General features: G+C 59.0%; 55 protein-coding genes (2 of these 55 cut by a window edge). 17 read left to right on the top strand and 38 right to left on the bottom strand.

Annotated features, from left to right (window positions below; genetic code table 11):
• The 7 genes from Q1A91_RS12290 to cysQ form a co-directional block, all read right to left on the bottom strand.
• Positions 1-791, bottom strand: the 5' portion of a protein-coding gene (locus Q1A91_RS12290) for a beta-1,6-N-acetylglucosaminyltransferase (protein WP_299877432.1). 907 nt of this gene lie to the left of the window's left edge; 791 of the gene's 1698 nt are visible here — the first part of the coding sequence; its start codon is at positions 789-791; its stop codon lies beyond the left edge, outside the window.
• The gene (locus Q1A91_RS12285; protein ID WP_299877429.1) at positions 788-1774 is read right to left on the bottom strand and encodes a glycosyltransferase family 2 protein; all 987 of its coding nucleotides are present in this window, start codon (positions 1772-1774) and stop codon (positions 788-790) included. Before Q1A91_RS12285 ends, Q1A91_RS12290 begins: the two co-directional genes overlap by 4 nt.
• 199 nt (positions 1775-1973) lie before the next feature.
• The gene (locus tag Q1A91_RS12280) at positions 1974-2990 is read right to left on the bottom strand and encodes a glycosyltransferase family 2 protein (RefSeq protein ID WP_299877426.1); all 1017 of its coding nucleotides are present in this window, start codon (positions 2988-2990) and stop codon (positions 1974-1976) included.
• A gap of 25 nt (positions 2991-3015) precedes the next feature.
• Positions 3016-3999 (bottom strand): UDP-glucose 4-epimerase GalE, encoded by a 984-nt coding sequence (gene galE / locus Q1A91_RS12275; RefSeq protein WP_299877424.1) that lies wholly within the window; start codon positions 3997-3999, stop codon positions 3016-3018.
• A gap of 20 nt (positions 4000-4019) precedes the next feature.
• Complete coding sequence (galU, locus tag Q1A91_RS12270; RefSeq protein ID WP_299877421.1) at positions 4020-4913, bottom strand: UTP--glucose-1-phosphate uridylyltransferase GalU; 894 nt, start codon at positions 4911-4913, stop codon at positions 4020-4022.
• A 410-nt stretch (positions 4914-5323) separates the two neighbouring features.
• Positions 5324-6124: a 3-deoxy-manno-octulosonate cytidylyltransferase gene (locus tag Q1A91_RS12265; protein ID WP_299877419.1), complete on the bottom strand. Its 801-nt coding sequence runs from the start codon at positions 6122-6124 to the stop codon at positions 5324-5326.
• Positions 6124-6921, bottom strand: coding sequence for a 3'(2'),5'-bisphosphate nucleotidase CysQ (gene cysQ / locus Q1A91_RS12260; RefSeq protein ID WP_299877417.1), 798 nt, complete (start codon positions 6919-6921; stop codon positions 6124-6126). Before cysQ ends, Q1A91_RS12265 begins: the two co-directional genes overlap by 1 nt.
• Before the next feature lie 118 nt (positions 6922-7039).
• On the opposite strand from cysQ, the gene Q1A91_RS12255 reads away from it, so the two are divergent.
• From Q1A91_RS12255 to Q1A91_RS12245, 3 genes are all read left to right on the top strand, one after another.
• A complete protein-coding gene (locus Q1A91_RS12255; RefSeq protein WP_299877415.1) occupies positions 7040-7864 on the top strand; it encodes an ABC transporter permease in 825 nt (274 codons plus the stop codon).
• A 269-nt stretch (positions 7865-8133) separates the two neighbouring features.
• A complete protein-coding gene (locus tag Q1A91_RS12250; RefSeq protein WP_299877412.1) occupies positions 8134-8445 on the top strand; it encodes a helix-turn-helix domain-containing protein in 312 nt (103 codons plus the stop codon).
• A gap of 165 nt (positions 8446-8610) precedes the next feature.
• Entirely contained in the window at positions 8611-9153 is a 543-nt protein-coding gene (locus Q1A91_RS12245; RefSeq protein WP_299877409.1) for a hypothetical protein, read from the top strand.
• A 691-nt stretch (positions 9154-9844) separates the two neighbouring features.
• Here the strand turns inward: Q1A91_RS12245 and Q1A91_RS12240 are convergent.
• A complete protein-coding gene (locus Q1A91_RS12240) occupies positions 9845-10447 on the bottom strand; it encodes an alpha-ketoglutarate-dependent dioxygenase AlkB (protein ID WP_299877406.1) in 603 nt (200 codons plus the stop codon).
• Positions 10448-10657: 210 nt separating this feature from the next.
• On the opposite strand from Q1A91_RS12240, the gene dnaK reads away from it, so the two are divergent.
• From dnaK to radC, 3 genes are all read left to right on the top strand, one after another.
• Positions 10658-12577, top strand: coding sequence for a molecular chaperone DnaK (dnaK, locus tag Q1A91_RS12235; protein WP_299877405.1), 1920 nt, complete (start codon positions 10658-10660; stop codon positions 12575-12577).
• A gap of 76 nt (positions 12578-12653) precedes the next feature.
• Positions 12654-13808: a molecular chaperone DnaJ gene (dnaJ, locus tag Q1A91_RS12230; RefSeq protein WP_299877402.1), complete on the top strand. Its 1155-nt coding sequence runs from the start codon at positions 12654-12656 to the stop codon at positions 13806-13808.
• 390 nt (positions 13809-14198) lie between these two features.
• Complete coding sequence (gene radC / locus Q1A91_RS12225; protein WP_299877400.1) at positions 14199-14948, top strand: DNA repair protein RadC; 750 nt, start codon at positions 14199-14201, stop codon at positions 14946-14948.
• Here the strand turns inward: radC and Q1A91_RS12220 are convergent.
• The 3 genes from Q1A91_RS12220 to secA all read right to left on the bottom strand — a co-directional run bounded on the left by Q1A91_RS12220 (position 14941) and on the right by secA (position 20373).
• Positions 14941-16500, bottom strand: coding sequence for a phosphate ABC transporter substrate-binding/OmpA family protein (locus tag Q1A91_RS12220; protein ID WP_299877397.1), 1560 nt, complete (start codon positions 16498-16500; stop codon positions 14941-14943). The genes radC and Q1A91_RS12220 overlap by 8 nt on opposite strands.
• 18 nt (positions 16501-16518) lie before the next feature.
• A complete protein-coding gene (locus tag Q1A91_RS12215) occupies positions 16519-17448 on the bottom strand; it encodes a hypothetical protein (protein ID WP_299877394.1) in 930 nt (309 codons plus the stop codon).
• Between the two features lie 222 nt (positions 17449-17670).
• Positions 17671-20373, bottom strand: coding sequence for a preprotein translocase subunit SecA (gene secA / locus Q1A91_RS12210; RefSeq protein ID WP_299877392.1), 2703 nt, complete (start codon positions 20371-20373; stop codon positions 17671-17673).
• A 174-nt stretch (positions 20374-20547) separates the two neighbouring features.
• Between secA and Q1A91_RS12205 the strand changes: the two genes are divergently transcribed.
• Genes Q1A91_RS12205 through mutT form a run of 3 tightly spaced genes read left to right on the top strand, consistent with a single transcriptional unit; the run spans position 20548 to position 23024 of the window.
• A complete protein-coding gene (locus Q1A91_RS12205; protein ID WP_299877389.1) occupies positions 20548-21396 on the top strand; it encodes a peptidylprolyl isomerase in 849 nt (282 codons plus the stop codon).
• 6 nt (positions 21397-21402) lie between these two features.
• Entirely contained in the window at positions 21403-22629 is a 1227-nt protein-coding gene (argJ, locus tag Q1A91_RS12200) for a bifunctional glutamate N-acetyltransferase/amino-acid acetyltransferase ArgJ (protein WP_299877387.1), read from the top strand.
• Positions 22626-23024: an 8-oxo-dGTP diphosphatase MutT gene (mutT, locus tag Q1A91_RS12195; RefSeq protein WP_299877384.1), complete on the top strand. Its 399-nt coding sequence runs from the start codon at positions 22626-22628 to the stop codon at positions 23022-23024. Before argJ ends, mutT begins: the two co-directional genes overlap by 4 nt.
• A gap of 405 nt (positions 23025-23429) precedes the next feature.
• Here the strand turns inward: mutT and infB are convergent, their stop codons facing one another.
• The 7 genes from infB to pip all read right to left on the bottom strand — a co-directional run bounded on the left by infB (position 23430) and on the right by pip (position 31568).
• Positions 23430-25907, bottom strand: coding sequence for a translation initiation factor IF-2 (infB, locus tag Q1A91_RS12190; protein WP_299877381.1), 2478 nt, complete (start codon positions 25905-25907; stop codon positions 23430-23432).
• 9 nt (positions 25908-25916) lie between these two features.
• Positions 25917-26537 (bottom strand): RNA-binding protein, encoded by a 621-nt coding sequence (locus tag Q1A91_RS12185; RefSeq protein WP_299877379.1) that lies wholly within the window; start codon positions 26535-26537, stop codon positions 25917-25919.
• A 22-nt stretch (positions 26538-26559) separates the two neighbouring features.
• Positions 26560-28185, bottom strand: a complete 1626-nt coding sequence (nusA, locus tag Q1A91_RS12180) for a transcription termination factor NusA (protein ID WP_299877376.1) — start codon at positions 28183-28185, stop codon at positions 26560-26562.
• Positions 28186-28776: a ribosome maturation factor RimP gene (gene rimP / locus Q1A91_RS12175; RefSeq protein ID WP_299877374.1), complete on the bottom strand. Its 591-nt coding sequence runs from the start codon at positions 28774-28776 to the stop codon at positions 28186-28188.
• Between the two features lie 141 nt (positions 28777-28917).
• Entirely contained in the window at positions 28918-29553 is a 636-nt protein-coding gene (locus Q1A91_RS12170) for an NYN domain-containing protein (RefSeq protein ID WP_299877371.1), read from the bottom strand.
• Positions 29554-29739: 186 nt separating this feature from the next.
• A complete protein-coding gene (locus tag Q1A91_RS12165) occupies positions 29740-30600 on the bottom strand; it encodes an ABC transporter substrate-binding protein (RefSeq protein WP_299877368.1) in 861 nt (286 codons plus the stop codon).
• Positions 30597-31568, bottom strand: a complete 972-nt coding sequence (pip, locus tag Q1A91_RS12160) for a prolyl aminopeptidase (protein WP_299877365.1) — start codon at positions 31566-31568, stop codon at positions 30597-30599. Before pip ends, Q1A91_RS12165 begins: the two co-directional genes overlap by 4 nt.
• A 48-nt stretch (positions 31569-31616) precedes the next feature.
• On the opposite strand from pip, the gene ubiG reads away from it, so the two are divergent.
• Positions 31617-32363 carry a bifunctional 2-polyprenyl-6-hydroxyphenol methylase/3-demethylubiquinol 3-O-methyltransferase UbiG gene (gene ubiG, locus Q1A91_RS12155; protein WP_299877362.1) on the top strand — a complete coding sequence of 249 codons (747 nt, stop codon included), beginning with the start codon at positions 31617-31619 and terminating at the stop codon, positions 32361-32363.
• Between the two features lie 50 nt (positions 32364-32413).
• Here the strand turns inward: ubiG and Q1A91_RS12150 are convergent, their stop codons facing one another.
• The 4 genes from Q1A91_RS12150 to Q1A91_RS12135 are packed head-to-tail and all read right to left on the bottom strand — an operon-like array spanning position 32414 to position 34751.
• Positions 32414-32848: a MarR family winged helix-turn-helix transcriptional regulator gene (locus tag Q1A91_RS12150; protein ID WP_299877359.1), complete on the bottom strand. Its 435-nt coding sequence runs from the start codon at positions 32846-32848 to the stop codon at positions 32414-32416.
• A 13-nt stretch (positions 32849-32861) separates the two neighbouring features.
• The gene (locus Q1A91_RS12145) at positions 32862-33692 is read right to left on the bottom strand and encodes a carbon-nitrogen hydrolase family protein (RefSeq protein ID WP_299877356.1); all 831 of its coding nucleotides are present in this window, start codon (positions 33690-33692) and stop codon (positions 32862-32864) included.
• The gene (gene grxC / locus Q1A91_RS12140; RefSeq protein WP_299877353.1) at positions 33692-33949 is read right to left on the bottom strand and encodes a glutaredoxin 3; all 258 of its coding nucleotides are present in this window, start codon (positions 33947-33949) and stop codon (positions 33692-33694) included. The genes Q1A91_RS12145 and grxC overlap by 1 nt, the downstream gene beginning before the upstream one ends.
• Before the next feature lie 37 nt (positions 33950-33986).
• A complete protein-coding gene (locus Q1A91_RS12135) occupies positions 33987-34751 on the bottom strand; it encodes a ComF family protein (RefSeq protein ID WP_299877350.1) in 765 nt (254 codons plus the stop codon).
• Between the two features lie 11 nt (positions 34752-34762).
• Between Q1A91_RS12135 and Q1A91_RS12130 the strand changes: the two genes are divergently transcribed.
• Positions 34763-35581 (top strand): methyltransferase domain-containing protein, encoded by an 819-nt coding sequence (locus Q1A91_RS12130; RefSeq protein ID WP_299877348.1) that lies wholly within the window; start codon positions 34763-34765, stop codon positions 35579-35581.
• Positions 35582-35636: 55 nt separating this feature from the next.
• Positions 35637-36683: a ferrochelatase gene (gene hemH / locus Q1A91_RS12125; RefSeq protein ID WP_299877759.1), complete on the top strand. Its 1047-nt coding sequence runs from the start codon at positions 35637-35639 to the stop codon at positions 36681-36683.
• 97 nt (positions 36684-36780) lie between these two features.
• Here hemH and Q1A91_RS12120 read toward each other — a convergent pair whose 3' ends face one another.
• The gene (locus Q1A91_RS12120; protein ID WP_299877345.1) at positions 36781-36963 is read right to left on the bottom strand and encodes a hypothetical protein; all 183 of its coding nucleotides are present in this window, start codon (positions 36961-36963) and stop codon (positions 36781-36783) included.
• A 140-nt stretch (positions 36964-37103) separates the two neighbouring features.
• Positions 37104-37715, bottom strand: a complete 612-nt coding sequence (locus Q1A91_RS12115) for a L,D-transpeptidase (RefSeq protein ID WP_299877342.1) — start codon at positions 37713-37715, stop codon at positions 37104-37106.
• A 162-nt stretch (positions 37716-37877) separates the two neighbouring features.
• Between Q1A91_RS12115 and Q1A91_RS12110 the strand changes: the two genes are divergently transcribed.
• The gene (locus Q1A91_RS12110; protein ID WP_299877339.1) at positions 37878-38381 is read left to right on the top strand and encodes a CAP domain-containing protein; all 504 of its coding nucleotides are present in this window, start codon (positions 37878-37880) and stop codon (positions 38379-38381) included.
• Positions 38382-38405: 24 nt separating this feature from the next.
• On the opposite strand, the gene Q1A91_RS12105 is transcribed toward Q1A91_RS12110, so the two are convergent.
• The 7 genes from Q1A91_RS12105 to Q1A91_RS12075 all read right to left on the bottom strand — a co-directional run bounded on the left by Q1A91_RS12105 (position 38406) and on the right by Q1A91_RS12075 (position 46861).
• On the bottom strand, positions 38406-38903 hold the full coding sequence (locus Q1A91_RS12105; protein ID WP_299877336.1) for a L,D-transpeptidase family protein: 498 nt from the start codon (positions 38901-38903) through the stop codon (positions 38406-38408).
• A 113-nt stretch (positions 38904-39016) separates the two neighbouring features.
• Positions 39017-40237: a class I SAM-dependent RNA methyltransferase gene (locus Q1A91_RS12100; protein WP_299877333.1), complete on the bottom strand. Its 1221-nt coding sequence runs from the start codon at positions 40235-40237 to the stop codon at positions 39017-39019.
• A gap of 39 nt (positions 40238-40276) precedes the next feature.
• Positions 40277-42109 carry an ABC transporter ATP-binding protein gene (locus Q1A91_RS12095; protein ID WP_299877330.1) on the bottom strand — a complete coding sequence of 611 codons (1833 nt, stop codon included), beginning with the start codon at positions 42107-42109 and terminating at the stop codon, positions 40277-40279.
• Complete coding sequence (locus Q1A91_RS12090) at positions 42106-43947, bottom strand: ABC transporter ATP-binding protein (RefSeq protein WP_299877327.1); 1842 nt, start codon at positions 43945-43947, stop codon at positions 42106-42108. Before Q1A91_RS12090 ends, Q1A91_RS12095 begins: the two co-directional genes overlap by 4 nt.
• Before the next feature lie 172 nt (positions 43948-44119).
• Positions 44120-45298: a CCA tRNA nucleotidyltransferase gene (locus Q1A91_RS12085; protein ID WP_299877324.1), complete on the bottom strand. Its 1179-nt coding sequence runs from the start codon at positions 45296-45298 to the stop codon at positions 44120-44122.
• A complete protein-coding gene (locus Q1A91_RS12080) occupies positions 45274-45870 on the bottom strand; it encodes a CoA pyrophosphatase (RefSeq protein ID WP_299877321.1) in 597 nt (198 codons plus the stop codon). Before Q1A91_RS12080 ends, Q1A91_RS12085 begins: the two co-directional genes overlap by 25 nt.
• 4 nt (positions 45871-45874) lie before the next feature.
• A complete protein-coding gene (locus Q1A91_RS12075; RefSeq protein ID WP_299877319.1) occupies positions 45875-46861 on the bottom strand; it encodes an Hsp33 family molecular chaperone HslO in 987 nt (328 codons plus the stop codon).
• 77 nt (positions 46862-46938) lie between these two features.
• Between Q1A91_RS12075 and Q1A91_RS12070 the strand changes: the two genes are divergently transcribed.
• Positions 46939-47430 (top strand): NUDIX hydrolase, encoded by a 492-nt coding sequence (locus Q1A91_RS12070; RefSeq protein WP_299877316.1) that lies wholly within the window; start codon positions 46939-46941, stop codon positions 47428-47430.
• Here Q1A91_RS12070 and Q1A91_RS12065 read toward each other — a convergent pair.
• Positions 47364-48647 (bottom strand): PP2C family protein-serine/threonine phosphatase, encoded by a 1284-nt coding sequence (locus Q1A91_RS12065; protein ID WP_299877314.1) that lies wholly within the window; start codon positions 48645-48647, stop codon positions 47364-47366. The genes Q1A91_RS12070 and Q1A91_RS12065 overlap by 67 nt on opposite strands.
• Before the next feature lie 127 nt (positions 48648-48774).
• Between Q1A91_RS12065 and Q1A91_RS12060 the strand changes: the two genes are divergently transcribed.
• On the top strand, positions 48775-49107 hold the full coding sequence (locus Q1A91_RS12060) for an Hpt domain-containing protein (RefSeq protein ID WP_299877313.1): 333 nt from the start codon (positions 48775-48777) through the stop codon (positions 49105-49107).
• Between the two features lie 29 nt (positions 49108-49136).
• Here Q1A91_RS12060 and Q1A91_RS12055 read toward each other — a convergent pair whose 3' ends face one another.
• Positions 49137-49949 carry an SDR family oxidoreductase gene (locus Q1A91_RS12055; RefSeq protein ID WP_299877311.1) on the bottom strand — a complete coding sequence of 271 codons (813 nt, stop codon included), beginning with the start codon at positions 49947-49949 and terminating at the stop codon, positions 49137-49139.
• 9 nt (positions 49950-49958) lie between these two features.
• A complete protein-coding gene (gene ilvA / locus Q1A91_RS12050; RefSeq protein ID WP_299877757.1) occupies positions 49959-51170 on the bottom strand; it encodes a threonine ammonia-lyase IlvA in 1212 nt (403 codons plus the stop codon).
• A gap of 148 nt (positions 51171-51318) precedes the next feature.
• On the opposite strand from ilvA, the gene Q1A91_RS12045 reads away from it, so the two are divergent.
• Positions 51319-52539 carry an argininosuccinate synthase gene (locus Q1A91_RS12045; RefSeq protein ID WP_299877309.1) on the top strand — a complete coding sequence of 407 codons (1221 nt, stop codon included), beginning with the start codon at positions 51319-51321 and terminating at the stop codon, positions 52537-52539.
• A gap of 175 nt (positions 52540-52714) precedes the next feature.
• Here Q1A91_RS12045 and Q1A91_RS12040 read toward each other — a convergent pair whose 3' ends face one another.
• Positions 52715-53404, bottom strand: a complete 690-nt coding sequence (locus Q1A91_RS12040; protein ID WP_299877307.1) for an HAD family hydrolase — start codon at positions 53402-53404, stop codon at positions 52715-52717.
• 141 nt (positions 53405-53545) lie between these two features.
• Between Q1A91_RS12040 and msrA the strand changes: the two genes are divergently transcribed.
• On the top strand, positions 53546-54211 hold the full coding sequence (gene msrA, locus Q1A91_RS12035) for a peptide-methionine (S)-S-oxide reductase MsrA (RefSeq protein ID WP_299877304.1): 666 nt from the start codon (positions 53546-53548) through the stop codon (positions 54209-54211).
• Between the two features lie 2 nt (positions 54212-54213).
• Here the strand turns inward: msrA and Q1A91_RS12030 are convergent, their stop codons facing one another.
• From Q1A91_RS12030 to Q1A91_RS12020, 3 genes are all read right to left on the bottom strand, one after another.
• Positions 54214-55086, bottom strand: coding sequence for a ribokinase (locus Q1A91_RS12030; protein WP_299877301.1), 873 nt, complete (start codon positions 55084-55086; stop codon positions 54214-54216).
• Positions 55083-57341, bottom strand: coding sequence for an NADP-dependent malic enzyme (locus Q1A91_RS12025; protein ID WP_299877298.1), 2259 nt, complete (start codon positions 57339-57341; stop codon positions 55083-55085). Before Q1A91_RS12025 ends, Q1A91_RS12030 begins: the two co-directional genes overlap by 4 nt.
• A 69-nt stretch (positions 57342-57410) precedes the next feature.
• Positions 57411-57671, bottom strand: partial view of a DUF563 domain-containing protein gene (locus Q1A91_RS12020; protein WP_299877296.1) — the 3' end only. 1458 nt of this gene lie beyond the right edge of the window; the window shows 261 of its 1719 coding nt (coding positions 1459-1719); its start codon lies beyond the right edge, outside the window; its stop codon occupies positions 57411-57413.

The raw sequence follows: 57671 nt of genomic DNA, 5'->3' as shown, positions 1-57671 counted from the left end.
ACGAAACAATCCGACCGGCGCAGAAGCTGCAAATGATCATCATAGAAAATATGCGGCTTGCCCTGAAAATCGAACTTCGACAGGGTCAGCGACCGGCTCTCGATCTTGACGGCATATTGCCGCGACAACGTCTGGAAATAGGATTCGTCCGGGATCCACACCCGCTTGAAATACCGCTCATAGACCATCCGGTCCGGGTCTTTCAGGATCGACGACAGGGTGCGCCGGGACAGGCACCACCATTGCGACCCCATATGCGGTTCCAGATCGTTGGGCACCTTGCGTTTGACCTTAAGCCTGCGCTGCAAGGCCACGTATCTGTCAAACAGATACCTGTTGCGCCGCCACGAAAACGGGAAGCGCAGCGTGAACCGCTCCATATCCAGACCACCCACGGTCCAGGGCACTTCGGAGGTGGTCGCACTTTCGATGAAATCGACATTCGGGCGGTCCGCAAGATACTCAATCAGTTCCTCAACCGGCCGCAACGGCAGACAGGACCCGGAGGCCAGATAGACATGCTGAACATCCGCGAAACTGTTCAACATCAACTCTGACGCGGCTTGTGACGCCGCCACAATCCCCCAGGTTCCCCATTCGCAGCGATACCGTTTGCTGAACTTGAGGTCCGGCACATCCGCCAAAGCGGCAACGAAAGCGTCATACCTGACACGCGGCACGGCCTTGTCGACGTGGATCACGACAGGGCATCCCGCCGCTGCCCAATGCCGTGCTGATTGTTCGGCACGGCCAAAGGCCGTGTGCACCAGCATGACAATGCCAACGCTCACGCCCAGTTCCCTTTGGACATCAGCCCCAGAATCTCCAGCTGCCGCCAGTTGATGTAGCGTTCAGACCACTTGCACCAGATCTCAGGATTTTCCTTCAGCTGGGTCGCATAGGCCTTGTACTCAGCCGACGCCGCATAATGCTGGCTCCGCGCCAGCTCCTCCTGCGCCTTCGCCCCGAAGGTATCGAGAAACTTCGCGTGCATCAGAATGCCCGATGCTTTCTCTCCGCCCCATTCGTCGTAAACCAGGTTCAACCCGCGCGGCAGCAACATATGGGTCGAATTCACATAAGTGTAGCGCCGGTCCCATTTCACCAAGGGCACCTTGTTCAACGCAGGTGCGCGCTCCGGCTGATCGGGAAAGAAGACGCGGCTGCGGCATCCCCCCTGTATCCACAGGTTCCAGTGATGGTAGTTCCGCGAGATGGTGTAATTGCCACTGTCAAACCAACTGGCGATCTCAAACGGGTTCTGCCCCGCGACATAGGGCTGATCGTTCAATCCGCCCTTGGGGTACATGTCCAGCAACATCGCGGAGAACGCCCGGATCGAACAACTGTCCAGCCAGTCGGTCAGCGCACGCAGGGGCCGGGTGTCACAGAACGGGTACAGCAGGAATTCATCAGGATCGACCACCACGCACCAATGCCCATGGGCATATTTGCTTTGCAGATGGTTCAGCCAATCCACCCCGAACCGTGACCGCTTGTAGCTGCCCTTGGTGTGCCACAGCGACACATCGGGCTGGTCCATCAGGTAATCCTGGGTGTCATCATCGCTGTCGTTGTCCACGATGAAAAAATGAGTCACGCCCATATCGCGGTAGTATTGCAGGAAATAGGGCAACCGGATCTGCTCATTCCGCTGTGTTGAGAACAGCAGCAGATCGCCTTCCTTGACCTGCGATGTGCGGTCAACAACACAACGCAGTTGCAGACTTTTGCGATACGCACGCACACGCAGACGCTTGCGCGCCAATCGCATACGGTAAGATCCCAAAACGCCCAATCGTCTGCCTTTCCTGTCCGCCTTCCGGAAAGCTGCATCGGGTCATCCCCGGACATCTCCCCCACAAAACGGCCCGTTGTTCTGCTTATATGCAGATTATTGATATTTTATTGCTCAAATAGGGCGATGCCGCAAATAATTAAAGAAATATTAAAGGGGACGGTGCGTAACGGACTCACCATCCACCGCGCGACATCAAACGCAACGCCTCCAATTGTTTCCACCCTGTGTACAATGTGGAGTTTGTGCACCAAAGATCAGGGTTCTCCGCCAGCGCGGTATAGTAACCATCATAGAGATCCGCATTGTAAAAATGCTCCCGCCTGCCGTGCTCCATTCTGGCCCGATCAGCGGTGCCGGGCAGGAACTTCGTGTGCAGTAAAACACCGTTCACCTTCTCCACCCCGCCTTCGTCAAACGTGGCGTTCAACCAGGCAGGCAAGGCGTTATGCGTTGAATTGACGTAAGCATAACTGCGGTGCCATTTGACCAGCGGGATCTTGTTCAACGTCGGTGCCCGGTCTGGTTCATCCGCAAAGAAACACCGCGCGCGCGGCCCGCCCTGAAGCCACAGGTTCCCCATCTTCGGCTGCCGCTGCACCCAATATCCATAGGCATCAAACCATTGCAGCACCTCGCAGGGGTCTTGGCCCGCGTGATACTCCTGATCATCCGGCGGGCCCTTGGGATACATGTCCAACATGAACGCCCCCATCATCACCTGCCCGCGCTGGTCCATCCAGGCGGTCAGCTCCCGCAGATCTCGGGTATCATGATCGGGGTACACCAACAGCTCATCCGCATCCGCCGTCACCGTCCAGTGCCCATGCCCGTATCTGCGCAACAACCACGTCAGCCAATCCATCCCGAACCGCGATGCCTTGTAGCTGGCAGGCGTGGTCCACAGCGATACGTCCGTCGCATCCGCCAGCATCTCGCGGGTGCCATCGTCACTGTCATTTTCAACAATCAAAAACTGCGACACACCCAGCGCCCGATAATACTCCAGAAAATACGGCAGGCGCAGCGCCTCGTTCCGCAGGCAGGCAAACAGCAGAATTTCACCGGGTTTGATCGCCGCTGTCCGGTTCGCCACCTCCGTCAGTGCACGCCTGCTGCGAAACCCCCGCCACAGCATCCGCTTGCGCCGCAGGCGCAGCTTGTAGCGGGCCAGTGGGCTGGCGTTGGTCATGCGAAACCCCCCGTGTCAGGCTCTGTTATCTGTCGTAATGGCCGTTCTGGTGCCACCGCCACGCATCCGTGATCATCTGCCGCAGGGTCGACCGATGCGGTTGCCAACCCAACTCATCCACGGCGCGCTGGGATCCCGACACCAGCTTGGTGCAATCCCCCGCACGCCTCGACCCTTCCACATGCGGCACGGGCTTGTTCGTCACCTCACGGCTGTGATCCAGCACTTCGCGCACGGAGAACCCACTGCCCGTGCCCAGGTTGAACACCCGGCTGGCCTTGCCATCTGCCAGCCACTTCAGCCCCAGCACATGCGCATCCACCAGATCGCAGACATGCACATAATCGCGGATGCAGGTGCCATCCGGCGTGTCGTAATCTGTGCCGTAAATCGTCAGCGCATCGCGCTTGCCCTCAATCGCATCCAGCATCAGCGGCACCAGATGCGTCTCCGGCTGGTGGAACTCCCCCACCTCGCCTTCGGGGTCCGCACCCGCGACGTTGAAATACCGGAAAATCACATGCCGCAGGCCGTGGGCCGCTTCAAAGTCGCGCAGAATGTCTTCGATGGCGCGTTTGGAGGCGCCATAGGCATTGATCGGATGCTGCTCTGACGTCTCATCCAGCACCACATTGTCCTGATCGCCATAGGTCGCGCAGGTGGAGGAAAAGACGAACTGCATGCACCCCGCCGCCACTGCCGCTTCAATCAGCGTCAGCGACCCCTGCACGTTGTTGCGCCAGTAGAGCCCCGGCTCCGCCATGCTCTCCCCAACCTGGGAAAGTGCTGCAAAGTGCATCACCGCAACCGGCTGATATTGCGCAAACACGTCATCCAGCCGCGCGCGGTCCAACAGGTCGCCCTGCTCAAACGGGCCGAACTTCACCGCGTCCTGCCAGCCGGTCACCAGATTGTCGAATGTGACGGGCACAAACCCCGCCGCTGCCAACGCCTTGCAGGCATGCGAACCGATATAGCCCGCGCCACCTGTCACCAAAACATGTTGCATAGGCGTTGATTCCAAAAACGTTACTGCGCCGCTTTACTCGCCGGAGAGATGCTCTCCAGATAGGCGCTCAGATCATCCCGCAGGTCCGGACGCGCCAGACCAAAGGCCACAGTCGCCTGCAAAAACCCTGATTTAGAGCCGCAATCGAACCGCTGCCCTTCAAACCGGTAGCCATAGACATTGCGATCCTGCTCAATCTCATTGGCAATCGCATCGGTCAGCTGGATCTCCCCGCCGGACCCGGATTTGATCTGGTTGAGGTTCTGCAAAACCGTCGGCGCCAGAATGTACCGCCCGATCACCGCCAGATTGGAAGGCGCGTCTTCGGACTTCGGCTTTTCCACCATGCCCTTCACCTTGACCATCTGGCCCATATTCTCTGCCACATCCAGCATCCCGTAAGAGGACGCTTTCTCCGCTGGCACTTCCATCGCGGCGACCATGTTGCCGCCGGTTTCGCTGTAGGCTTCGACCATCTGCTGCAAACAGGGCTTCTCCGCTGCGATCACGTCATCGGGCAGGATCACCGCAAACGGCTCATTCGCGATCAGCCGCCGGGCACACCAGACCGCATGGCCCAGCCCCAGCGCGCGATGCTGCCGGATATAGGCAATCGCGCCACTTTCCATGTTGGTGTTCCGCAGGGTCTCCAGCAGCTCGGTCTTGCCCTTCTTGCGCAATTCCTGCTCCAGCGTGGGCGCGTGATCAAAGTAATCCTCCAACGCCCCCTTCCCGCGTGAGGTGACAAAGATGAACTCCTTGATACCTGCCGCGCGGGCTTCATCAATGGCATATTGGATCAAAGGACGATCAACCAACGTCATGATTTCCTTTGGCACCGATTTGGTCGCAGGCAAGAACCGCGTCCCCATTCCGGCCACCGGAAAAATCGCTTTTGTCACTTTCTTAGGCATGGTCTTCCTTCGCTCACTCAAATCGCCCCGGTCACGCGTTACAAACACACTGCATACTAGCACAGCTTCATGAATAATTGGCTCTGCTGAACCTTATACCGGCGGCTTTCGCACAAAACTACGTTTCACTCAATCCGCACTGTTGGACAGCGCGGTCACATTCGGCCCCGATCCGCCCTCCGGACACGGTGGAGCGCGGATGCCGCCGATCAGCCTTGCAAGACCTTCGACCCTCCCCCCCACAGCACCCAATTCCCAATCGAATCAAACACCTCACAAACAGGGATAGCAGGGGTCGGACCCCACAACAGGGTGACAATTGCGCGATTTTTCACCCTTTTTGTGGCAGCTTCATGATCACCGGCACATTGCACAGAAATGCGAGCGGTAACCTGCCTGTGGACAAGGGGTTACGCCAATCCCATCTGCTGCATCATCGCCTCGATCTTCGGCACGTCTTCGGGGTTGTTGAGCTCCCAGAACGCCCGGCCACGTGCTTCGACCTCGACACACAGCACGTTCCGCCCGTTCTCCATGAACCGCAACTGCTCCAACCCTTCCAGCGTTTCCAACGGTCCCGTGGGCCAGCTTGTGTAAGCCGCAAGGGCATCTGGACGGTAGGCATAGACCCCGACATGGTGAAACACCGGCGTTGCATCGCCATCGCCATAAACCTCGGAGGTAAAGGGCACGACCTCCTTGGAGAAATACATCGCATGATGATCCACATCGAACACCGCCGTGGTGCCGCCCACACGGCCCGCCTTTCGATCCGCCAGCAAGCCGTTCAACGCCGCACCATCACAGCGCAGCACCGGTGTCGCGATCTCCGCCTTCGGGGCCGCGCGCAACCCCTCCACCAAACCCTCCACAAACCAATGCGGGGTCAGCGGCGCATCCCCTTGCAGGTTCACAACAATCTCATACCCGCCGCCCAACACCTCATGCGCCTCTGCACAACGCTCGGTCCCATTCCGGCAGGTGGTTGAGGTCATCACAACCTCCGCCCCAAACGCCTCCGACGCCTCCTTGATGCGATTGTCGTCAGTCGCCACCACAACCCGGTCCACACCCTGCACGTCGCTGGCCGCAAGCCAGGACCGTTCGATCAAACTGCGCGCCACACCGCTGGACCCGGTCAGTGCCGCCAAAGGCTTGCCGGGATAGCGCGACGACGCATAGCGGGCGGGGATGACAATCAGAACCGACATCAGGCGGACTTCAACGCAACGCTGGGCGCATGGGCGATAAAGAACGGATTGGCAAAATCCGCCTTCCCGTAGGTGAGGGGGCTGTGATCATCAAACCGGACCACGGCCCCTCCCGCACCGTTCAACACCGCATGCCCGGCTGCCGTGTCCCACTCCATCGTGCGGCCCAGACGGGGGTACAAATCCGCCTCCCCCGTCGCCACCAGACAGAACTTCAGCGACGACCCCGCGCTGGTCATATCCTTGACACCATACTTGCCAATGTAGTCATCCGTCGCCTGATCCCGATGCGATTTGGAGGCCACAACCATCAGCGCATCATTCTCCGCCTCCGCAACCCGGATCTGAGAACACGCACCCAATTGGTCCTTGTCAAACGGGCCCGCTTCCTCAACCGATGCACCATCCGCGCGGGTGAAGAACATCCGGTCCTTGGCCGGCGCATAAACAATCCCCCGTGTCGGCACGCCCCCTTCGACCAGCGCAATGTTCACCGTGAAATCACCCCGCCGGTGAATGAACTCCTTGGTGCCGTCGAGCGGATCGACAATCAGAAAGGTATCGCCGCGGGCCTCATGGGTGGCCGATTGCTCCTCCGTCACCAGCATCACCTCGGGAAACGCCGCCCGCAACCCGGCTGAAATGATCTCATCTGCCGCCTTGTCCGCAGCCGTCACCGGACTGTCATCCGACTTGGATGTGACCTCAAAATCATCGCGGCCATAGATCTCCATGATCTTGTCGCCTGCTTCCAGCGACAACCGCCGCATCACACTCACCAGTTTTTCATAGTCCATCGTGCCCGTGATCCTTGCCTTTTGTTGATTGCGCAACTTCTTCCCCTTATGCTTGCGTGAAAACGGATCAGCAAGAATTCCGTTATAGGCAGAGATTTCGCAGCATAAGGCAGCCGCCATGTTCCAAGCGACCCCAAGACGGCGAGGCCCACTTTCCTCCGCCATGACCATGTTTGAGCTGATCTACCACAACGTGGTCCGCTCAATCCGCAGCCAGCACCGGAACGCCCTTGTGGCGATCCTGCTGAATATGTTGCAGGCCGTCATGTTCGTGGCGGCCTTCTATGCAATGTTCAGCCTTCTGGGCGCCCGCAGCGCAGGCCTGCGCGGGGATTTCCTGATCTACCTGATGTCCGGCGTGTTCCTCTACATGACCCACATCAAGGCGCTGGGCGCTGTTGCCGGGTCCGAAGGCCCCTCCAGCCCGATGATGCAGCACGCGCCGATGAACACCATCATCTCCATCTGCTCGGCCGCGCTTGGCTGCCTCTACGTACAGACGCTGTCGCTGTTCGTGATCCTGTTCATCTACCACGTCGCCTGGAACCCGGTAGAGATCGAACAACCCATTCAAGCCTATTCCATGCTGCTGCTGGCCTGGGGCACGGGCTGCGCGCTGGGACTGGTGATGCTGGCGCTGAAACCCTGGTTCCCTGCGGTGGTCGGTATCTTCCAGACGGTCTACCAGCGGGCGAACATGATCGCCTCGGGCAAGATGTTCGTGGCCAACACCCTGCCCAGCTTCATGCTGAACATGTTCGACTGGAACCCGCTGTTCCACTGCATCGACCAGGCCCGCGGGTTTGCGTTCATCAACTACGTGCCGAAGTATTCGTCTTGGGAATATGCGTTCTGGCTGGGCGCGGTGTTTATTATGCTGGGGCTGATGGGGGAGTTCTATACGCGCAAGCATGCGTCGCTCAGCTGGAATGCGCGGCGGTAGGTTGAAGCGCCAGTTGGTGGATTGACGCCGTGCAAACGAAGGCGCGCTGGATCTCCTTTGCGTCTGATGACAGCTGTCAGCCTGAAGGAGATATTCGTTGTGTATCTCGATTGAACGTACAAGGGCTTATGCGTGATCTGGTCAAGGCAAGGCCATAGTAGTGGTATAAGCGACCCGCCGCACCCCAATTTGTTGTAGGTTATTCAATATCAGGTATTGACAGTTTACGTAAACTGTCAATAAATGTCCCCCAAAGCGGGAGAACACTCATGTCGATAGAAAAATCTGCCTTTGCCCGAAAATTTGAGGATTTGGCTCGTGATCGCCGTATGACCTTCAAGGTGATTGCAGAACAGATGCAGGTATCAGCAGCTCTAATAGCAAGGGTGCTTAATGGAAGCCGTCCGCCAACCTCGGAGTTTGTGGACAAATCAATCCAAACATTCGGTTTGTCCGAACGTGATGCCGAGCAACTGCGGTTCTTTAGCGATATTAGCCAAAGTAAGATCACAATTCGCCCACGGAACGAAGAAGAAGCACGCAAAGTTGTGGCCTTTAAAAGAAGCTTGCAGAAGGGATAAGAAATCTTGCTGCAACCATTTCCAACACTGCCTTATCAAGGGCTTAGGGATGATCGTCCTAAGCGAATCTCAGACCACAACACGTTGGTTGAGATAGTCGATTCCGCTAGTGAACTTCGATCACGGGTTTCTTGTTCGGACGCCCCAGTATGCTTGTCGAGCATATTGCAGTTTGAGCTTCCGAAATACGGAAACTGGACTGCAGACGACCGGCACTTCCTCGACTTGCAGGGAAAACCGATTGACGGCAGTCTTGAAGCCTTTTGCGACTTTAGAGAAGGCCGCGAAATATTCCTGCGTGAATGGGTTTTTGAGGCGATCGTTGAAGGCCACGCGGCTCACGGGGAAGATTTCTTCAGAGCGTCAGAAAGCCTCGGCCACGAATTTGGCCACGTCTTCAGACAAAACCATAAATTGAGAATTGCCGCGCGAAACCGAGGCTGTGAAGGCAGTACAAACAAGCGTGTTGCGCACAATCGTGGGGTTGATCGTGCCAAGGACTGGTCAAAGGTCAACACCGAGAACGCTGACTTGGAGGAAGAAGCGGACATGTTTTGCTATGCTCTACATGTTCCAGTTTCAAAGCTCCGGAAGTCTCCTGAAATTCTAGAAGTATCTGAGAAATATAATATAAATTCAGAGATGGCACATCAATGTGCGCTTTTGGCTAAAGACTACTATCGAGCAAAGGCAGTTTTATCAGTATGACAAACGAGAGAAGGCTCAGGTTGCACCCTGAGCCTCCAAACGAATTCTGTATCGTGCTAACCGGGGCTTGACGATGCAGAGCCTCCCGAAAGCCAAATCAGTCTCCTAACAAGGCTGCGTTTAGCGGATTTTGGGTCATAAAGCAACATACGCCCCGACGGAGGACGGTGAAATGACAAGACGTTCGTTCACCCCACCGCCCGGATATCGGTACGTTTTTCGCCCTTGGCGGACGTGCCCGAAATCTGGCAACCGGCTCTACGCGAAAGCGTTTGGGCTGCGTGCGTGGCCCATTCTGGTACCAGAGTAGGCTAACACAAAATTGAGAAACAGACGGGCGACATGTCGCCCCTCGACCTGAACTTCATGCCTACGAGGAAATCACCATGGCTAAGAAATCTTTCAAAGTTGGCCGCAGTGCCAGAACCGGTCGTTTCACCACTGTTAAGAAAGCACAGACGAAAAAGTCTACGCATGTGGTCGAGACAATCAAACGGAAGTAAGCTGCGCGTCGGACAATTGCTTTGGCAGTTTGTCCGACGTTTCCCAAAAATGGTGCACAAATCCGGTGCGATTTCTGGATTGGATGGGAGCTGGCCGCGCGACTCTGCAAAATCCACTCCCTGCGCTTTGCCGCCACTCACGCAAGGCCCGGCATCCAGAATACTTAACCTCCAACCACCCCCCCCACCTACCCCACCACCCGCAGCGTCAAATTAATCCGCCCCCCCTTTTCCAGCACCCGCGACGACCCCGCGCGCACCCGGTCCACCCCATGATACGTCAACCGAGCCGCCCCGCCCATCACCACCACGTCCCCTGACTGCAACCACACACTCTCCGTCTTGCCGCCGCGCGTGGTGTTCCCGATCCGAAACAGCGCATCATCCCCCAGCGAGATTGACACAACCGGCCACTGGAAATCCGCCTCGTCGCGGTCCTGATGCAGCCCCATCTTCGCGCCCTCCCCGTAGTAGTTGATCAAACAACACTCCGGCCTTCGCGCCAGCCCCGTGACCCGGTCCCACACCGCCAACACCTCCGGCGGGATCGCGGGCCAGGGCCGCCCGCTGGGATGCGCCGCCACATAGCGATAGCCCTTCCGATCCGAATACCACCCATACTGCCCCGCCGCCGTCAGCCGCACCGACATCGGCTTCCCATAGGGCGTATCCGGCTGAAACAGCGGTGCCACGCGCACCACCTCACGGACCGCCGCAACCATCTGCGCCTGCGCCGCCCCGTCCAGCAAACCCTTGTAAACGTCGAATCCCCTGACCTTCAAAACCGCCATAGCGTGATATTCTTCCCCCGGATCGGCAAAATCCTCACAGATTCCCTGTTTTGCCCCCCTCCGACAGGTTGCAGGGGCCATATCCGCTCCTTATATACCCGACGAACCGCCGAACAGCAGCCGCTTTCGGCCTCACCCAATCGGAGCCTTGGTGCCAAAACGGGCCACAGCTTCGTGACATCGCCTTAAGATAAAAGAGGGATCGAAATTATGTCCAAAGTAATCGGCATTGACCTTGGTACGACAAACTCCTGTATCGCCATCATGGACGGCAGCCAGCCGCGCGTGATTGAGAACGCCGAAGGCGCGCGTACCACACCATCCATCGTGGCCTTCACCGATGACGAGCGCCTTGTAGGCCAGCCGGCAAAACGCCAGGCCGTCACCAACCCCGACAACACCATCTTCGGCGTCAAGCGCCTGATCGGCCGTCGCAATGACGATGCGGATCTGGCCAAGGACAAGAAGAACCTGCCCTTCAACGTGATTGACGGCGGCAACGGCGACGCATGGGTCGAAGCCAAGGGTGAGAAATACTCGCCCAGCCAAATCTCCGCCTTCATCCTCGGCAAGATGAAAGAAACCGCTGAAAGCTACCTTGGCGAAGAAGTGACCCAAGCGGTCATCACCGTCCCCGCCTACTTCAACGACGCCCAGCGTCAGGCGACCAAGGACGCGGGCAAGATCGCGGGCCTCGAAGTGCTCCGCATCATCAACGAACCAACCGCGGCGGCCCTCGCCTATGGCCTCGACAAGGAAAACACGCAAACCATCGCGGTCTATGACCTTGGCGGCGGTACATTCGACGTGACCATTCTTGAGATCGACGATGGCCTCTTCGAAGTGAAATCCACCAACGGTGACACGTTCCTGGGTGGTGAAGACTTCGACATGCGCATCGTCAACTACCTCGGGGATGAGTTCAAGAAAGAGCATGGCGTCGATCTGACCAAAGACAAGATGGCCCTCCAGCGCCTCAAGGAAGCCGCTGAAAAAGCCAAGATCGAACTGTCCTCCTCCACCCAGACAGAGATCAACCAGCCGTTTATCTCCATGGGCAAGGACGGCTCGCCGCTGCACATGGTGATGAAGCTGACCCGCGCCAAGCTGGAAAGCCTCGTCGGTGACCTGATCAAAGCCTCCATGAAGCCCTGCGCGGCTGCCCTGAAGGATGCAGGCCTCTCCGCTTCCGACATCGACGAAGTCGTGTTGGTCGGCGGTATGACCCGTATGCCCAAAGTGATCGAGGAAGTGACCAAATTCTTCGGCAAGGAACCCCACAAGGGTGTGAACCCTGACGAAGTTGTGGCCCTCGGTGCCGCGATCCAGGCCGGTGTTCTGCAAGGCGACGTCAAGGACGTGGTCCTCTTGGACGTGACACCGCTTTCCTTGGGCATCGAAACCCTTGGCGGCGTGTTCACACGCCTGATCGACCGCAACACCACGATCCCCACAAAGAAGTCTCAGGTCTTCTCAACTGCCGAAGACAACCAGAACGCGGTAACCATCCGGGTCTTCCAGGGGGAGCGTGAGATGGCGACCGACAACAAGATCCTCGGTGCCTTCAACCTCGAAAACATCCCGCCTGCCCCCCGTGGCATGCCCCAGATCGAAGTGACCTTCGACATCGACGCCAACGGCATCGTGTCTGTCGGCGCCTTGGACAAAGGCACCGGCAAGGAGCAGAAGATCACCATCCAGGCGTCCGGCGGTCTGTCGGACGAGGACATCGAAAAGATGGTCAAGGACGCCGAGGAGAACGCCGAGGCGGACAAGGAGCGTCGCGAATTGGTCGATGCCCGCAACCAGGCCGAAAGCCTTATCCACTCCACGGAGAAATCCATGGAAGAGCATAAGGACAAGGTCGATCCGACCACGATCGAAGCCATCGAACTGGCCATCGCGGCCCTCAACGATGATCTGGAAACAGACAACGCCGAGAAGATCAAATCCGGCATCCAGAACGTGACCGAAGCGGCCATGAAACTGGGTGAGGCGATCTACAAGGCCTCCGCCGAGGAAAGCGAAGACATGGCCGAAGCCACAGACGCCCCTCAGGACGCCGGTGGCCCGGACGACGACATCGTCGATGCCGAGTTCGAAGATCTGGACGACGACAAGCGCGCCTAAGCGCGCATGCGGAACCCTGATTGGGCCGGCCTGAAAAACGGGCCGGCCCTTCACGTTCCCGCAAGAGGGTAAGTGTATGGCAAAACGTGACTATTATGAGATCCTTGGCGTCGCCAAAGGGGCCTCAGCGGATGAGATCAAGAAAGCCTATCGCGGCAAGGCGAAAGAGCTTCACCCCGACCGCAACGCCGACAATCCCAAAGCCGAAGCTCAGTTCAAGGAAGCCAACGAGGCCTACGAGGTGCTCAAGGACGGCGACAAGAAAGCCGCCTACGACCGCTATGGTCATGCCGCCTTTGAAGGTGGCATGGGCGGCGGACGTCCCGGCGGTGGTTTTGGCGGCGGACAGGGGGACTTCTCCTCTGCCTTCTCCGACGTCTTCGACGACCTGTTTGGTGACTTCATGGGCCAGCGCGGTGGTGGGCAGGGCGGTGGACGCCGTGCCGCACGTGGCTCTGACCTGCGCTACAACCTGCGCATTTCGCTTGAGGAAGCCTACGCTGGACTGCAAAAATCCATCAACGTCCCCACCTCCATCGCCTGCGGCAGCTGCTCTGGCACCGGGGCCGAAGGCGGTGCGGAACCCACCACATGCCCGACCTGTTCCGGCATGGGCAAAGTGCGTGCACAACAGGGTTTCTTCACGGTTGAACGCACCTGCCCCACCTGTTCGGGTCTGGGTCAGACGGTCAAGAACCCCTGCAACACCTGCCGGGGTGCGGGCCGCGTGGATAAAGACCGCGCGCTCAGCGTGAACATTCCCCAAGGGGTCGAAACCGGCACCCGCATCCGTCTCGCGGGCGAAGGCGAAGCGGGCATGCGCGGCGGTCCCTCCGGTGATCTCTACATCTTCATCGAAGTGGCCGATCACGAACTCTTCGACCGCGACGGTCCGAACCTTTTCTGCCGCGTGCCCGTCTCCATGAGCACCGCAGCGCTGGGCGGCACCATCGAAGTGCCCACCATCGACGGTGGCCGTGGCCGCGTGCAAATCCCCGGCGGCAGCCAATCCGGCCGCCAGATGCGCCTGCGCGGCAAAGGCATGCCACCCCTGCGTGGCGGTGGCATTGGTGACATGATCATCGAACTGGCCGTTGAGACGCCCGTGAACCTGACGTCAAAGCAAAAAGAACTGCTGCGCGAATTTGAAGAGCTGTCCTCGGAGAACAATCCAGAGAGCAAGGATTTCTTCTCCAGCGTGAAGAGTTTCTGGGATTCGATGAAGGGGTGAATTGCTGTCCCGGCTTTGCCGGGCAAATGCTCCAGTGGCGCATTTGTGCAATTCACGGGCGGAGCCCCGGCAAGACGACTGACCGGGCTTTGCCCGGCAAAACCTCCAGTGGAGGTTTTGTGTCGTTCACGGGCGGAGCCCCGGTAAGACGACTCACCGGGAGGCGCCCCGGAAATCACACAACCCAACACCCAAAAGGCGACGCACCCCCGCGTCGCCTTTTTCATGCTTTGTTAACCGTTAACCCCCGTTGCCACCCCAACGCGCGCTGCCGGTGTACAGGTTGTGTACAGCCTGTGCACAGGTAACAACCCACCTGGCATCCCCCTTTTCACGTCCCACCCGAAATCTGTTAACCCTTCCGTAACCACGATCCACCACCCTCATCCCATGAGCACCTTCAGCGATTCCGCCCTCCCCTTCTTGCTGGATGAAGCCCCGCACGCAGCACCGATCCCGGACAAACAGCCGTCCTACATCAAGGACCACCGCCAACGTCTGCGCGCCCGTTTCATGGCCGGCGGGGCGGCGGCCATGCCTGACTATGAACTCCTCGAACTCGTCCTTTTCCGCGCCATCCCCCGCCGCGATGTGAAGCCTCTGGCGCGCGCCCTGATGGACCGCTTCGGCGATTTCAACCGCGTGATTTCCGCATCAGAAGCCCGCCTGCGTGACCTCTCCGGCGTGGGCGATGCTGTTGTTATTGAACTCAAAATTGTTGAGGCCGCCGCCCAGCGCATGGCCCGCGCCCGCGTCATGCAGCAGCACGTCGTCTCCAGCTGGGACGCGCTGATCGACTATTGCCACACCGCCATGGCCCATCGGGAGACGGAGTGCTTTCGCGTGCTCTACCTCGACCGTAAGAACGTCCTCATCGCGGACGAAGAACAGGCCAAAGGCACCGTCGACCACGTCCCCGTCTACCCGCGCGAGGTCGCCAAACGCGCGCTTGAATTGAACGCCAGTGCGTTGATTTTAGTACACAATCACCCTTCCGGTGATCCCACCCCGTCGCAGGCCGACATCGACATGACCCACCAGATCGCCGCCGCCTGCGACGCGCTTGGCCTCACCCTGCATGACCATCTGATCATCGGAAAATCGACCGAACTCAGCTTCCGCGCGGATGGGTTTATCTGACCCAAACCTCAACCCGCCGGTTCACCTGACGGCCCCATGCGGTGTCATCACAGGCCATCGGCATCGCCTCTCCAAAGGCGTCCACCCGCACATCGACCCGCTCCATATTCGCGGTCACCGCCGCCGCACTCACCGCGCGCTGCACGGCTTGTGCCCGCCGCAACGCGATGTCCCGGTTGGCCTTCGCCGCCCCCTCGCCATCGCTGAACCCCACGAACATCAACTGCCGCGCGTCGTACTGCCCCTGTTCCAACGCACGGGCCAATTGCTGCACGTTCGACCGGGACTGCGCATCCAGCCGGATCGACCCGGTCTCAAACCGGTAACTGGTTGTCAGCCGCGCCATCGGGGTCAGCGTCGCCGTCATCCGTTGCAATTCCTCAAGGGAGGTTTCGCCCCCCGCCACCGTGATTGCATTGGCAAACCGATTGCCCTGTTCGTCCACCGGAATCTCCTCCGGCGTCTGGTCCACGAACCCCGCCCGCCGGATCACATTCTGCGCCGCAGGCTCTCGCGTGAAGGCCAAAAATTCCCTTGCAATCAAGGGCAAACGCCGTGCCGGCACATAAAGAAACATCGGTGCGGTCAGTGGATAATCTTCCGTCTTGATGGTCCGCCGTGCGGCATCCAGAAAGAACCCGCAGGTCCCGCCCAGCGTCAAAACCTGCGTCCCGCGCCGCTCCGCATAGGACGTGATGCCCAGCGCAAATGTGTCCCGTGCCACGGCTTCCGCGATCTGCGCGGGCAAGGCGTGGCGGGTGATCCCTTCGGCAAAGTCCAGCTTCGCCGGGGTCATCACCTGATCCACAATCGCCTGGGACAGCCCGCTGGAAGGGGTCGGCAAATGCAGATCAATCGGCGCATCCGGCCCGCCCAGATCCTGCCAATTGGTGACCAGCCCCGCAAACACACGCGCCAGATCAAGCGGAGAGATCGCCTTGATCGGATTGCTCGCCGATACCACCGGCACCACTGCATCCAGCGCCAGCACGCGGCTGCGGTTGGCCCCGGTCAGATCCCCCATCCCGGCATCGCGCGCATTGATCCGTTCCTCGCGCCGGACCTCTCTCAAAGCCAGCACAATATCCGCCTCATCCGCCAGCAGATCGGCAAAGCCTTCGTCGGTATTGGTGGCACGGAAATCAAAGCGGGCGGCGGTCTTGCCCGTATCCGCCCGGGTCAGCACATAGGCAAACTGGGTCGCGTCATAGGTCTCACGGCTGACCTTGTATCCATTGCGCAGCGCAAAGGCATCGATCAGCGCGGGCATCAACACCGCCCCCATTGTGGCAGAGCCGGACAGCATCACCTCCGCCACAAAATCCTGTAGATTCGGGCAGCCGGGTCCCTCGCAATTCACGCCAGAACCATCAACGGTGAGTTCGCCATACTCCGTCTGCAAGCGGTAGAATTCGCCATCAAACCCCAGAAGCGTGCCGATCAATTCGACCTTGCCATCGCGGGACGTCAGCGTGACATCCTGCGCCAGTGCGTGCAGACCTGTAATAACAAAAAGTGCGGCGAAGATCGCCGCACGTTTCAGGTTACCCATATGACCCCGACCGTTGCGTTACCTTGATGCGACTTTCAGGTCTTGCAGCAGATTATTCAACACAAGAAAGCTGCCAACCGCATCACAAGCGGGAACCGGCAAGGTCAGATTCTGGGTTTTGATCTGCCCGTCCTGCTGGACTTCCAGTGATTGGGCTTCAATTTCAACGCCGCAGTTGGCTTGGGTCACTTCGGTTTCCACGCTCAATGCAATGTCCCCCGACAGCCCTTCTGCATCACGCGGGAAGGTATATACTTCTGCGAGGAATGGATCCGCTGCTTCCTGATCGCCATGCTGGGTCAGCACGCCCCCCTTGCCGGACACAGCCGTGGAGATGTCGCCCGGTGCGCCATGCCACAGGTGGCCCGGTTCACCATAGTCCGCGCCAAATTCGCGGGCATGGATTTCAAACCCGGCATTGCCTTTCCACTGCAATACCGCACGGTCATACCCGTTCAGCTCTTCCACAGTGGTCTGTGCAACGGCGCCATCCCCATTGGAGAAGGCAAAGATGAACACGGCATCCTCGGACAGCGCTGGCACTGTCAGGGAGACCACACCCGCGTCAGAGGTGGTTTCAGTAAAGATCATCCCGTTGTGGTGCACGGTCACACGCTCGTTCGGGAAACACGCAGCCGTCATCTGCAAATCCACCATGGCGGCGGCCACAGGACGGGCATTGACCGTGATCTCACAAGCCGGTTTCACAGGATCCACAGTCTGCGCCAGCGCCGGCACATCAAGCTCGCTCAGCTGGCTTTGCGGTGCGCTTGCGGTGGTCACCTCTGCGTCGGGCTCGGGCAGTTTGGGAGCTGCGGCGATCTCAGCTGAAGTCAGCTTGATCTCTTGCACATCAAGGATCGCGTCGGAAACGGATGCACCGATGACCGCCCCAGTCTCTTCCGTAGTTTTGCCATATCGCTTTTCCGCAACATCGGAATTCTGCATGACGAAACCAATGCCCGCAGCACATGCAAGTGTGCCCGCTACAGTCAGTATTTCCCTTGTCCGTGCCATCGGTTTGTCCCTTCCGCGGAATCAATTACCGCCTTGATGCAGGACAATCTGGGCTTGGATATGACGGATCAGAGGACGGAATATGGCGAAAGGGCGGCGACCTGCCGGTCAATCGCCCTTTCCAAACGTCAAAAGCTGCCGTGTCAGCGGGGGTTAGACCAGCCGCCCGTGGCAGTGTTTGAATTTCTTTCCTGAGCCGCAAGGACAGGGATCATTGCGTCCGGGGTTGCCCCATGTGCTCGGATCATCCTCAACAAAGCCTTCAGCCGCATCGGCCGTGGGGGCCGGAGCAGGTGCTGCCGCATCATCGATGGCCTGTTGCATCGCGGCCTGACGGGCGGCGATTTCCTCCATCATGGCTTTACGCTCTTCCTCGGTCATCGGCTGCGCCTGACCCAGTTTCTGCGTCACATCCTGCCGCAAACTGTCAAGCATGACCTCAAACAGCTGGAAGCTCTCGTTCTTGTATTCGTTCAGTGGATCGCGTTGCGCATAACCACGGAAGCCGACGACGGATCGCAGATGCTCCAGCGTGACAAGGTGTTCACGCCACTTGGCGTCGATGGTCTGCAACAGCAGCTGCTTTTCGATCAGCCGCATGTTCTCCGGGCCAAAGCCTTCGACCTTCTCGGCCATCATCTTGTCGGTCGCCTCAATCAGACGTTCGCGGATAATCTCATCATCCACACCGTCCTCTTCACACCAGGCAATGACCGGCACGTCGATGTTCAACTGCTCGATCACTGCGGCATAGAAACCCTGCGTGTCCCATTGGTCGGCATAGGTCTTGGGCGGCATGTAGGTGTCGATCAGATCGTCGATCACCTGATGGCGCATGTCAGTGATGATCTCGCTCAGGTCCTCGGCTTCCATGATGTCGCGGCGTTGCCCAAAGATAACTTTGCGCTGCTCGTTCATCACGTCGTCGTATTTCAGAAGCTGTTTGCGGATGTCGAAGTTGCGGCCTTCGACTTTCGCCTGTGCCCGCTCCAGCGATTTGTTCACCCACGGGTGCACAATCGCTTCGCCTTCCTTCAGACCAAGGGTCTTGAGCACTTTTTCAAGCCGTTCAGACCCGAAAATCCGCATCAGATCGTCTTCGAGCGACAAGAAGAAAGAGGTTCGCCCCGGATCCCCCTGACGGCCTGAACGGCCGCGCAGCTGGTTGTCGATCCGGCGGCTTTCGTGACGTTCGGAGGCGAGGACATACAAGCCGCCTGCCGCCAGAACCTGCTTCTTTTCATCGGCGTGTTCTGCTTCGATGCGGGCGCGTACTTCCGCAGGGTCCGCTTCGGGATCGGCGCTGATCGCCTCAAGCACTTTCATCTCGACATTGCCGCCCAGCTGAATGTCTGTCCCCCGGCCCGCCATGTTGGTCGCGATGGTGACCGCGCCCAGCTTGCCCGCGTCCGCGATGATCTGCGCTTCTTTCTCGTGCTGGCGGGCGTTCAGGACGTTGTGTGTGATGCCCGCTGTCGTCAGCATCTGGCTCAGCTGCTCGGACTTCTCAATGGATGTGGTCCCGACAAGGCAGGGCTGACCCTTCTCATGGGCCTCCGCCACCTTTTCGATCATCGCATCGTATTTCTCACCCGCCGTGCGGTAGACCGCGTCGTCTTCGTCTTCACGCGCGATCGGCAGGTTTGTCGGCACTTCGACAACACCCAGACCGTAGATCTGCATGAATTCCTCAGCCTCTGTCAGCGCGGTGCCGGTCATGCCGGCCAGCTTGTCATAAAGACGGAAGTAGTTCTGGAAAGTGACGGAGGCGAGCGTGACGTTCTCCGGCTGGATCTTCACGCCTTCCTTGGCCTCAATCGCCTGATGCAACCCGTCCGACAAACGACGGCCCTGCATCATGCGGCCAGTGAATTCGTCGATCAGCATGATCTCACCGTCGCGGACAATGTAATCCTTGTCCTTGGTAAACAGCTTGTGCGCGCGCAGGCCCTGATTGACGTGGTGCACGATGGTCGTGCTTTCAGGATCATAGAGCGACTGACCCTCTTCGATCATCTCACGGGCGCGCAGCTGCTCTTCCAGAAACTCGTTCCCGTCATCTGTGAAGGTCACATTGCGGGTCTTTTCGTCCAGCTCAAAATGATCGTCCTGCAAGGAGGGGATCAGTTTGTCGATGGTCAGATACATGTCCGAGCGGTCCTGCGCGGGGCCCGAGATGATCAGCGGCGTCCGCGCCTCATCAATCAGGATGCTGTCCACTTCGTCCACGATGGCGAAGTTGTGGTGCTTTTGCAGGATCTCACCCAGGTTCGACTTCATGTTGTCGCGCAGATAGTCGAACCCAAGCTCGTTGTTGGTGGCATAGGTGATGTCACACTCATAGGCCGCGCGCTTTTCCTCTTCCGGCATCATTGAGATGGCCGCACCGGTGGTCATGCCAAGCGCTGCAAACACCTTGCCCATCCAATCCGCGTCCCGTTGCACGAGGTATTCGTTCACGGTGACGATATGAACGCCTTTGCCGGTCAGGGCATTGAGATAGGCCGCAAGTGCGGCGGTCAGCGTCTTGCCCTCACCCGTTTTCTGTTCAGAGATGTTGCCCTGATGCAGAAAGATCGCCGCCAGCATCTGCGTGTCAAAAGCGCGAATGCCCAGCGTCCGCCGCGCCGCTTCGCGACAGGCGGCAAAGGCCTCTGGCAGCAGATCATCAAGGCTGGTGCCGCTTTGAGCGCGCTGTTTCAGATCGGCGGTTTTTTCTTTCAGCCCTTCGTCGGACAGCTTTTCGATCTCCGGCTCCAGCGCGTTGATCTTTGCCACCAGCGGGCGCGTGGCTTTGATTTTTCGGTCGTTGGCTGTGCCAAATACCTTTTTGGCGATTGTTCCGATACCCAGCATGTACTCTCCAGCCGAATGTGTTTGTTCCGACGCCGATCTGCTTGCCGAGCGCGGTGTCACCCCATAGATAGAGGGGGATTGCGCGGTTCTTCCGCGCCTTGCAGCCGATGTAGGCGCCGCAAGAAACACTGTCAATGTAGCAGCCCCCGAGCAGGGTGAACGATAGGACAATCCATGCAAAAACCCCTCACTTTTCTCGCCTCTGTTGTCATTTCAGCGGCGTTGAGCCTGCCTGCGACCGCGCAGGACAAACCATCCATTGATCAGGTTGTCGCAATTGTGAACGACACGGAGATTACCCTCGGCCACATGATCATCGCGCGCGCCAGCCTGCCCGAACAATACCGCCAACTGCCTGACGAAGTGTTGTTCACCGGTATTCTGGATCAGCTGGTCCAGCAGGCGGCGCTCGCTGACAGCTATGAGGGCGATCTGCCCGCCCGCGTCAGCCTGTCGATTGAGAATGAACTGCGCTCCCTGACGGCCGGCGAAGTGATTGAACGGAACATGGCCTCTCCCCTGTCCGAAGACGACGTTCAGGCGGCCTACGACGAACAATACGCCAATGCCGAAGCCGGTGAGGAATACAACGCATCCCACATTCTGGTGGAGACAGAGGAAGCCGCAATTGCCCTGAAAGAGGAACTTGACAGTGGTGCCGATTTCGCAGCCCTCGCACGGGAGAAATCCACTGGCCCTTCCGGCCCCGGTGGCGGGTCGCTGGGGTGGTTTGGCAAGGGCATGATGGTCCCCTCATTTGAAGCAGCCGTCGTCGCGATGGAGCCGGGTGCCGTCTCTGATCCCGTACAGACACAGTTTGGCTGGCATGTGATCAAACTGAACGAGACCCGCAAAACCGAAGCGCCTTCGCTTGAAAGCGTGCGGGAGGAACTGGAACTTCAATTGCGCCAGACCCGCGTCCAGACCACCATTGAGGACGTCACCGCCGCCGCAGACGTGGACCGCAGCGGTGCCGAAGGGCTCGACCCCGCGATCCTCAAAGACCTCGAACTGCTGGAGTAACCTTCCTTGGCGACAATCACCAAAGTCTCTCCGCTGGCCCCGGCGGCCTTTCCAGACCTGCCCGTCATTGATGGCGTGACCTTTGCCACCATGGCGGCGGGGGTGAAGTATCAAGGGCGCACCGATGTGATGCTGGCGCTTCTGGCACCCGGCACGACAGTGGCTGGGGTATTCACCAAGTCATCCACCCGCGCAGCACCCGTTCTTGATTGTCAGGCCAAACTTGGCGGCCCGTCGGACGGCGCTGCGGCGATCCTTGTGAACTCTGGCAACGCAAATGCCTTCACCGGCAAAGGCGGCGTTGCGGCGGTGGAGGCGATTACGGCTGCGGTTGCCCAAACATGCGGTGTGGAACAGGGGCGGGTCTTCACCTCCTCCACCGGCGTGATCGGAGAACCGCTTCCCGCAGAGCGCATCACCGCAGTGCTGGACAGGCTTCACCAGGATCAAAACCCCGATCAAATCGAGGCGGCCGCCCAGGCGATCATGACCACCGATACCTTCCCCAAAGGCGCGATGGCGCTGGTGGAAATTGATGGCAAAACAGTCTCTATCGCCGGGATTGCAAAGGGGTCGGGCATGATCGCGCCGAATATGGCGACGATGCTGGTCTATATCTTCACCGACGCCGTCGCATCCCAGAACGCGCTGCAAGCCATGGTGACACGTCACGCGGATCGCACGTTCAACAGCATCACGGTGGACAGTGACACCTCAACCTCCGACACGTTGCTGGTTGCAGCCACCGGCGCATCCGGCGTTTCGGTTGACGGCAATGCCGCATTTGAGGCCGCCCTTCATGGCGTCATGCAGAACCTCGCCCATCAGGTTGTCAAAGACGGCGAAGGTGCGACAAAATTCGTTGAGATCAACGTGACCGGTGCCACTACAAACGCAGATGCAAAGACCCACGCCATGGCCATTGCAAACTCGCCCCTGATCAAAACGGCCATCGCCGGCGAAGACCCAAATTGGGGCCGCGTGGTCATGGCTGTCGGGAAGTCCGGCGCACCTGCTGACCGCGACCTGCTGTCGATCCGGTTCGGCGATATTGAAGTCGCGACCAAGGGCTTCGTCAGCCCCGGCTATGCCGAGGCGGATGCAGCCGCGCATATGAAAGGCACCGACATCCGCATCGGTGTCGATCTGGGCATGGGCACGGGCGCGTCGACCGTCTGGACCTGCGATCTGACCCATGGCTACATCGAAATCAACGCGGACTATCGGTCATGAAGATGGTGCTTGTGTCAGCCGTTGCGCTGATCGACGTGGATGGCCGCGTCCTGCTGGCGCAGCGCCCCGAAGGGAAATCCATGGCGGGCCTGTGGGAATTCCCTGGCGGTAAAGTCGAGGACGGTGAAACCCCCGAAGCCGCACTCATCCGGGAATTGCAGGAAGAGCTGGGGATCGATACCTGGGAAAGCTGCCTTGCCCCTCTGACCTTCGCCAGCCACAGCTATGATGATTTCCACCTGCTGATGCCGCTTTTTGCATGTCGCAAATGGGAAGGCTCGCCGATGTCCAACGAAGGTCAGCAGTTGAAATGGGTGCGTGCAAACGACCTCAAGACCTATCCCATGCCCGAAGCTGACATCCCGTTGATCCCGATCCTGCGCGACTGGCTGTGAAAACAGGGCACCGACTGTTTCCATTTCGGTATTTATTGTCAACTTGAGGTTAACAATTTACTGGAAATTCCAAATCCAGCGACTAATGTTGTCATATCTTTCTGGGGGGAGAGCATATGCTGCGCACAATCACACTCGGGTCCTGCATTTCTGTACAGGGAACCTTTGTCAAAACGATGCCCGACGGGCGCGTTGTCGTCAAAGTGGATGACACCGTGTTTTCAGGCAAACCTGTCGTTCGCCAGAACTGAGCGAGGTTCACCACAGGTCAGACCGCAGGCATCGCGTCGATATCTGCGGTTCTGGGCTCATGTGGATGATCCAGAACACCAAAGACCGACCGCAATGAAAAAAGAGCAGCCCGTTGAGGCTGCTCTTTCAATTTCATCAACCGCGTGGTGCGGATCAGGTCAACGTGCGGGTCACTTCCTCGCGCTCGAAAATCTCGATCACATCCTCTGGGCGGATATCATCGTAGTTCTCAAACGCCATGCCGCATTCCTGACCGGACTGCACTTCCGGCACTTCATCCTTGAAACGCTTGAGCGTTTTCAGCGTGCCTTCGTGGATCACCACGTTGTCGCGCAGCAGGCGGACACCGGCAGACCGCCGCGCCACACCTTCGGTAACAAGACAACCGGCAACCTTGCCCACACCCGTGACCTTAAAGACCTCTTTGATACTTGCGTATCCGATGAAGTTCTCTTTGATCTCCGCGCTGAGCAGACCGGAGGCGGCGGCTTTCACGTCATCCACAAGGTCGTAGATGACCGAGTAATAGCGGATCTCCACACCCTTCTGGTTCGCCGTGTTCCGTGCAGAAGCATTCGCCCGGACGTTAAAGCCAAGGATCGGCGCGCCGGAGGCTTCGGCCAGACCAACGTCCGTTTCCGTGATCGCACCCACACCGTGGTGCAGCACGCGCACGCGCACTTCGTCATTGCCGATTTTCTCCATCGCCTGAACGATGGCTTCGGCAGACCCCTGCACGTCGGCTTTCAACAGGATGGGCAGTTCGCTCACGTTCTCATCAGCCTTGGCATTCGCCATCAGCTGTTCCAGCGTGGTCGCCGCACCCGCAGCGGCGCGTTTGTCCTTGGCCGCTTTCTCGCGATACTCCGCAATCTCGCGCGCCTGCGCTTCGGTGTCGGTCACGTTCAGAACGTCACCCGCTTCGGGTGTGCCGTTCAGACCCAGCACTTCGACGGGTACGGATGGTCCGGCTTCCTTGACGCGGTTGCCCGTATCATCGACCAGCGCCCGCACCTTGCCGTACTGCTCACCCACAACAAAGATATCACCCTGACGCAGCGTACCGTTCTGAACCAGAACCGTCGCGACCGGGCCGCGACCCACGTCAAGCTGCGCCTCGATCACGGCACCAACGGCGGCACGATCAGGGTTCGCTTTCAGCTCAAGGATTTCCGCCTGAAGCGCGATGGCTTCCAGCAGTTTGTCCAGACCTTCGCCGGTGATGGCAGAGACTTCGACATCCTGCACATCGCCTGACATCTTCTCCACGATCACTTCGTGCTGAAGCAGATCGGTCCTTACCTTGTCGGGGTTCGCCGCAGGCCGGTCGATCTTGTTGATCGCCACGATCATCGGCACGTCAGCCGCCTTGGCGTGGTTGATCGCTTCAATGGTCTGCGGCATCACGGCGTCATCCGCCGCAACAACCAGCACAACGATATCTGTCACCTGCGCCCCACGGGACCGCATTGACGTAAACGCCGCGTGACCCGGTGTATCGAGGAAGGACAGAACCGCACCAGTGTCGGTTGTCACCTGATAGGCACCGATATGCTGCGTGATCCCGCCCGCTTCGCCGGCCACAACCCGCGCATTGCGGATCGCATCCAGAAGCGATGTCTTGCCGTGATCGACGTGACCCATGATCGTAATGACCGGGGGCCGGGACTTGAGATCCTTGTCGTCGTCCTCAATCTCCTTGATCACGTCCTCAACGTCGGCATCCGACACGCGGACAACCTTGTGGCCAAATTCCTCGATGATCAGTTCGGCGGTATCGGCGTCAATCGTCTGGGTTTGCGTGACCATCATGCCGTTGGTCATCAGCGCCTTCACGACGTCAGCAACCTTTTCGGACATGCGGTTGGCCAGTTCGGAAACCACAATCGCCTCGGGCAACTGCACATCACGCACAACCTTTTCACGCTCAACCGAACCACCCATGGCTTTCTGACGGGCGCGCTCCTGCTGGCGCTTCATCTGCGCCATGGACCGCTGGCGGCCACCTTCGCCGCCGCGCAACGCCTGGTTCAGCGTCAGCTTGCCGGAACGGCGGCTGTCGTCGCCCTGACGGTTTTTCTTGTTGGTGTCTTCGCGGTCGCGGTCCGTTTTCCGCTGCGCGTTACCGGGCGCGGGTGCCGATTTGTTGGGCTGGCGCGCAACAACAGGTTCTGCGGGTGCCGCAGCGGCCTGCGCCGCAGCTTCGGCTTCTTTCTTGCGGCGTTCGTCCTCTTCGGCTTTCGCCTTGAGGTTTTCCTCACGCTCACGCTCCGCCTGTTCCTTGGCTTCCTGCTCCGCACGGCGGCGCTCACGATCTTCAGCGCGCGCTTTTTCCTCCGCTTGCCGGGCAGCGGCTTCTTCCGTCTCGCGGGCCTTTGCAGCCTGAACGGCCTTCAGGCGACGCTCCATCTCCGCATCGGTAATGCCCGCAGGACGCTTGGATGGATTGCCCACAGGCGCACCGCCCGACCCTGTCTTTGCGGCACCCGGCTTGGGCACCACAACGCGCTTGCGCTTGGTTTCGACCACGACGTTCTTGGTCCGCCCATGGCTAAAGCTTTGCTTTACGTTGCCAGGCCGCGGAGCAGCTCCGCGCAGACCCAATGTTTTCTTGCCGTCACTATCGCTCATGTAGCTCGTCTATCCTTCCGACTGGCCCTTGCCAGTCTTATTTTCGCGCAGTCCGCGCAACCGTTGGGCTTCCTCTACAACACGTGAGGTGAGTCCACCAGAGGCCAGCGCCCCATGTATCACAGTTTGGCGTCCGAATGCCAAACCCAATTCATCTGCCGTCAGCCAGCCGATGTAATGTCCGTAATGCGGCGTGCTCAGCTTTGACTTGCCACGCCCGGACCCATCAGAGGCCTGTATCAGCACTTCGGCTTCTTCCGTTTGAAGCCAACCCTTTACCTTCTCATAGCCTGCCACGGCCCGACCGCCCTTACGCTGGAGCGAGATCAGATCGACCACGCGCCGCGCCAGCTGCCGTTCGACCTCTGCCACAAGGTCCTCCGGCACGCTGACCTGTGCCTTTGCCCCGCGCGAGAACAGCTTCTTCTTCGCCGCTTGCGCGATCATGTCGCGATCCGCAGTGACATACATGCCCCGACCGGGCAGCTTGCCCAGTACATCCGGCACAACCTGCCCCTCCGGCCCCACAACGAAACGCACCAAACCTTGCTTTGGATGCACCTCGCCCGTGACAAGGCACTTGCGTTCAGGACCGTCGCTTCGGTCTTTGGTCGCGCCACCGCGTCCCATCCCGGTAACCCGAGGCCTGCGATCAGGCCTCGGCCTCCTGACCTTCTTCGGCTTCTTCGCCCTCTTCGGCTTCGGCCTGTGCTTCCAACTCCGCCGGATCAACCCAGCCCAGAAGCACACGTGCGGTCATGATCAACTGCTGCGCTTCTTCAAGGGAGACATCGAACGGTTCAAGAACACCGTCATCCTTCACACGCTCCCCATCCACGGTTGTCCAGCCACCGGCCAGTTCCCAATCCGCACATGTCGCAAAATCTTCGAGGGTTTTGACGTCATCATTCGCCAATGCCTCAATCATCTGGGGTGTCAGACCCTCAAATTCAATAAGGCTGTCCTCAACACCCAATGCACGGGCCGCATCCAGCGCCGCTTTGTTCTTGGCTTCAATCACGTCACGGGCACGCGCCTGCAACTCGTTCGCGGTGTCTTCGTCCACACCGTCAATGACCAGCAGTTCGTCCACTTCGACGTAAGCCACTTCTTCAAGGTTGGTGAACCCTTCGGAAACCAGCAACTGGGCAAAGAACTCGTCCAGATCGAGCGTGTCCATGAAGAGCTTCGTGCGCAGCTCAAACTCCGCCTGACGGCGCGCGCTTTCCTGCTCTTCTGTCATGATGTCGATGTCGAGGTTGGTCAGCTGCGATGCCAGACGCACGTTCTGACCACGACGGCCAATCGCAAGGCTCAACTGTTCTTCCGGCACGACAACTTCGATCTTGCCCGCTTCTTCGTCCAGAACCACCTTGGAGACCTCGGCAGGCTGAAGCGCGTTCACAAGGAACGTTGGCTGGTCTTCATTCCATGGAATGATGTCGATCTTTTCGCCCTGCAATTCGTTCACAACGGCCTGCACGCGCGAACCCCGCATACCCACACAGGCACCAACAGGATCAATCGAACCATCATAGGAAATCACGGCAATCTTCGCACGTGAACCGGGATCACGGGCAACGGCTTTGATCTCGATGATACCGTCGTAAATCTCTGGCACTTCCATTTTGAACAGTTCCGCCATGAATTCAGGCGCTGTCCGGCTGAGGAAAATCTGCGGCCCACGCTGCTCCCGACGCACATCCTTGATATAGACGCGGATGCGGTCATTGGGGCGGTAGGATTCGCGGCCGATCTTCTCGTTCCGGCGCAGGATCGCTTCGCCGGCACCCACGTCGACGATGACGTTGCCGTACTCTTCCCGCTTGACCAGACCGTTGATAATCGTGCCCGCGCGGTCCTTGAATTCCTCGTACTGGCGATCCCGCTCGGCTTCGCGCACCTTTTGCAGGATCACCTGCTTTGCAGATTGCGCGGCAATGCGGCCCATCTCAACCGGGGGAACCTCTTCGATGAATTCCTGCCCGACCTCGGGGTTTTCCATGTATTGCTTGGCCTGCTCAACGGTGAATTCCGCCTGATAGTTCTCAAGCTCTTCTTCCTCGACCACGGTGCGCACGCGGGTGAATGTCGCCCGACCCGTCTTCCGGTCGATGCTCACGCGAATGTCCATCTCCGCGCCGTAGCGCGACTTCGCCGCACGGGCGAGCGATTCTTCCATCGCCTCGACGACCAGACCGGGGTCGATCATCTTCTCCCGCGCGACCGCCTCAGCGGTTTGCAGCAGTTCAAGCTGGTTGGCAGATGTAATGGCCATTCAAGTGTCTCCCTCGGCTTTTTCGTCCGGTGTTTCGTCTTCAGAAATCTCGTCAAACTTCGTTTCGTCGATCGCGCCCGACGCTTTGCGTTGGCGCAGCATTTCGGCAATCAGCTCATCGGTCAGGACCAGTTTGGCGTCCGACAGCCAATCGAATTTCAGCCCCAGCGTGCCTTCGGCCACGTTGATCAGCACCTCATCGCCCTCAACCCCTGCCAGTTCACCCTTGAACCGGCGGCGGCCCTCGATCAACTCAAGCGTTTCCAGTTTGGCCTCATACCCTTCAAACTGCTCAAAATCCTTGAGCCGCGTGAGGGGACGGTCGATGCCGGGGGATGAAACCTCAAGCGTGTATTCGTCGAGAATAGGATCTTCCACGTCCAGCACTGCACCCACGGATTGGGTGATGACGCTCAGATCATCCACTTCGATGCCACCTTCAGGCTTGTCAGCCATGATCTGCAACGTGGTGTTCTTGCCCGACATCAACCGCACGCGCACCAGTTCAAACCCGAGATCCTCGATCACGGGTGTGATGATCTCCGCCATGCGGCGGTCAATGGCAGCTTTTGCAATCAGGTCGTTGGACATTGCGGGGCGGAGCCTTTCAGGCACAAAAAAACGGGCGCGCGGCCCGTTTGTGTCGGTCGGTGGAGCGTTTGGTTTGGACCCGAACGTGCCGCTGTTATGGGTCATATACGGAGGAGGGCCGCGAACTGCAAGCATAGATACCTAATTATCGAAGTCCCAGCTTTCGGGTCTATGAATTTTCACGCCACCTTGTCCCAGAACTGTCTTTGGAAACTGCGATCGGCGGAGCATACCATCCGAAATATTTCTTACCGCTGAAACTGCTTGCCGATGTTTCTTGCCCGGTTGGGGGTTTTCAAACCACGCCAGAACGACTGTCTTTTGTAATTCTTGAGTAACCATCCTCAATGGTTCTAATAGATCTGTGTCTTGAGAAAATACGAGAGCAACATCAAAAGACTCGCTAAACGCATCCATCAAGAGATGCGAAGCAAGATTTACATCAGATCCCTTCTCTTCAGTGTCGTGCACCGTAACCATCGTCACACCATCTTTGACAAGCGGACGGGTAATTGTCTTTGTCAAAAACTTGCCCTTGTGAATTGTAAGTTCCGGAATGGTCTTTAGTGCACGAAAGTAGGTTTCTTGGCGATGTGGCGCGCTCGGATCTCCCGCACGCGGACTCACATCTGCTGTAAAATACCTAATACAATCAATAATATCACCTTCTGATAAAACCTCGTATGAGAGCTTTTTGAGGTCTGTCCATTTGGTTTTGGATTTCTTCAAGCGACGGTAGTAGAAATTGAAACCATCAATGTAAACGCGAGCTCTCATAATAGAACGCTATCTATACTTGTAAAATACAGCAAGGGCTGCGCCACTCTCGTGATCACAGCCCTTGAACTAACAGACCTGCTGTTAGCCGGTATGTCTTACAGGTAGACACCGAATCGACGCTCGTCAAGTCTGCTGCAATTAATTTTTCGCCGAGTCAAGCACAAGATACTAACGCGCCCACTCTCAGACAAACCACCACCGCTCCGCCGCGCGCAGATCATCAAGCGGGCGCAGCGCGCTGACCCGCGCGGGTTGTGCAACGCTTGTGGAAACCGCCTGCATCACGTCCCGCGCATCGGGCGACAGCATCACATCGGGCAGCGCTCTCACACCATCGACATCTCGCGTATCCACCGCGTCTACCAGATAGCCGCCCAGCGCTTCACCCCGAACCTGCTCGGACGGGATAGAGGTCAGTTCCACCTCATCAAACCAGCCGGCAGCGCCGTCCTTGTAATGCGCCTCAACCCGCACCGTCAGCAGTTGCCGACCGGGGATAAAGCGTTTCACACGGTAAAGGCCCGTGCCAATCCCATCCTCAAACGCATGGGCAGGACGGATGATATATTCAGGTTCCGCCAGCAGCAGCGGCAACGAGGCACTGGGCTGGTCCAGGGTCACACGCAGGGTCAGCGGATCAACCGCTTCCACTCTTGCGCCGCGCAACGCTGCAAGGCTGGCCACAGCGTCTTTCGCGGTAAACGGCTGACCATCATGGAAAAACACGCCTGCCCGCAGGTCGAACTGCCAGACCCGACCGCCATCGGAGGAGGACCAACCCGTCGCCAGTTCCCCCCGCAGCACGCCGTCCGCTGCGCGTTCGGTCAATGTATCAAACACCATCCCCTGCCGCGCCACCTGCATGAACAGCCCATCGCCCGCCATCCAACTGTCGCCCCGCGCGCCGCCCGACAGCGCCATCCGCATCCGTCCGCCCCGCTGCGGCGCACCCGCAGCCGACACGCCGGACGCCGCCAGCAACGCCATCGCGGCGGCTGAGGTAAACAGCGCACGTCTGTCGATATGCGAACGGCGGGTTGTCATTGGGCGGCGATCCTATCCATGGCGCGCACCAATTCTGCCGATATTCCCGGCTCTGACAAGGCGTGGCCTGCATTGCGGACCATTTTCAACTCACAGGCAGGCCAGCGTTCTGACAACTCATAGGCGCTGGATGGCGGACAGATCATGTCATAGCGGCCCTGGACAATCACACCGGGGATGTCCTTGATCCGGTTCATATGGGCAAGGATCTGCCCATCGAACTCAAGAAAGCCCGCATTGGTGAAATAGTGATTCTCCAGCCGTGAGAACGCCCGTGCGTATTCCGCAGGCCCTTCGTGCACGGCACCGGCCGAATGGATTGATGCCAGTGCGTTTTCCCAAGCCGCCCACGCCTTGCCAAACCGCTGCTCCATCGGAATATCGCCCGAAAACAGCCGCCGGTGATAGGCCGCGATCAGATCGTCCTGCTCATCCTCGGGAATGATGCTGGTAAACCGCTTCCACACTTCCGGCCAGAACCGCCCAGCGCCGCCGCCATAGAACCAATCCAGTTCGGCCTTTGTCATCAGGAACACACCGCGCAAAACCAGATTGCGCACCGCGTCCGGGTGGGTCTGCGCATAGATCAGCGAAAGTGTCGCACCCCAGGAGCCGCCAAAGACGATCCATTGATCAATCCCCAGCTCTGCCCGAATCATTTCGATGTCCGCCACCAGATGCCAGGTGGTGTTGTCCGTCACTGACGCATGGGGCCGCGACCGCCCGCATCCGCGCTGGTCAAACAGGATAACCCTATATTTTGCAGGATCAAAATAGCGCCGCATTGACGGGCTGCACCCGCCACCGGGACCGCCGTGCAGCACCAGAACCGGGATGCCGCCGGGGTTGCCACATTGCTCCACATAGACCTGATGGCCCTGCCCGACGGCCAGCATGCGCTGATCAAACGGGTCAACAGGCGGATACAGATACTGAACTGCGCGCTTTTGATCGGGAAACTTATCCATCACTGCCCTATATACCCCACAAGACGCCAAAGAACATAGGAGTGCGGTATGCAATCCACACAAACAACAGTCGATCCCGGTGAGATCGCCAAATTCGAAGCCATGGCCGCCGAGTGGTGGGATGTGAACGGCAAATTCAAGCCGCTGCACATGCTCAACCCGTGTCGGCTGGACTATATCACCAGCCAGATTGCCGGGGAGTTTGACCGGGATCTGAAGGCAGACAAACCCTTTGCCGGGTTGCGCATTCTCGACATCGGCTGCGGTGGCGGGCTACTGGCCGAACCCATGGCGCGGCTGGGCGCCGATGTGGTGGGTGCTGATGCGGCAGAGCGGAACATTCCCGTGGCGCAAGTCCATGCCGAACAATCCGGGCTCACCATTGATTACCGCCATACGACTGCCGAAGACATGGCGGCCGCGGGCGAGAAATTCGACGCTGTGCTGAACATGGAAGTGGTCGAACATGTCGCTTCTCCCATCGATTACCTGCGCGCCTGCCATGACCTGTTGAAACCGGGTGGCCTGCATGTCTGCTCCACCATCAACCGCAATCCAAAATCGTATATGATGGCGATCATCGGGGCGGAGCATGTGATGCGCTGGCTGCCCAAAGGCACCCATGAATGGTCGAAATTCATCACCCCGGATGAGCTGTTTGACCTGATGTCGCAGGCTGGGTTGGAGCCGGTGGACCGCAAGGGGTTCGTGTTCAACCCGATCTCCTGGTCATGGAAGCTGTCAGACCGCGACTTGTCTGTAAACTACGTCACCGCGAGCCTGCGCCCCGCGTAGGATGGGTGCTTGCACCCATCACCAACCAACAAAGATGGTGCAAGCACCCCTCACGTCAGCCGTTTGCGCAACTCCCGCAGGATCGGGAGCGCGGCGCGCACATTATCCTCGCCCAAATCCTCGACAACCTGATCAATCATCGGCGTCAGCGCATTCAGCGCAGCGTCCCGCGCCCGCCGTCCCGCCGGGCTGATCGCCACCATCTTGCGGCGCGCATCATCCCAATCGGGCCGGATGTGCACGTAGCCTGACCATTCCAGCTTGTTGAGCGTGTTGGTCATCGCCCCGCGCGTGACATTGAACTTCTCTGCCAGACGGGCGGGGCTGCTTTCATCCCCGCTCCACGCAAGATGGTTCAGCACCGAAAAATGCGAAATCTCCATCCCCTTGGGCAAGACACGGGTGAGGCGCGCCCGCACGGATTGATCCGCCGCCAGCATTTCACTGAAGAGCATGATCGCCAGCGTTGTCCCGTCTTCGTTCATGTCAAAGCCCCGTTCAGGGTCCTTCAAAAGGGCGGCGGTGGGCCATGCTTGGCACACGCTGCCGCGTCTGGGCTACTTTTCCCATATCCAGTTCGAACTTGTAAACGCCCGGCACCGTCCCTGCGTCCAAAAGCACCTCTCCCCAGGGAGAGATGACCAGAGAATGCCCATATGTGTCGCGGGTCTTGTGCGCGGCACTGGCATGCGTGCCCGTCTGTGCAGGCGCAATGACATAGCACCCCGTCTCAATCGCGCGGGCGCGCAGCAAGGCGTGCCAATGCGCAGCTCCGGTCACAGGTGAAAACGCCGCAGGCACCGTGATGATCTGCGCGCCCGCATCGGTCAGAGCCTGATGCAACATGGGAAAACGCACGTCGTAACAGATGCTCAGACCCACTTTGCCAAAGGGTGTCTCTGCCACGACAGCCTGCTGACCGGGGCGATAGGCATCCGATTCGCGCCAAGTCTCTTCTGGGCTGATCTCCACATCAAACATGTGGATCTTGTCGTATTTCGCCACGACCGCGCCGTCCGGCCCGATCAGGAAACACCGATTGGCAAAACGCCCGTCCGCATCCCCGGTCTTCAACCCCAGCGAACCGATCATCAGCCAGATGCCGGATGCCTTGGCCTCCGCACGCAGCGCAGCAAAGGTGATGTCATCCGCTTCCGCCTGCAAAACATCGCGTTGATGCGTGCCGCTTGTGGAAATGCAATTCGTAACCTCCGGTGTGAGGACACATTCAGCACCGCCCGCCACAGCCGCGCGGAGGAACCCCAACGTCGTCTCAAGGTTCGCAACCGGATCGTCCGTCACGTTCAGCTGAAGGATCGCACCCCGCATCACGCGGCCAAAAGGGCGTCGAGTTTCCCTGCCCGCTCCAGCGCGTGCAGCTCATCACAGCCACCGACATGATCGTCGCCAATGAAAATCTGCGGCACCGTCCGGCTGCCGCCTGCCCGCTGGATCATCTCAGGCTTGCGGTCTGGATTGGCCAGCACATCCACCTCGTCAAAGCGCACACCCTTTTGGGTCAGCAAGCGTTTGGCGGCATGGCAAAACCCGCACAGAGGCGAGGTATAGATTTCCACAGGTTTCATGACCCGGTCCTTTCAACGTCGTTGTTAAGGACTGGATTTAGGTGTCTTTGTCCCCGCGCGCCAGTGTCATCCGGTCAACGCGCGCAAGGGTGACGACTTTTACGGGACCCGCGCCCGCCTCCAGACACGCCCGTGTACAGGCGGCAAGTGTTGCGCCTGAGGTCATCACATCGTCCACCAACACAACCGGGCGCGCCGCAATCCGGTGGCGACGTCGCGGATGCACCCGGATCGCATCGGCCAGAACATCCGCCCGTTGAACCCGGTTGAGCCCGTCAAGCGACGGCGTTGGCCGGACGCGCTGCAACACATCCGGCGCCCAGGACAGACCAAGCCTTGTCGCCAGTGCCTTGGCCAGCAATGCGGATTGGTTGTACCGCCTCTTGATCATGCGCTGCCAATGCAGCGGCACCGGCAGGATCAACGCCTCTTCCGCAACAACATCGCGTACCGCATTCGCCATCCAGAGCCCGGCCGGCTGCGCAATCTCCTGTCGGTCCCCGTGTTTGAGTGCCAGCACCAGCTTGCGCCCCGTATCGCCATATATCAGCGCCGCCCGACCCTGAGTCCAGGGCGGTGGTTCTTTCATGCATTGGTCACAGCGCAACCTCTGACCCTGATCAGAGGCATCCCCCGGCAGCGGCGTGCCACAGCAATCGCAGATCAGGCCGCCAATGAACGCAGTATCCCGCCAGCACGGCCCACAAAGACCATAATCACTGTCCACCACATCGCCGCATCCCAGACAGCGCGCGGGGTACAGCGTGTCCAACCCGATTTGAAGTCCGCTCAATATCGACATATCAGATGCCCATGACCCATCCGCCCCAATTGACCGACCTTGCCGCACTTGCCCGCAACAGATCCCGCGCCACGGCGCAGGGACTGTTCCTGCATGACGCCGCTGCGGATGAAATTGAGGATCGGCTGGCAGTGGTTAACAAGTCGTTTACAGACGCGGCTTTGGTCTCCGGCTTTGTGGAGCCATGGCAAAGCCGTTTCTCTCCCCAAACTGCAATTGAAGCGGCGGAGACCATCGCGCTGTCCGAGCAAAGCCATGATCTGGTGATCCACGCGATGGCTCTGCATTGGGCGAATGATCCGGTTGGGCAATTGATCCAGTGTCGGCGCGCACTGCGCGCGGATGGACTTTTGTTGACCGTCTCGCTGGGTGGTCAGACCCTGACCGAATTGCGGGCCTGTCTGGGTCAGGCAGAAAGCACCGTCACCGGCGGGCTGTCGCCGCGCGTGGCCCCGATGGCGGATCTGCGCGATCAGGGGGCGCTGCTGCAACGCGCCGGATTTGCTTTACCGGTGGCCGATGCCATGCCGCTGACGGTCGAATATGCGGACGCTTGGCATCTGATGCGCGATCTGCGGGCGATGGGCGAAACCAATGCGCTGGCCGCCCGCCTGCGCCAACCAACACGCCGCGCGGTGTTTGAAACGGCGGCAGAGCTCTATCAAACCCACTTCGGCACGGGGGCGGGCCGCATCACGGCAACCTTTGAACTGGTGTTCCTGACCGGTTGGGCACCCGACGCCAGCCAACCCCAACCCCTGCGCCCCGGCAGCGCCAAAAAGAGCCTTGCAGACGCGCTTGGGACAAATGAGACAAAGTTGCGCAATTGACCCTGCGCGATTACTGGCTATGTGACACGACATGAATATGCTCAAGGACATCCAAATGCAGGCCGCCCGCCCGGAACACGCCAGCGCCGACCATCCGGTCGTGCCCCAGCAAAAAGTGGGCATCCTGCTCGCCAATCTCGGGACACCGGACAATTATGACTACTGGTCGATGCGCCGGTATCTGGGCGAATTCCTGTCTGACCGCCGCGTGATCGACTACAGCCCCTGGCTCTGGCAGCCGCTGTTGCAGTTGATCATCCTCAGCAAACGCCCCTTCACAAGTGGTGCAGCCTACAAATCCATCTGGAATGAGGAAGAGGGCGAAAGCCCGCTGATGACGATCACCAAGGCACAGACAGCCAAGATCAAGAAAGCGATGCAGGAGCGCTATGGCGACAATGTCGTTGTGGATTTCTGTATGCGCTACGGCAATCCATCCACCCAGTCCAAGGTTGAAGCGCTGACGAAAGCGGGATGTTCAAAGATCCTGTTCTTCCCTCTCTACCCGCACTACGCTGGTGCGACCTCCGCCACGGCCTGCGACAAGTTCTTTGAAGCGCTGGGGAAAGAGAAATGGCAGCCCATTTCCCGCGTGGTAGAGCCCTATTTTGACCGCCCGGACTATATCGAAGCCTTGGCTCAATCCATTGAAAAAGCCTATGCGGCGGCAGAGAAGAAACCGGATATCCTGATCTGTTCCTACCACGGTGTGCCGATCCGCTACCTGATGGAGGGCGACCCGTACCACTGCCAATGCCAGAAAACGACACGCCTATTGAAGGAACGGCTGGGGTGGGATGACACCCAGATCATGACCACTTTCCAGTCCAAGTTCGGCCCCGAGGAATGGCTGCAACCCTACACGGTGGAAGAGGTCGCGCGGCAAGCCGAAGCAGGCAAGAAGAGCATCGCTGTCTGTGCCCCGGCCTTCTCGGCCGATTGCATCGAGACGTTGGAAGAGATCAACGAAGAGATCAAAGAGAGCTTTGAAGAAGCGGGCGGCGAGGAGTTTCTGTATATCCCCTGCCTGAACGACGATGACGCGCATATCCGCGCACTGTCAAACGCAATTGAAGACAACCTGCGTGGCTGGCTGGACTGATACCTCATCAGCAATTTCTGGGTTTCAAAACCGGTTCAGGCATAAAAAAAGGCGGTGCAAAGACACCGCCTTTTTTAATGTAATGGTCGAGCCTGACTTAGTCAGAAGCGACAGCAGCGGCGAGCAGTGCCAGCAGAACCAGCGGCAGCACGATACCATTGGAGGAAGAAGATGCTTCTTCAACAATGACAGGTGCTTCGATGATTGGATCTGCAAGGGAGCCAGCGGAAGCAGCAGAAGCTGCACCAGCGAATGCGGCTGCGAGAACGAGTTTTTTCATAACATAACCTCCAGTATTGGCGTGTACACATGGGTGCAAACACGCGCCCAAGACTTACCTCGTAGTTTCGTCTAAATAGTATTCCCCGAGAATTGGAAAGATGGATTCAGCAGGACATCCCCAAATGCGGGGTAATGTCGTCAAATAAGCAACACCTGCGTGCCTACACTGGCCATCTCATACAGCTCTTCGATATGCTCATTATAGAGCCCAATACAGCCGTTGGAAGACTTGCGGCCGATCTTGCGCGTGTCGTGTGTGCCGTGAATCCGGTAGTAAGTCCAGCTCAGGTGCAGCGACCTTGTGCCCAGCGGATTGTCCGGACCCGGCCCGATGTAGGGGGGCCATTCCGGGTTACGCTTCAACATCGACGGTGTCGGACGCCAGGACGGCTCTGGATCTTTCAGGATCACCCGTGTCCGACCGCGCCGCGTCAGATCATCCGTCAGCGGGACAGAGGAAGGATAGAGCTTGTAGACACTTTGATCTTCAGACCAGTAGTGCACCGCGCGGCTGTCGATATCGACAAGGATCGCACCCTTGCGCAGATTGTCGAAGTAGGGCTGCCAATCCAGCGTGCGGAAGCTGGAGATGTTACGGCGCACCACTTCGTTGATATCACGCTCATTTTGGGTTGTTGCAGCGGAATTCACACCGGATGTGTCTTGCGCCACCGCAGGTGCCGCCACCATCGCAGCGGAGCCTGCAAGAAACGCACGGCGGCTGGGTGTCTTGAAAATCTTGTCGGACATGATCTGTCTCCATCAGAAATCGATTAGTTCCGGGATATATTGCCACAAAGTCGCATTTTCAAATCAAACCCGCGTCATCTGGCATGGTAACGCCGATGTGCGTTTGAACTGCCACGCGTCCCACTGTAGGAGAATCGAAACCCGATTATGTGGAGCGTCACGATGATCCGTCTGATTACTATCTTCTCTGCCCTGGCCCTTGCGATCGCCGCCTGTGTGCCAGTCGATGATACCGGCGGCGGCAATTCTGGTGTGCAAACATATCGCATCCGGGCCGGGGACACCGGTAAAATCCAGTTCCGCATGCTTGATTCCGTGAATGCACTGCGCAGCGCAGCCGGGGCTTCGCAGGTTCAGCTCAACCCGAACCTGAACGCTGCCGCTGCGACCCACGCCAAAGACATGTCGCGTCAAAACCGGCCCTGGCACTTTGGCTCTGACGGCTCCTCCCCCATCGACCGGATCCGCCGCGTTGGCTACACTGGACAGCTGGTCGGGGAAACGATCTCGGAAACCTACGAATCCGAACTTGAAACGCTGGCCGCCTGGATGGAACAGCCGGACACGCGGCGTGTTCTGATGTCACCCGATGCCATCAACATGGGGTTTGCTTGGCATCAGGAAAGCAATGGCAAGATCTGGTGGACGCTGGTGATGGGCAAGTAACCACCACGAGCGTGTCCCGGTGGTTCAGGCGTTGATCAGGATCGGCGTGCCATCCCGCACCATGGCATAAACGTCTTCCATCTCTTTGTTGGTCACCGCGATGCAGCCCCAGGTCCAGTCACCCTTGTCTTTCTTGAAGGGCACCTTCTGACCGTGGATAAAGATATCGCCACCGGGTGACTTGCCAATGGCTTCGGCCCTGGCGAGGTCATGTGCGCGGGGGTAATCAATGCCCAGCGACAGATGGAAAGCGGAGTTCGGATTGCGTCGGTCGATCATGTAATGACCTTCGGGCGTACGCCCGTCGCCTTCGATTTCCTTGTGGCCGACAGGCGCGAACCCCAAGCGGATGTCATAATCCTCAAGCACCTTGTCGTGATGCAGAAGATACATCCGCCGGGCCCCCTTGTTCACCACGACATAGGTCACTTCGGGACCGTTGTAGCGCTTGAACTTGCTGCTGCTACAGGCGCCGAGAGCCACCAATGCGGTGCCGCCAAGGATGACTGATCTGCGTTTCATGTGGTTCTGTCCCGTACCTCACCGCTGGTCCCGTCCCGGACCTTTGTTCCGAGCTACCACACTCCATAGCGAATCGCATTCAAAATTGAGTGAACAGGGGCCGTTCGATCAACCTAACCTTCGCGCGATAGCTGCGCGGCAAGCTCGATATGCGCGGACCACCGAAACTGATCGACCACCTGAACCCAATCCAGCCGGTATCCCGCCGCAACCAGCACCGCCACGTCCCGCGCAAAGGTCACCGGGTTGCACGATACATAGGCCAAAACTGCCACCTTTGCCTGCGCAAGCTCCGCAATCTGGCGTTCGGCTCCCGCCCTTGGCGGATCAAGCACAACCGCATCGAATTTTGACAACTCGTCCGGCAACAGCGGGCGTCGATAAAGATCACGCGCTTCAACTGTTAGCGGTTTGAGCCCTTGTGCCCCTCGCCACCCCTGATCAAGGGCTTGTGTCATCGCGCGGTCCCCTTCCACCGCATGCACAGCCGCCGTCTCCGACAAGGGCAGCGCAAAGGTGCCGCAGCCTGCAAAGAGATCGGCCACTGCCGATGCGGAGCCGACAGCCTCACGCACCGCAGCAAGCAGGGACGCTTCGCCATGTGTGGTGGCCTGCAAAAACGCTGCAGGGGGTGGCGTAACCTGCGCCTTGCCAAAACGCTGAACGGGGGCAAGCCGTGTGGCAATCACCTCATCCTCCCAGGACAGGCGGGCAAGGCCCAACTTCTCTGCCGCCTGCGCCAGCACCATGCGCAACGGTCCATCCAGCGGTTTGCCCTGTGCCACCGCCACGTCCAGACCATTGGCCGACAGCGTGATCGTCACCGCCAGAACCGCCTTGCGGCTTGCGCCAACCAACGCCAGTTCCTCCGCCACCGCGCGCCCGGCCAACAGGTCGGGGTGCAAAAGCGTACAGCCCGGAGTTTCAACGATCACGCCAGACGCCCTACCGAAAAATCCCGCCATGGCCCCATTCTTGGTGCGCTTTGCGGCGAAGGTCGCCCGTCTGCGCGACTGCGCAGGGGAGGTCACGATTTCGCGCAAAACAGTCTCTAACCCTTGCGCTTGCAGCGCATGACGCACCACATCAACCTTCCATTCTGCCACCAGCGGATCCGCCGCATGTTGCAACTGACACCCCCCGCAGGCCTTGAAGTGCCGGCACGGCGGGCTGACACGCTGGTCAGAGGGTTCAAGGATACGCACATCGCACAATGTCTGGCCGTCCAACACACCGCTGACCCTTTCACCGGGCAACGTGCCGGGGGCATAGACTGGCCCCGCAGCTATCCCATCACCGTGATGGCCCAACCGTTCTATCGTAAATTCATCCATGGCCCGACATAGCCTGCGCGGCCAGACAACCCAAGCCGTCTATTCCGCTGCTTCCAGATTAAGAAAACCACCCGACTGGCGTTGCCAGTAACGGGCATAGAGCCCTTCTTGCGCCAACAACACCTCATGGGTGCCACTTTCCACGATCCGCCCGCGATCCATGACGATGATCCGGTCCATTTCCGTCAACGTCGACAATCGGTGCGCGATGGCAAGCACGGTCTTGCCTTCCATCACCCGCGTCAGCGCGGTCTGGATCGACGCCTCAACCTCACTGTCCAGCGCACTTGTCGCCTCATCCAGCACAAGAATCGGCGCGTCTTTGACAATCGCGCGCGCCAGGGCAATCCGCTGCCTTTGTCCGCCCGACAGCTTCACACCCCGTTCGCCCAGATGCGCGTCATACCCCTGCCGCCCCTTGTGGTCTTGCAGTTCAAGGATGAAGTCATGCGCTTCGGCCTGTTTGGCAGAGGCAATCATCTCCGCCTCTGTTGCATCGGGCCGCCCGTACAAAATGTTCTCCCGCGCAGAACGATTGAACATCGCGGTTTCCTGCGTGACCATGCCGATGTTGCGCCGCAGGCTTTGTTGCGTGACCTGTCGGATGTCGACGCCATCAATCTCTATCCGGCCCTTTTCTGCTTCATAGAGCCGCATAATCAGTGAAACCAGCGTTGATTTGCCCGCGCCGGACGCACCTACAATGCCGAGTTTCTCACCCGGGTTAACGGCAAGGCTGATCCCCTCGATACCGCCTGTATCACGCCCATAGCCAAAGCTGACATCGCGCAGCACCAAGGCGCCATGAGGCACCTCCAAAGTGACGGCATCTGCTGCATCTTCGACCCTAACACGGGGCGTCAGGGTCCTCATGCCGTCTTCGATCTCTCCAATGTTGGCGTAGATTGCCATCAGCGTGAAGCTGACCCAGCCGGTCATCTGCGCAATGCGGATCGCCACAGCACCCGCAGCAACGATGTCCCCCTCGCTCGCCATCCCGCGTTGCCACAACAGGATCGTCCCGCCCAGCAAAAGCACCGGCAAAAGCCCCGCAAGGCTCATCAACGCCAGCCGAAACCCGGCGGCAAGATAGCCGAATTCCAAAGCCCGCTGGCGAAACGTCTCCATCGCGCCAAGGGCGGCACGGTCTTCGTGATCGGCATGGGCGAAAAGCTTGACCGTCTTGATGTTGGTGATCGTATCCACCACCTGCCCGGACACCATGGCCCGCGCACCCGCACGGCCAGCCGACCGTTTCCGCACCCGTGGCAGGAACCAGTTGATCAACGCAAAATAGGCCACCAGCCAGACCGCAAACCCAATCGCCACGCGCCAGTCAATCGCCACCAGCAACACCACCGACCCGACCAGCGACGCCAGTGCGAAGGCAACCACATTGATCACCTCGGTTGCCACATCAGTCACAGCCCGCGCCGCCTGCATCTGTTTTTGGGCAATCCGACCAGCAAAATCATCGTCAAAGAAACCCACCGTCTGACCTAAGGTCCAACGGTGCAGACGCGACAAAACCAACGGATTCACATTCGGCTGCACCATGATCGCATTGGACGCCGACGACAGCCCAAACAACACTGGCCGTGCAATCAGGAAGAACCCCAGCGCCAAGCCAATCAGCCCAAAATTTGTCGGCGTGAAGAACGCCAATGGCCCCGCCGTGATCGCCGCATCAATGACCCGGCCCAATATCCACGCCGTCCCCGCTTCCATCGCGCCAGCAAGAGCGGACAGAATTGCAGCCAGCCACAAGACAGGCCAAGATCCCGACAGGCACCAGCGCATGAACGCGCCCAGCGTCTGTGGCGGCGGCCCGTTTGCAGGCCGAAACGGATTGATCCAATCTGATATGCTCACGCGTCTTCATCTTCCAGTTTCAGGAAACCGCCAGACTGGCGGCCCCAGAAATCTGCATATAGCCCGTCCTGCGCCAAAAGCGCGTCATGTGTCCCTTCTTCAACGATATGTCCCTGATCCAGCACAACAATCCGGTCCATCTGGGCAATTGTGGACAACCGGTGGGCAATCGCGATGACGGTCTTGCCGGCCATCATGCCATACAGCGTCTGCTGGATCGCCGCTTCAACCTCACTGTCCAAAGCGCTTGTCGCCTCGTCCAGCAACAGGATCGGCGCGTCTTTCAGGATCACCCGCGCCAGCGTGATCCGCTGACGCTGACCGCCAGACAGTTTCACGCCCCGTTCCCCGACACGCGCGTCATAGCCGCTGCGCCCTTCGGGATCGGTCAGATCAAGGATGAACTCATGCGCCTGTGCCTGTTTCGCGGCGGCGATCATCTCCGCCTCTGACGCGCCGGGCTTGCCGTACAGGATGTTGTCCCGCACCGACCGATGCAGCAGCGAACTGTCCTGCTGCACCATGCCAATGGCCTGCCGCAAACTGTCCTGCGTCACATGCCGAATGGCCTGCCCGTCAATCTCGATCCGGCCATCCTCCGCCTCATAAAACCGCAAAAGCAGCTTTACGAGGGTCGATTTTCCCGCGCCGGAACGCCCGACCAGACCAATCCGCTCACCCGGCTTGATGGTCAGGTTCAGACCCTGCAACCCTCCCGACGCACGCCCGTAGTGATGGGTCAGGCCCGTCATCTCAATCCGGCCATCGCTCAGCGCAAGCGGCTTGGCGTCTGCCTCATCCACCAGTTCAATCGGCTGGGCAATTGTTTCCATCCCTTCGGCCACAACGCCAAGCTCCCGAAAGAACGACGACAGCGCCCACATGATCCACCCGGTCATGGAATTCAGCCGCAGCGTCAGCGCAGCCGCCGCCGCAACCACGCCTACGCTCGCCTCTCCCACCGTCCAAAGCGCCAGCGCCCAACCAACAACGCCGATGATCAGCACACCATTCAGCGCGACCAGCACCACATCCATCACCGTGAAAATCCGCATCTCTCTCTGGAACGTCGCGCGCGCGTTCTCAATCGCTTCCTTGGCGAAATCAGTTTCCAGATCGTGATGGGCAAACATCTTGACCGAATGAATGTTGGTATAGGAATCAACGACGCGCCCGGTCACCTCGGACCGTGCATCTGACGCCGCCTGAGACGCCGGGCCCACCCGCTTCACCGTCCACCGCACCAGCGCACCATAGAGCACAAACCATATGAGCAGCGGCAGCATCAGCCGCCAGTCAGAAGTGCTGAGCAGGATCGCCGCACCAATCATATAGGCCAGCGAATAGGAAATCGCGTCAAAGACCTGAAATACCACCTCTCCCGCCGCTGGAGGGGTCTGCATGATGCGGTTGGCAATACGCCCGGCAAAGTCGTTCTCAAACCACCCAACCGATTGCCGCAGCACCTGCCGGTGCGCCCGCCAGCGGATCAGGGTGCCGACATTCGGCATGATCGCATTGTTCAGCAACAACACATCAAGGCCCTGCAACGCAGGCCGGATCAGCAGGATGAACAGACCAACAAGGATCATTTCTGTCCCATAATCCGTCCACATCTTGCTGGGGTCGGTGCCCAGCAGATCCACCAGACGGCCCATGTAATAGATCAGCCAGATCTCAATCGCCGCAACGACAATGGACATCAGACCGGTGATCCAGAACACCGTTTTGAACGGCCCCATATAGGCTTTCAGAAACGGCCAAAGAGTCCGCGGTGGGCGGTTGGTTTCAGGATAATCAACATAGGGATCAACAAGGTTTTCAAAGAAGCGGAACATGGGCGGAAGCCTTTGGAGAGTGTCGTGCAAAATGATCAGGCGCTGCGGTCACGCAGGCCATCAGGGGACGGTCTGTTATGCCGACTTTAGGTCAGCCAGATCCCACGATACATTTTGCACCCTCCTTCTTTGAGCTTTCTGCTTACGCCGAATCCGGGCGGGAGTCGACCCGTCAGAGGCGAGACAACAACGCCTCCTTGCTCAACCCAAAGTCCGAATTGATCCAAAGCTGCTCCAGCTCTACCAATTTCGCGCCCAGCGCAGGGCCGCTGAACGTCGGCATCAGATCTCCTGCCTTGAGGGGGAATTGTGCTTCTGATCCGGTCAATATCGTCTCTAACACGGACGGATTGGGCATTTGCTCCGCCATCGCTGATCTGAGCAGCATGGCTTGGGTCGCCAGGGTTTTGCCGTGACGATAGGCAACTTCACCCAAGGGCGGACCAGCAAACGCGACATCGCGCAACGTGCTGAGAAACCGGGCATCTGTCTTGCTCAGCCGCAAACGCTCGGCGGTCTCCTGCCCACCAAGAGCGGCGAGCCTGCCACGCCAGTCCGGGGTGAGGGCAAAGTGCCCCTCAAGATGCACCATCGGACCAACCCACCGATCGTCCGCAGCGGGCAGCACCGTCTGCAAGACATTCACCTGACGCATGACAGCCAAGGCGGGCGCGGGGTCGGGTGCTGCAAGGAGTTTTGTCATCTCCTGCCCGATCCGTTCTGCCGACAGACCCGTCAGACCATCAAGGTTTTCCGCAATCGCCGACAGCGCAACAGGGTCATATCCTTCCGCAACATCAGCATAATAGGCGTTGAACCGAAAGAACCGCAGCACCCGCAGGTAATCCTCACGAATACGCGCCTGTGCGTCTTCGATGAACCGAACGCGCCGGGCGCGCAGATCAGGCAAACCGCCCAGCGGGTCAATCACCCGCCCGTCAGGTGCTGCATAAAGCGCGTTCATCGTGAAATCGCGCCGCCGCGCATCATCCGCAATGTCAGTGGAAAACGCCACAACGGCGCGACGCCCGTCGGTTGCAACATCGCGCCGAAAGGTCGTGACCTCAAACGGCTCCCCCTCCGACACGACCGTGATTGTCCCGTGATCAATCCCGGTTGGCACGGGTTTCAGCCCCGCACGCTCTGCCAGCGTCATCACTTGCTCTGGCAGCGCGTCGGTGGACATGTCCACATCGCTGCCCGGCACGCCCAGCAACGCATTGCGCACGCAGCCCCCCACAAAGTAGACCGCATACCCGCCTTTCGTGATCGCATCACAAACGGCCCGCGCACGCGGGTCCACCAGCCAGCTGGTATCGGCAGGGATCAGAGGCTCATCCGTTCGGTCCATGCCCGCAACATACGCGCGGTGGCGCCCCAAATGTAATAGGGCCCGTAAGGCACGGTGAAATAATGGCGACGTGTGCCGCGCCAGCGACGGGAATGAATGATGTAATTCGCCGGGTCGAGCACATGATCAAGTGGCACGGCGAACACTTCTTCCACCTCCCCAGGCTCGGGTTTGATGTCAAAAGCGTCTCTGACAAAGCCAATAACAGGGGTCACGTTGAACTGTGTCACCGTCTCATGCGCCGGCAATGTTCCCAGCACATCCACATTCTCAGGCGGCAGGCCAATCTCTTCCCAGGCTTCCCGGAGTGCCGCGGCGATCACATCCGCGTCGCCTTCGTCCTGCTTGCCACCCGGAAACGCGATCTGGCCCGGATGATGTTTTAACGCCGATGACCGCTTGGTCAGCAACAGGTGCAGCCGTCCATTCTGCTCAACAATCGGTGCCAGAACGCCTGCTGGCCGCAGAACGCGGTCGGCCCCCAGAACCACGTCCGGGTTCAGGTCAAAGTCCGACGTGGCAACACCCGTCTTTGCAAGGATGGACCGAAAGCGCTCTATTTCTACGAACATAGGGTCAAGTTTCAGCCTCAAACCCGACGGACGCGGGATCAAGATCGTAATGCGCCCCGCAGAACTGGCAATCCGCCGTGACCCGGCCGTCATCTGTGGTCATCTTTTCAATGTCCTTCGCGGAGTAGATCGACAGGCTTTGCCGGACACGGTCTTCCGAACAGGTACACCCGAACCGGACCGCTTGCGCATCATAGACGCGCGGCCCTTCCTCATGAAACAGGCGTAACAACAGATCGGTCGGCGCGACACTGGGGCCAATCAGTTCCAACTCTTCCACCGTATCAAGCAAGATGTTTGCACGGTTCCAGTTCTCAGCCTCATCGCCGCTGACCAGATCAGCCGCCTGAAGCACATCCCCTGACCCTTCTCCCTGCGCCACAAGGGGCGATGCTTTCGGCATGTGTTGCAACATAACGCCACCTGCACGCCAATGCTCAGGCGTATCCCCATCAGAGGACCGCCCGAACGTCAGGGAGAACCTTGTTGGCAATTGCTCGGACTGTGCAAAATAAGCTTCTGCACATGCAGCAAGCGATCCGTCTTCCAACGGGGTAATCCCCTGGTAAGGGGTCATGCCTTTGCCCTGATCGATCATAATGGCGAAATACCCTTCGCCGACCTGATCAAACGGGGCGCCATCGGTCAAACGGTCCGCATCATAGCTGGCGTAGGCGCGGATCTGTGCGGGTTTCCCGTCTTCCTCCGGACCATAATAGTCGGTGGAGATCATCCGCACGGGGCCTTTGGACTGAACCTGTAGTTGCAACTTCCAGCGCAACTTGATCGTCTGGCCGATCAACGCGGTCAGCAGTGCCATTTCCGCCACCAGCGCTTCGACCACGGGCGGATAGTTGTGCTGGTTCAGAATACCTTCCAACACACCATCCAGACGCGCCACACGGCCCCGGATGTCAGAGGCATCCAGTTGGAACGGCAATACACTATCGTCCCAGGCAATCTGTTGTCCTGGCAGAGAAGAGAGACTCATGGGGTTTCCTTATCGCGGGGCGCTTGGCATACCGCGACTATATAGGCGAGGCAAGCGGTCAAAAAAGGGGTGCCACAATGATCAGACGTGTCGGAGAGCCGCCCCTGCCCGATCAGAAATACATCCTTCGCCCCGGCGCCTACGCGATCCTGCCGCTACAGGGACGGTTCCTGATGACCGCAGAGGTGGAACCAACGCCCGACATCCAACTGCCCGGCGGTGGCATTGATCCGGGTGAATCCCCCCTGCAAGCATTGCACCGCGAAGTGATGGAAGAAGTCGGTTGGCGCATCGCCCATCCGCGCCGGTTGGGGGCTTTCCGTCGGTTTACCTTCATGCCGGAATACGATCTGTGGGCAGAAAAGCTGTGCCATGTCTATGTGGCACGACCAACGCGACAGATCGCAGATCCCATTGAACCCAATCACCGCACCTTGATTCTGTCAGGGGAAGAGGCCGTGAACGTGCTTGGCAACGATGGGGATCGGGCGTTCATGCGGCGCTATGTGCTGGCAGGCGGTCCCGTATACTCAAAAAGGTTGGCAGACACATCATCGGGAAAATCCTGAACGCCCGCGTATTCCGACAACCGCCAGACCAAACCTTCAAGCAGACCATTCCCTTCCATGCCATCAAGGCTGCGCAACAGGGCATCCAACCCTTCTTCCCCCAACAGCTCTCCCTGCTCATTCGGGCATTCCGTTACGCCATCTGACAGGATCAAAAGGCGATCTCCGGGGTTCAGCTGCACGTCGAACTGATCGAATTCAGCCGTGGACAAAAGACCAACCGGGAAGCCACCATTGCCGACCTGCTCAATCCTGCCGCAGGCACGCAGGATCGCCGGATGGGGATGCCCGGCCTGGGTGATCTGGGTCAACCCGGTGTTCAGATCCACAATTGCAAGCAGCAGCGTGAAGTAATGCTCCGTCTCCATCTCATTGAGCACAAGCGCGTTCAGGCTCGCCACCGTCTGCGCAGGGGGACGCGCGCGGAAGGCATCTGCGTCAACCCGCTCAAGCGCCACATTTTGCTCAGGCGCGCTGCCTGACAGATACCCGGCCAATCGCGCCGTCATCAACGCGGAACTGACCCCGTGACCGGAAACATCAATGCCAAACAGGCCCAGTCGATCTTCACCGGCATTGAAGAAGCCAACCAGATCGCCACCAACATGGCCGCTGGAACGCAGAAGCAGTGATATGTGACCCTGATCAAGGGTTTTCTGCCGTTCACGCAGCAAGGATTGTTGCAGCTCCTTCGCTTCTCTGAGGTCCTTGTCGAGTGAATCGTAAACCCGTTGCAGTTCTTCCAGCGTGGTCGACATCAACCTGTTGGTTTCCGACAATTCACGCTGCATGTCGACAATACGCTCCCCCACGGTGATGCGGGCGCGCAATTCGTCGTTGTTGACCGGCTTGACCAGAAAATCATCTGCCCCCGCACCCAGACCACGGGCGACTTCTGCCTTCTCGGACTTCGACGTCAGCAGGATGAAATAGGAATAATCCTCCCCCGACAATTCCCTGAAGATGCGACAAAACTCGATCCCCGACATGCCGGGCATCACCCAATCGCTCAGAACAAGGTCAGGTCGCTGATCCCGGCATTTCTCAAGCGCTTCTTCGGCAGTCGCTGCTTCTGTCACGTCATACCCCCAGCGTTTGAGGGATGCTGCCAGGATACGCCGTTGCAGACGACTGTCGTCCACGACCAAGGCATTCTTGCGCGTGCGCGCCGCGGCAGGCGGCAAATCGGGATGAAAAGGAACAGGAGCACGCGCCATAGATGCCCCTTAGGCTGCAAAACTGAATCACCGGTGAATGCTAAAATCCACAGCATCTGTCGCGCCGCCAGAACGAAATCTAAACGAAGCAACATTAAACACGCCCAGAGTTTAGGGGAGCCGCAACGTGATTGACTGGCAACGTGTCGCAGAGCTGCGTGATGAAATCGGGGAAGAGGATTTTGATGATGTCGTCGGGATCTTCCTCGAAGAGGTAGAAGAAACCCTGAACCGGATTCGTGACGCTGAAGGTCCCGCGGCAACCGCGGAAGACATGCACTTTCTCAAAGGCAGCGCGCTGAACATGGGGTTCAAGGCACTCACCGCGGTGTGCGAGCAGGGGGAGGCGTTGTCTGAGCAGAGTTTGGCGCACACCATCGACGTTGCCATGGTTGAGGAATGCTACCTCATCTCCAAAAAATCATTTCTGGCGGAATTGCCAAAGGCCTTTGCTGGCTAGCTCGTGCTGACATTCAGCACGACCTGGGATCAAACCAGCTTGTACAGATTTGTTGCAGCGGCAGAGCCGAAAACCTCCGTCGCCTTCGCGCGCAGCATCTGCATGCCCTGCACCCAGCGATCATGGTCCTGCGCCCGCTGCAAGGTATACTGCCCAACCTGAGGATGGGACAGGATCAGGAAACGGTTCGTTTCCACACCGTCAACAATAGCTGCCGCCACATCGTCAGCGGTCAGCAGCGTCTCCCGCTTGGCCGCATCCGTATCATCCAGCCCCAGCAATGGCGTCGCGACATACTGCGGGCAGACAACTGAAACGCCGATCCCGTCAGGCCCATGTGTGATCGCAAGCGATTCCGCAAAACTGACAGCGGCATGTTTCGTCGCCGAATAGGCCGCATCGCCGATCTGGTTCAGCAAACCGGCAGCAGAGGCGACATTCACCAGATGCCCGGACCCACGCGCCATCATCTGCGGCAGCAGCGCGCGGCTGGCATATACATGCGCCATCACATGCACCTGCCAGTTCAGCATCCAATCCTCATCCGGCTGCGACGCCGCATGAGAAGGATCACCGCGCCCAAGCCCCGCGTTAGAGACGAAAATGTCGACTGGTCCCTGCGCCATACCTGCCTGTTCAATCAGGCTCTGAACGGCGCTTTCATCCCGCACATCGCACTGCACGGCCATGCCGCCGATCTCTGCCGCGACAGCCTGCGCCTTGGCGGCATCAAGGTCTGACACGCATACCTTTGCCCCCTTTGCTGCTGCTGCCCGCGCGGTCGCCGCTCCGATCCCGCTGCCCGCGCCCGTGATCACAACTGAACTATTGTTAAACTGCATATCTCTTCCTCAGATGACGAACTGCGCCAATGTCTCATCATTGGTGATGTCGGTGTATGTGAACCCGGCGCTTTCGATCCGCTCAAACATAGCGGGAAAATTCTCCGGCGCGTCCGTTTCAATCCCGATCAGGACAGATCCAAAGTTGCGCGCAGATTTCTTCATGTATTCAAACCGGGTGATGTTGTCGTGTGGCCCCAGCATATCAAGAAAATCACGCAGCGCGCCGGGACGTTGCGGCAACCTGAGGATAAAATACTTCTTCAGCCCTGCATACCGCTGCGCGCGCTCCTTCACCTCTGGCAGACGTTCGAAATCAAAGTTGCCGCCGGAAGCAATACATACCACGGTCTTGCCCTTGATCTGATCGGCCACTTCGCCGAGCGCCTCAATCGCCATGGCGCCGGCAGGTTCCAGAACGATCCCTTCGACATTCAGCATCTCTGTGATGGTGCAGCAGATGCGGTCCTCATCCAGCGTGATCACGTCATCCGGGTTCACACCCTTGAGCCGCGCAAACGTCCGCGCCCCGATCTTGGCCACCGCCGCGCCATCCACAAAGGCGTCGATGGGCGATACATCGACCGGCGCACCGTCTTGCAGCGCGCGGGCCAGACTTGGCGCGCCAGTAGGCTCTACCAAGGTGTAATTGCAGGTTTCACCAAAGTAGCTGCGCGTGCCCGCAGACAACCCCCCGCCGCCCACAGGCAGGATGATATGATCCGGCACGCGACCCAGTTCCTGTTCAATCTCCACCGCGACAGAGGCCTGACCTTCGATCACATCCTCATCGTCAAAGGGCGACAGGAAATGCCCACCTTCCGCAGCACAGAATTCCTGCGCCGCATGCAGGGAGGCATCGAAATAATCACCAATCAACCGCACTTCGACATGTTCACCACCAAACATCCGCGTCTTGAGAATCTTTTGCTCTGGCGTGGTCACGGGCATGAACACCACACCCTGCACCCCGAAATGTTTGCACATGAAGGCCACCCCCTGCGCGTGATTGCCCGCCGAAGCACAGACAAACAGTGACTTCTCCGGGATGACCTTGCGCATCGCATTGAACGCACCGCGCAGCTTGTAAGACCGCACCGGGCTCAAATCCTCGCGTTTGAGCCAGACATCAGCCTCATACCGTTCCGACAGCAGAGCGTTGCGCATCAATGGCGTGGCGGGAAAGACCGGGCGCATTTTGGCGGCTGCCAAGGTGGCCATCGCCTGAAAATTCTCTGTCACTCTACCTGTCTCCCATACGCATCTCACTTCGATAGGGCCGCGTGACCTACAGGTCAACGCAAGCGGCAATCTTGCCCGCACCGGCAAAACCCGCTACCTCGCGGAGCGTAAGAGAAGGAAACCTCAGATGTCCGCGCCCAAGAAAGTTGTGCTCGCCTATTCCGGCGGGCTTGATACCTCCATCATCCTGAAATGGCTGCAAACCGAATACGGTTGTGAAGTGGTCACCTTCACCGCCGATCTCGGCCAGGGGGAGGAGCTGGAGCCCGCCCGCGCCAAAGCCGAAATGATGGGCGCGTCCCAAATCTATATCGAGGATATCCGAGAGGAATTCGTGCGCGACTTCGTCTTCCCCATGTTCCGCGCAAATGCGGTCTATGAGGGTCTGTATCTGCTGGGCACCTCCATTGCCCGGCCACTGATCTCCAAACGTCTGGTAGAGATCGCGGAGGAAACCGGTGCTGATGCGGTGGCCCATGGTGCCACTGGCAAAGGCAACGATCAGGTCCGCTTCGAACTGGCCGCCTATGCGCTGAACCCTGACATCAAGGTCATCGCACCCTGGCGTGAATGGGACCTGTCCAGCCGCACCAAGCTGCTGGAGTTTGCGGAGATGAACCAAATCCCCGTCGCCAAGGACAAGCGCGGCGAAGCGCCCTTCAGCGTGGACGCGAACCTGCTGCACACCTCCTCTGAGGGTAAAGTGTTGGAAGACCCGGCGGAGGAAGCGCCCGACTACGTCTATCAGCGCACGGTGCATCCCGAAGATGCGCCCGATACGCCGGAATATGTGGAAATCGGGTTCGAGCGGGGCGATGCTGTCTCCATCAATGGCGAAGCAATGTCTCCCGCAACGATCCTGACAAAGCTGAACGCGTTGGGCGGCAAACACGGCTGCGGTCGGCTTGATCTGGTTGAAGGGCGCTTTGTTGGCATGAAGTCGCGCGGCATCTATGAAACGCCCGGCGGCACACTGCTGCTGGAGGCGCACCGGGGGATCGAATCGATCACCCTGGATCGCGGCGCGATGCACCTCAAGGATGAGCTGATGCCGCGCTATGCCGAACTGATCTACAACGGTTTCTGGTACAGCCCCGAACGCACGATGTTGCAGGCGGCGATTGACGCGAGCCAGACCCATGTCACCGGCACCGTGCGGCTGAAACTCTACAAAGGCAGCGCGCAGACGGTGGGGCGCTGGTCCGATCATTCGCTCTATTCAGAGGCGCATGTAACCTTTGAGGATGACGCCGGTGCTTACGATCAGAAAGACGCCGCAGGTTTCATCCAGCTCAACGCGCTGCGGCTGAAGCTGCTCGCTGCGCGGGACAAACGCCTGAAGGGCTGAGTTAAAAATGGCCCGAACCGTATGGGTTCGGGCCTTATACTCACCACACAACACTCGCTAAAGACATACCAGATGAGGCCGGTGGCAGCAGACTTGTGAAGGTCCACTCTGTTGGGATCTCTACGGTGAAACGAGTGATACGCGGTGAAGGTTTCAAAATTCCTAAAATGAAGTGCTAAAGGCGGATCTTCCAAAGGCGCTCATAATACGGCATCGCTGCCTCTACCAGCTTGGTCTGCGCGTCTGTCAGCGCGGGCAAGGCACCCTCCGCGCCGGCAAAACCCGTGCTGGCATGCACTGCCCCATACCAATGTCTGGCCCAAACCCCGTCTGCCGGATGGCCCCCCGCTGGCCAACGCAGCATTTCCGGATCCCAACGCACCCCGATCGCGGCGCAGAGCCGTTGCAGCATCTCCTCAGGGTTGGCGCGAATGTCCGTACTGTCGATCACCACGCCGCCAAGGGAATCGTAAATCCGATCTTGCTGCACGAACCCGATGTCGTCCAACGTCGGCGCATCCCGCTTGGCCGCATAGCTGGCAATCACCCGCGCCGGGTGGCGGATCAGATGCACGTGCACACAGTCCTGCGCCCAGTCCATTGGAAAATCCGGCAACATGTGATGGGGCATATGTTTCATGTAGAGATGCGGCGTGCCTTCACGCTGACACAGGGTTGAGACCTGCGCGGGATCGCTTTCATGCGCGGCGATAATCTCTGCGGCCATTGGATGATCAGAACCGGTTGCCTTCAGATATGCCGCATAAAACGGCTCATCCATAACGTCAAAATCAGACCGCGCACCGAAACTGTACATCATGGCCGTACTCAAGTTGCGCGGCCCGGACCAAATTGCAAAACGCATGCTCTTTCTCCCTCAGACATTAGAAATGTTACCAATCACACAACGGCGGTAAACATCAATCACCTGCCCGTGACTTCCCTGCTCTGGCGCTTGCGCATCGCGCCCAACAGGCGCAGCCTTGGCCAAACACAGGAGGTCACGATGAACCAGCTACGTATGATCAAGACCATGACCCTCGCTGCACTGATTGCCGTGGGGCTTGTTGCACAATCAGGTGGTGCGCGCGCCGCCGGGACAGAGACGCTGACCGTCGCCGGTGGCTGTTTCTGGTGCGTGGAATCAGATTTCGAATCCGTTCGTGGTGTGAAGGAGGTCGTGTCAGGCTTTGCAGGCGGCACTGTCGCCAATCCCACGTACAAGCAGGTCGTCGCTGGCGGAACCGGACACTATGAAGCGGTTCAGATCCAGTTCGATTCAGGCGTCATCAGCCGCGATCAGATCCTGTCGATGTTCCTGCGCTCCATTGATCCTACAGATGCCGGCGGTCAGTTCTGCGACCGCGGACCCACCTACCGCACAGCGATCTTTGCCAATGGCGGTGCGCAAAAGGCCGCTGCCGAAAAAGCCATTGCGGATGCACAGGCAGCCCTTGGGCAAACCATCGTGACGCCCATTCTTGGCGCAACAAAATTCTATCCGGCCGACGCCTATCACCAGGACTACTACAAAAGCAGCGATCGCCTCGCGCTCAGCACCGTAGGCTTGGGTGTGAAGAAATCCGTCGCCTACAAGCGCTACCGCGCGCGGTGCGGCCGGGATGCGCGCGTCAAACAGCTTTGGGGCAGTGCGGCACCCTTTGCCAAGTAAGCTCAGCTGAAATCGTGATCCTGGATGTCCTTGAGATCCGGGATCACATCCGCTGTCCCCTGCCGCGTCACCATCAAAGCCCCAGCCCGCATCGCCAGATCAATCGCTTCTGCCATCGGCAAACCGCGATCCAGCGATGCAACAAGATACCCGGTAAACGTATCCCCGGCGCCGGTTGTATCAACAGGATCAACCTTGAATGCCGGAAAGCTCTGGGTCGAATTACCCTTGTTAGAGACCCATTTGCATCCCTCGGACCCCAACGTGACCACAATGTCATCCACGGGCACGTCTTCCAGCGCCTGCCCGGTTCCTTCAAGCAATTGCGTGGCCTCGACCTCGTTGAGGACAAGCAGGTCAATCTTGCCCATCAACGCCATCACCGCGTCGGTTGAGAAGGGTGCAGCGGCATAAACAACGCGAAGGCCAAGCGTCTTTGCCGTCTCCGCCGCAAAGACCTGTCCGTTGGTTTCATTCTGCATCAACAGGAAATCGCCAGGGCTGGCTTCGGTCAACGCTTTGCCAATCATCTGTTCCGTGATGGCGTGATTGGCACCGGGAAACAGGACAATGCTGTTTTCACCTTCAGCATCCACACAGATAATCGCATGTCCCGTCGGTTCATCCATGACTGCAATGTGCTGCGTCTCGACCCCATACTCCAACAACCGTGTTTCAGCCCAGCGCCCGTCATCGCCGATCCCACCGATATGCGAGACCCTCGCGGCTGCCCGTGCGGCCGCAACGGACATGTTGGCCCCTTTGCCCCCCAGCCCTTTGGCGAAGGACGTCGCCGCCAATGTCTCTCCCGCATCGGGGAGATGCGGAACGCCATAGAAGAAATCCGCGTTGATGGAGCCGAGGTTCCAGATCATTCGCCAACCTTGCAGGCCGCAAGGATCGCCATGTTGAGGATGTCATTCGCCGTCGCCGTGGTCGAACAGATCTGAATGGATTTATCCAAACCCGTCAGAATCGGCCCAATCACCGTCGCGCCCGCCATTTCCTGCATCAGCTTCACGGAAATGCTGGCCGAATGTCGCGCAGGCACCACCAGAATATTGGCAGGGCCGGTCAGGCGCGAAAACGGATATTGCGCTTGCGCGGCGGCATTCATCGCCACGTCCACGGTCATCTCACCTTCATACTCAAAATCAACCCCACGGGCATCAAGCACCCTGGGCGCGCCGCTCATCTTCTCGGCCCGTTCCGATACCGGATAGCCAAAGGTGGAGAAGCTCACGAATGCCACACGCGGCTCAAGACCCAGATGCCGCGCCACCCGCGCGCCGCTGACGGCGATATTGGCCAGATCCTCTTCATCGGGCCATTCGTGCACCAGCGTGTCAGCAATAAACACGATCCGCCCCTTGTTCAGAATCGCCGTGAAGCCTGCCGCGCCATGCTCCGCATCCGCATCGAACACATGGTTGATCCGGTCCAGCACATGGGCGGATTTGCGGGTCGCACCTGAAATCATGCCATCCGCATGCCCATGCGCCAACATCAGCGACGCGAACACATGCCGGTCCCGCGCGGCAAGACGGTGAATGTCCTTGTGATCGAACCCCCGCCGCTGAAGCCGGTCATAGAGCGAATTCTTGTAGACATCCAAATGCGTGGTGTTGGCCGCATTCACGATGTCCAATTCCCGCGCCGCATCCCCAAGACCTGTTTCCTGCAACTTCTCCTGCACCTCGTCCGGGCGCCCCACAACCAGCGCCTTTCCAAACCCGGAGCGCTGGTACAACACCGCCGCCCGCAACACCCGCGGATCATCGCCTTCGGCAAAGATCATCCGCGACTGGTTGGCGCGCGCACGGGCGTTGATGCCGCGCAGGATGTTCGCGGTCGGATCCATCCGGGATTTGAGCGTCAGCTCATAGGCATCCATGTCGATGATCGGACGGCGCGCGGCACCGGTATCCATGCCGGCCTTCGCAACAGCGGGCGGTATGCGGTGGATCAGACGGGGATCAAACGGTGTGGGAATGATGTAGTCCCGCCCGAAACTCAGCGTCTTGCCATAGGCCATCGCCACTTCGTCCGGCACGTCCTCCCGCGCGAGATTGGCAAGCGCATGGGCGCAGGCGATCTTCATCTCGTCATTGATCGCCCGTGCATTAATGTCGAGCGCCCCGCGGAACAGGTAGGGGAAGCCCAACACGTTGTTCACCTGATTGGGGTAATCGCTTCGCCCGGTGGCGACGATGGCATCCATCCGCACCGCATGTGCTTCTTCCGGTGTGATTTCCGGATCGGGATTGGCCATGGCGAAAATCACCGGATTGTCTGCCATGCTGGCAACCATGTCCTGCGTCACCGCCCCTTTGACAGACACACCCAGGAACACATCCGCTCCGCTCATCGCCTCCTCCAGCGTGCGCAGTTCCGTGGTTGCGGCATGGGCCGACTTCCACTGGTTCATCCCCTCCGTCCGACCCTGATAGATCACGCCCTTGGTGTCGCACATGATGCAATTGTTGTGCCTGGCGCCCATGGACTTGAGCAACTCCAGGCATGCAATGCCCGCCGCCCCTGCCCCATTCAGGACAATCCGCACATCTTCGATCTTCTTGCCGGAAATATGCAGCGCATTGATCAATCCCGCCGCGCAGATCACCGCCGTGCCATGCTGATCATCATGGAAGACAGGAATATCCATCTCCTCTTTCAGACGCTGTTCGATGATGAAACATTCCGGCGCTTTGATGTCTTCAAGGTTGATGCCCCCGAACGTCGGCCCCATCAGCTTGCAGGCGTTAATGAAGGCATCCGTGTCTTCGGTATCCAGCTCAATATCGATGGAGTTCACATCCGCGAACCGTTTGAACAGGACGGATTTACCCTCCATCACAGGCTTGGACGCCAGCGCCCCAAGGTTGCCCAGACCCAAAACGGCCGTCCCGTTGGAAATCACAGCCACAAGGTTGCCCTTGTTGGTGTAATCATAAGCCGTTTGGGGATTGGCCGCGATCGCTTCGCAGGGCACCGCAACACCGGGGGAATAGGCGAGGCTGAGATCCCGTTGGGTCGTCATCGGCACGGTTGCCGTAATCTCGAACTTGCCGGGAGTGGGTTCAAGATGGAAGGCAAGCGCCTCTTCGTTGGTAATGCGGGTATTGCTCACGGAAATCGGCCTTTTGCTGTTTGCGAAAGTCATAGCTTTCAATGCGCAGGCTTACAATCAACACGCCCATCAGGCGACAAAGCGGACCCATTCGTGGTTGCCGACAAAGGCACTGTGCCGTTCGGGAAAATCATTCTCCAGCCGCGCCAACGCCCAGCGTATCACCTGCGGCCGTTCACACCTGTTGGCGCACCAGATCATCCGCACCAATGTCTGCCAGCGTGTCGGGTCGGCCTTGTACGCGTGATCAAGCGCGACAAGCTCTGATCGCGTCTCCCCCAACTCCTTGTGGCAATCCGCGCGGAGCAATGACAGCGCCCCATTGCCCTG

It is taken from the genome of uncultured Sulfitobacter sp., from assembly GCF_947500075.1.
Taxonomy (GTDB): Bacteria; Pseudomonadota; Alphaproteobacteria; order Rhodobacterales; family Rhodobacteraceae; genus Sulfitobacter.
Note: the sequence above shows the minus strand (reverse complement) of the source record. Positions and strands in the feature narration are given on the sequence as shown.

Bases quoted from the DNA above. Each gene is read 5' to 3' on its own strand.
- dnaK (WP_299877405.1), top strand. From the start codon at position 10,658: ATGTCCAAAGTAATCGGCATTGACCTTGGTACGACAAACTCCTGTATC.
- Q1A91_RS12090 (WP_299877327.1), bottom strand. From the start codon at position 43,947: ATGTTCCGCTTCTTTGAAAACCTTGTTGATCCCTATGTTGATTATCCT.
- Q1A91_RS12285 (WP_299877429.1), bottom strand. From the start codon at position 1,774: ATGCGATTGGCGCGCAAGCGTCTGCGTGTGCGTGCGTATCGCAAAAGT.
- Q1A91_RS12145 (WP_299877356.1), bottom strand. From the start codon at position 33,692: ATGCGGGGTGCGATCCTTCAGCTGAACGTGACGGACGATCCGGTTGCG.
- radC (WP_299877400.1), top strand. From the start codon at position 14,199: ATGAGCACCTTCAGCGATTCCGCCCTCCCCTTCTTGCTGGATGAAGCC.
- nusA (WP_299877376.1), bottom strand. From the start codon at position 28,185: ATGGCCATTACATCTGCCAACCAGCTTGAACTGCTGCAAACCGCTGAG.
- Q1A91_RS12135 (WP_299877350.1), bottom strand. From the start codon at position 34,751: ATGTCGATATTGAGCGGACTTCAAATCGGGTTGGACACGCTGTACCCC.
- Q1A91_RS12105 (WP_299877336.1), bottom strand. From the start codon at position 38,903: ATGAAACGCAGATCAGTCATCCTTGGCGGCACCGCATTGGTGGCTCTC.
- infB (WP_299877381.1), bottom strand. From the start codon at position 25,907: ATGAGCGATAGTGACGGCAAGAAAACATTGGGTCTGCGCGGAGCTGCT.
- Q1A91_RS12115 (WP_299877342.1), bottom strand. From the start codon at position 37,715: ATGTCCGACAAGATTTTCAAGACACCCAGCCGCCGTGCGTTTCTTGCA.
- Q1A91_RS12055 (WP_299877311.1), bottom strand. From the start codon at position 49,949: ATGCAGTTTAACAATAGTTCAGTTGTGATCACGGGCGCGGGCAGCGGG.
- Q1A91_RS12255 (WP_299877415.1), top strand. From the start codon at position 7,040: ATGTTCCAAGCGACCCCAAGACGGCGAGGCCCACTTTCCTCCGCCATG.
- Q1A91_RS12280 (WP_299877426.1), bottom strand. From the start codon at position 2,990: ATGACCAACGCCAGCCCACTGGCCCGCTACAAGCTGCGCCTGCGGCGC.
- rimP (WP_299877374.1), bottom strand. From the start codon at position 28,776: ATGTCCAACGACCTGATTGCAAAAGCTGCCATTGACCGCCGCATGGCG.
- Q1A91_RS12185 (WP_299877379.1), bottom strand. From the start codon at position 26,537: ATGGGACGCGGTGGCGCGACCAAAGACCGAAGCGACGGTCCTGAACGC.
- Q1A91_RS12120 (WP_299877345.1), bottom strand. From the start codon at position 36,963: ATGAAAAAACTCGTTCTCGCAGCCGCATTCGCTGGTGCAGCTTCTGCT.
- Q1A91_RS12265 (WP_299877419.1), bottom strand. From the start codon at position 6,124: ATGTCGGTTCTGATTGTCATCCCCGCCCGCTATGCGTCGTCGCGCTAT.
- Q1A91_RS12170 (WP_299877371.1), bottom strand. From the start codon at position 29,553: ATGAGAGCTCGCGTTTACATTGATGGTTTCAATTTCTACTACCGTCGC.
- hemH (WP_299877759.1), top strand. From the start codon at position 35,637: ATGCAGGCCGCCCGCCCGGAACACGCCAGCGCCGACCATCCGGTCGTG.
- dnaJ (WP_299877402.1), top strand. From the start codon at position 12,654: ATGGCAAAACGTGACTATTATGAGATCCTTGGCGTCGCCAAAGGGGCC.
- Q1A91_RS12205 (WP_299877389.1), top strand. From the start codon at position 20,548: ATGCAAAAACCCCTCACTTTTCTCGCCTCTGTTGTCATTTCAGCGGCG.
- Q1A91_RS12085 (WP_299877324.1), bottom strand. From the start codon at position 45,298: ATGGACCGAACGGATGAGCCTCTGATCCCTGCCGATACCAGCTGGCTG.
- Q1A91_RS12150 (WP_299877359.1), bottom strand. From the start codon at position 32,848: ATGAACGAAGACGGGACAACGCTGGCGATCATGCTCTTCAGTGAAATG.
- Q1A91_RS12250 (WP_299877412.1), top strand. From the start codon at position 8,134: ATGTCGATAGAAAAATCTGCCTTTGCCCGAAAATTTGAGGATTTGGCT.
- Q1A91_RS12075 (WP_299877319.1), bottom strand. From the start codon at position 46,861: ATGAGTCTCTCTTCTCTGCCAGGACAACAGATTGCCTGGGACGATAGT.
- Q1A91_RS12080 (WP_299877321.1), bottom strand. From the start codon at position 45,870: ATGTTCGTAGAAATAGAGCGCTTTCGGTCCATCCTTGCAAAGACGGGT.
- Q1A91_RS12070 (WP_299877316.1), top strand. From the start codon at position 46,939: ATGATCAGACGTGTCGGAGAGCCGCCCCTGCCCGATCAGAAATACATC.
- Q1A91_RS12240 (WP_299877406.1), bottom strand. From the start codon at position 10,447: ATGGCGGTTTTGAAGGTCAGGGGATTCGACGTTTACAAGGGTTTGCTG.
- Q1A91_RS12100 (WP_299877333.1), bottom strand. From the start codon at position 40,237: ATGGATGAATTTACGATAGAACGGTTGGGCCATCACGGTGATGGGATA.
- Q1A91_RS12130 (WP_299877348.1), top strand. From the start codon at position 34,763: ATGACCCATCCGCCCCAATTGACCGACCTTGCCGCACTTGCCCGCAAC.
- msrA (WP_299877304.1), top strand. From the start codon at position 53,546: ATGAACCAGCTACGTATGATCAAGACCATGACCCTCGCTGCACTGATT.
- Q1A91_RS12220 (WP_299877397.1), bottom strand. From the start codon at position 16,500: ATGGGTAACCTGAAACGTGCGGCGATCTTCGCCGCACTTTTTGTTATT.
- Q1A91_RS12045 (WP_299877309.1), top strand. From the start codon at position 51,319: ATGTCCGCGCCCAAGAAAGTTGTGCTCGCCTATTCCGGCGGGCTTGAT.
- cysQ (WP_299877417.1), bottom strand. From the start codon at position 6,921: ATGGACTATGAAAAACTGGTGAGTGTGATGCGGCGGTTGTCGCTGGAA.
- grxC (WP_299877353.1), bottom strand. From the start codon at position 33,949: ATGAAACCTGTGGAAATCTATACCTCGCCTCTGTGCGGGTTTTGCCAT.
- Q1A91_RS12065 (WP_299877314.1), bottom strand. From the start codon at position 48,647: ATGGCGCGTGCTCCTGTTCCTTTTCATCCCGATTTGCCGCCTGCCGCG.
- pip (WP_299877365.1), bottom strand. From the start codon at position 31,568: ATGGATAAGTTTCCCGATCAAAAGCGCGCAGTTCAGTATCTGTATCCG.
- mutT (WP_299877384.1), top strand. From the start codon at position 22,626: ATGAAGATGGTGCTTGTGTCAGCCGTTGCGCTGATCGACGTGGATGGC.
- ubiG (WP_299877362.1), top strand. From the start codon at position 31,617: ATGCAATCCACACAAACAACAGTCGATCCCGGTGAGATCGCCAAATTC.
- Q1A91_RS12040 (WP_299877307.1), bottom strand. From the start codon at position 53,404: ATGCGTTTTGCAATTTGGTCCGGGCCGCGCAACTTGAGTACGGCCATG.
- Q1A91_RS12110 (WP_299877339.1), top strand. From the start codon at position 37,878: ATGATCCGTCTGATTACTATCTTCTCTGCCCTGGCCCTTGCGATCGCC.
- secA (WP_299877392.1), bottom strand. From the start codon at position 20,373: ATGCTGGGTATCGGAACAATCGCCAAAAAGGTATTTGGCACAGCCAAC.
- ilvA (WP_299877757.1), bottom strand. From the start codon at position 51,170: ATGGCCACCTTGGCAGCCGCCAAAATGCGCCCGGTCTTTCCCGCCACG.
- Q1A91_RS12215 (WP_299877394.1), bottom strand. From the start codon at position 17,448: ATGCAGAATTCCGATGTTGCGGAAAAGCGATATGGCAAAACTACGGAA.
- galU (WP_299877421.1), bottom strand. From the start codon at position 4,913: ATGCCTAAGAAAGTGACAAAAGCGATTTTTCCGGTGGCCGGAATGGGG.
- galE (WP_299877424.1), bottom strand. From the start codon at position 3,999: ATGCAACATGTTTTGGTGACAGGTGGCGCGGGCTATATCGGTTCGCAT.
- Q1A91_RS12030 (WP_299877301.1), bottom strand. From the start codon at position 55,086: ATGATCTGGAACCTCGGCTCCATCAACGCGGATTTCTTCTATGGCGTT.
- Q1A91_RS12165 (WP_299877368.1), bottom strand. From the start codon at position 30,600: ATGACAACCCGCCGTTCGCATATCGACAGACGTGCGCTGTTTACCTCA.